At 64.8% G+C, this 57,118-nt stretch carries 52 protein-coding genes (2 of these 52 only partly in view); 32 read left to right on the top strand and 20 right to left on the bottom strand.

Features of this window, described 5'->3' with window-relative positions; genetic code table 11:
* Positions 1-231, bottom strand: the beginning of a protein-coding gene (locus tag U5782_RS25045; RefSeq protein WP_322046582.1) for an acyl-CoA dehydrogenase family protein. Its footprint begins 996 nt before the window's first position; the window shows 231 of its 1,227 coding nt (coding positions 1-231); its start codon is at positions 229-231; its stop codon lies off the left edge, out of view.
* Positions 232-654: 423 nt separating this feature from the next.
* Between U5782_RS25045 and sfnG the strand changes: the two genes are divergently transcribed.
* The 6 genes from sfnG (at position 655) to U5782_RS25015 (ending at position 6,796) form a co-directional block, all read left to right on the top strand.
* On the top strand, positions 655-1,767 hold the full coding sequence (sfnG, locus tag U5782_RS25040) for a dimethylsulfone monooxygenase SfnG (protein WP_322046581.1): 1,113 nt from the start codon (positions 655-657) through the stop codon (positions 1,765-1,767).
* Positions 1,768-1,852: 85 nt separating this feature from the next.
* Positions 1,853-2,632 (top strand): ABC transporter ATP-binding protein, encoded by a 780-nt coding sequence (locus U5782_RS25035; RefSeq protein ID WP_322046580.1) that lies wholly within the window; start codon positions 1,853-1,855, stop codon positions 2,630-2,632.
* A gap of 13 nt (positions 2,633-2,645) precedes the next feature.
* Entirely contained in the window at positions 2,646-3,527 is an 882-nt protein-coding gene (locus U5782_RS25030) for a branched-chain amino acid ABC transporter permease (RefSeq protein WP_322046579.1), read from the top strand.
* Between the two features lie 10 nt (positions 3,528-3,537).
* On the top strand, positions 3,538-4,572 hold the full coding sequence (locus U5782_RS25025; protein WP_322046578.1) for a branched-chain amino acid ABC transporter permease: 1,035 nt from the start codon (positions 3,538-3,540) through the stop codon (positions 4,570-4,572).
* A gap of 54 nt (positions 4,573-4,626) precedes the next feature.
* Positions 4,627-5,991 carry an ABC transporter substrate-binding protein gene (locus U5782_RS25020; protein ID WP_322046577.1) on the top strand — a complete coding sequence of 455 codons (1,365 nt, stop codon included), beginning with the start codon at positions 4,627-4,629 and terminating at the stop codon, positions 5,989-5,991.
* A 1-nt stretch (position 5,992) separates the two neighbouring features.
* The gene (locus tag U5782_RS25015) at positions 5,993-6,796 is read left to right on the top strand and encodes an ABC transporter ATP-binding protein (RefSeq protein WP_322046576.1); all 804 of its coding nucleotides are present in this window, start codon (positions 5,993-5,995) and stop codon (positions 6,794-6,796) included.
* A gap of 54 nt (positions 6,797-6,850) precedes the next feature.
* On the opposite strand, the gene U5782_RS25010 is transcribed toward U5782_RS25015, so the two are convergent.
* The 4 genes from U5782_RS25010 to U5782_RS24995 form a co-directional block, all read right to left on the bottom strand.
* Positions 6,851-7,960 carry an NAD(P)-dependent alcohol dehydrogenase gene (locus U5782_RS25010; RefSeq protein WP_322046575.1) on the bottom strand — a complete coding sequence of 370 codons (1,110 nt, stop codon included), beginning with the start codon at positions 7,958-7,960 and terminating at the stop codon, positions 6,851-6,853.
* A gap of 23 nt (positions 7,961-7,983) precedes the next feature.
* A complete protein-coding gene (locus tag U5782_RS25005; protein ID WP_322046574.1) occupies positions 7,984-9,312 on the bottom strand; it encodes a Rieske 2Fe-2S domain-containing protein in 1,329 nt (442 codons plus the stop codon).
* A gap of 95 nt (positions 9,313-9,407) precedes the next feature.
* Complete coding sequence (locus U5782_RS25000; protein ID WP_322046573.1) at positions 9,408-10,199, bottom strand: SDR family oxidoreductase; 792 nt, start codon at positions 10,197-10,199, stop codon at positions 9,408-9,410.
* A 342-nt stretch (positions 10,200-10,541) separates the two neighbouring features.
* Entirely contained in the window at positions 10,542-11,351 is an 810-nt protein-coding gene (locus tag U5782_RS24995) for an IclR family transcriptional regulator (RefSeq protein WP_322046572.1), read from the bottom strand.
* A gap of 269 nt (positions 11,352-11,620) precedes the next feature.
* Here U5782_RS24995 and U5782_RS24990 point away from each other — a divergent pair, with 269 nt between their 5' ends.
* The 5 genes from U5782_RS24990 (at position 11,621) to U5782_RS24970 (ending at position 17,950) form a co-directional block, all read left to right on the top strand.
* Positions 11,621-12,373, top strand: coding sequence for an SDR family NAD(P)-dependent oxidoreductase (locus tag U5782_RS24990; protein WP_322046571.1), 753 nt, complete (start codon positions 11,621-11,623; stop codon positions 12,371-12,373).
* Between the two features lie 86 nt (positions 12,374-12,459).
* A complete protein-coding gene (locus U5782_RS24985; RefSeq protein ID WP_322046570.1) occupies positions 12,460-14,709 on the top strand; it encodes a CaiB/BaiF CoA-transferase family protein in 2,250 nt (749 codons plus the stop codon).
* 25 nt (positions 14,710-14,734) lie between these two features.
* Entirely contained in the window at positions 14,735-15,898 is a 1,164-nt protein-coding gene (locus tag U5782_RS24980; RefSeq protein ID WP_322046569.1) for an acyl-CoA dehydrogenase family protein, read from the top strand.
* Positions 15,899-15,919: 21 nt separating this feature from the next.
* The gene (locus tag U5782_RS24975) at positions 15,920-16,753 is read left to right on the top strand and encodes an enoyl-CoA hydratase/isomerase family protein (protein WP_322046568.1); all 834 of its coding nucleotides are present in this window, start codon (positions 15,920-15,922) and stop codon (positions 16,751-16,753) included.
* A gap of 69 nt (positions 16,754-16,822) precedes the next feature.
* The gene (locus tag U5782_RS24970) at positions 16,823-17,950 is read left to right on the top strand and encodes an aromatic ring-hydroxylating dioxygenase subunit alpha (protein WP_322046567.1); all 1,128 of its coding nucleotides are present in this window, start codon (positions 16,823-16,825) and stop codon (positions 17,948-17,950) included.
* A gap of 149 nt (positions 17,951-18,099) precedes the next feature.
* Here U5782_RS24970 and U5782_RS24965 read toward each other — a convergent pair whose 3' ends face one another.
* Complete coding sequence (locus tag U5782_RS24965) at positions 18,100-19,053, bottom strand: transporter (protein WP_322046566.1); 954 nt, start codon at positions 19,051-19,053, stop codon at positions 18,100-18,102.
* A gap of 265 nt (positions 19,054-19,318) precedes the next feature.
* A complete protein-coding gene (locus U5782_RS24960; protein WP_322046565.1) occupies positions 19,319-19,444 on the bottom strand; it encodes a hypothetical protein in 126 nt (41 codons plus the stop codon).
* A 232-nt stretch (positions 19,445-19,676) separates the two neighbouring features.
* Between U5782_RS24960 and U5782_RS24955 the strand changes: the two genes are divergently transcribed.
* Both U5782_RS24955 and U5782_RS24950 read left to right on the top strand, forming a co-directional pair.
* Positions 19,677-20,876: a Gfo/Idh/MocA family oxidoreductase gene (locus tag U5782_RS24955; RefSeq protein WP_322046564.1), complete on the top strand. Its 1,200-nt coding sequence runs from the start codon at positions 19,677-19,679 to the stop codon at positions 20,874-20,876.
* A gap of 13 nt (positions 20,877-20,889) precedes the next feature.
* The gene (locus U5782_RS24950; RefSeq protein WP_415914404.1) at positions 20,890-21,561 is read left to right on the top strand and encodes an RraA family protein; all 672 of its coding nucleotides are present in this window, start codon (positions 20,890-20,892) and stop codon (positions 21,559-21,561) included.
* Between the two features lie 56 nt (positions 21,562-21,617).
* Here the strand turns inward: U5782_RS24950 and U5782_RS24945 are convergent, their stop codons facing one another.
* Entirely contained in the window at positions 21,618-23,069 is a 1,452-nt protein-coding gene (locus U5782_RS24945; protein WP_322046563.1) for an MmgE/PrpD family protein, read from the bottom strand.
* 264 nt (positions 23,070-23,333) lie between these two features.
* Here U5782_RS24945 and U5782_RS24940 point away from each other — a divergent pair, with 264 nt between their 5' ends.
* Positions 23,334-24,668, top strand: coding sequence for an MFS transporter (locus U5782_RS24940; protein WP_322046562.1), 1,335 nt, complete (start codon positions 23,334-23,336; stop codon positions 24,666-24,668).
* 17 nt (positions 24,669-24,685) lie between these two features.
* Here U5782_RS24940 and U5782_RS24935 read toward each other — a convergent pair whose 3' ends face one another.
* The 4 genes from U5782_RS24935 to U5782_RS24920 form a co-directional block, all read right to left on the bottom strand.
* Positions 24,686-24,946: a hypothetical protein gene (locus U5782_RS24935; protein WP_322046561.1), complete on the bottom strand. Its 261-nt coding sequence runs from the start codon at positions 24,944-24,946 to the stop codon at positions 24,686-24,688.
* A gap of 502 nt (positions 24,947-25,448) precedes the next feature.
* Complete coding sequence (locus U5782_RS24930; protein WP_322046560.1) at positions 25,449-26,261, bottom strand: SDR family NAD(P)-dependent oxidoreductase; 813 nt, start codon at positions 26,259-26,261, stop codon at positions 25,449-25,451.
* 21 nt (positions 26,262-26,282) lie between these two features.
* On the bottom strand, positions 26,283-27,746 hold the full coding sequence (locus U5782_RS24925) for an aldehyde dehydrogenase family protein (protein WP_322046559.1): 1,464 nt from the start codon (positions 27,744-27,746) through the stop codon (positions 26,283-26,285).
* A complete protein-coding gene (locus U5782_RS24920) occupies positions 27,736-29,406 on the bottom strand; it encodes a GMC family oxidoreductase (protein ID WP_322046558.1) in 1,671 nt (556 codons plus the stop codon). The genes U5782_RS24925 and U5782_RS24920 overlap by 11 nt, the downstream gene beginning before the upstream one ends.
* A gap of 335 nt (positions 29,407-29,741) precedes the next feature.
* On the opposite strand from U5782_RS24920, the gene U5782_RS24915 reads away from it, so the two are divergent.
* Together U5782_RS24915 and U5782_RS24910 are read left to right on the top strand one after the other, a co-directional pair.
* Positions 29,742-30,581 (top strand): IclR family transcriptional regulator, encoded by an 840-nt coding sequence (locus U5782_RS24915; protein WP_322046557.1) that lies wholly within the window; start codon positions 29,742-29,744, stop codon positions 30,579-30,581.
* Positions 30,582-30,634: 53 nt separating this feature from the next.
* Positions 30,635-32,905 (top strand): CoA transferase, encoded by a 2,271-nt coding sequence (locus tag U5782_RS24910; RefSeq protein ID WP_322046556.1) that lies wholly within the window; start codon positions 30,635-30,637, stop codon positions 32,903-32,905.
* Positions 32,906-32,912: 7 nt separating this feature from the next.
* Here the strand turns inward: U5782_RS24910 and U5782_RS24905 are convergent, their stop codons facing one another.
* From U5782_RS24905 to U5782_RS24895, 3 genes are all read right to left on the bottom strand, one after another.
* Positions 32,913-33,992: an aldo/keto reductase gene (locus tag U5782_RS24905; RefSeq protein ID WP_322046555.1), complete on the bottom strand. Its 1,080-nt coding sequence runs from the start codon at positions 33,990-33,992 to the stop codon at positions 32,913-32,915.
* Positions 33,993-34,068: 76 nt separating this feature from the next.
* Positions 34,069-35,490, bottom strand: a complete 1,422-nt coding sequence (locus tag U5782_RS24900; RefSeq protein WP_322046554.1) for an aldehyde dehydrogenase family protein — start codon at positions 35,488-35,490, stop codon at positions 34,069-34,071.
* Between the two features lie 58 nt (positions 35,491-35,548).
* Positions 35,549-36,877 (bottom strand): Rieske 2Fe-2S domain-containing protein, encoded by a 1,329-nt coding sequence (locus U5782_RS24895; RefSeq protein ID WP_322046553.1) that lies wholly within the window; start codon positions 36,875-36,877, stop codon positions 35,549-35,551.
* A gap of 286 nt (positions 36,878-37,163) precedes the next feature.
* Here U5782_RS24895 and U5782_RS24890 point away from each other — a divergent pair, with 286 nt between their 5' ends.
* Positions 37,164-38,297, top strand: a complete 1,134-nt coding sequence (locus U5782_RS24890) for an aromatic ring-hydroxylating dioxygenase subunit alpha (RefSeq protein ID WP_322046552.1) — start codon at positions 37,164-37,166, stop codon at positions 38,295-38,297.
* 73 nt (positions 38,298-38,370) lie between these two features.
* Here the strand turns inward: U5782_RS24890 and U5782_RS24885 are convergent, their stop codons facing one another.
* Positions 38,371-39,507, bottom strand: a complete 1,137-nt coding sequence (locus tag U5782_RS24885; RefSeq protein ID WP_322046551.1) for a hypothetical protein — start codon at positions 39,505-39,507, stop codon at positions 38,371-38,373.
* Between the two features lie 138 nt (positions 39,508-39,645).
* Here U5782_RS24885 and U5782_RS24880 point away from each other — a divergent pair, with 138 nt between their 5' ends.
* The 15 genes from U5782_RS24880 to U5782_RS24810 all read left to right on the top strand — a co-directional run bounded on the left by U5782_RS24880 (position 39,646) and on the right by U5782_RS24810 (position 54,339).
* Positions 39,646-40,956: a phosphotransferase family protein gene (locus tag U5782_RS24880; protein ID WP_322046550.1), complete on the top strand. Its 1,311-nt coding sequence runs from the start codon at positions 39,646-39,648 to the stop codon at positions 40,954-40,956.
* Between the two features lie 219 nt (positions 40,957-41,175).
* Positions 41,176-42,519: a Rieske 2Fe-2S domain-containing protein gene (locus U5782_RS24875; protein ID WP_322046549.1), complete on the top strand. Its 1,344-nt coding sequence runs from the start codon at positions 41,176-41,178 to the stop codon at positions 42,517-42,519.
* 40 nt (positions 42,520-42,559) lie between these two features.
* Entirely contained in the window at positions 42,560-43,558 is a 999-nt protein-coding gene (locus tag U5782_RS24870; protein ID WP_322046548.1) for a protocatechuate 3,4-dioxygenase, read from the top strand.
* 95 nt (positions 43,559-43,653) lie between these two features.
* On the top strand, positions 43,654-44,760 hold the full coding sequence (locus U5782_RS24865; RefSeq protein WP_322046547.1) for an amidohydrolase family protein: 1,107 nt from the start codon (positions 43,654-43,656) through the stop codon (positions 44,758-44,760).
* Positions 44,757-45,455: an RraA family protein gene (locus U5782_RS24860; RefSeq protein WP_322046546.1), complete on the top strand. Its 699-nt coding sequence runs from the start codon at positions 44,757-44,759 to the stop codon at positions 45,453-45,455. The genes U5782_RS24865 and U5782_RS24860 overlap by 4 nt, the downstream gene beginning before the upstream one ends.
* Positions 45,452-46,102: a 4-carboxy-4-hydroxy-2-oxoadipate aldolase/oxaloacetate decarboxylase gene (locus tag U5782_RS24855; RefSeq protein WP_322046545.1), complete on the top strand. Its 651-nt coding sequence runs from the start codon at positions 45,452-45,454 to the stop codon at positions 46,100-46,102. The genes U5782_RS24860 and U5782_RS24855 overlap by 4 nt, the downstream gene beginning before the upstream one ends.
* A gap of 17 nt (positions 46,103-46,119) precedes the next feature.
* The gene (locus U5782_RS24850; protein WP_322046544.1) at positions 46,120-47,097 is read left to right on the top strand and encodes a PDR/VanB family oxidoreductase; all 978 of its coding nucleotides are present in this window, start codon (positions 46,120-46,122) and stop codon (positions 47,095-47,097) included.
* A 40-nt stretch (positions 47,098-47,137) separates the two neighbouring features.
* Positions 47,138-48,682 carry a class I adenylate-forming enzyme family protein gene (locus tag U5782_RS24845; RefSeq protein ID WP_322046543.1) on the top strand — a complete coding sequence of 515 codons (1,545 nt, stop codon included), beginning with the start codon at positions 47,138-47,140 and terminating at the stop codon, positions 48,680-48,682.
* The gene (locus U5782_RS24840; protein WP_322046542.1) at positions 48,679-49,461 is read left to right on the top strand and encodes a citryl-CoA lyase; all 783 of its coding nucleotides are present in this window, start codon (positions 48,679-48,681) and stop codon (positions 49,459-49,461) included. The genes U5782_RS24845 and U5782_RS24840 overlap by 4 nt, the downstream gene beginning before the upstream one ends.
* A gap of 57 nt (positions 49,462-49,518) precedes the next feature.
* The gene (locus U5782_RS24835; RefSeq protein WP_322046541.1) at positions 49,519-50,691 is read left to right on the top strand and encodes an acyl-CoA dehydrogenase family protein; all 1,173 of its coding nucleotides are present in this window, start codon (positions 49,519-49,521) and stop codon (positions 50,689-50,691) included.
* 4 nt (positions 50,692-50,695) lie between these two features.
* A complete protein-coding gene (locus U5782_RS24830) occupies positions 50,696-51,766 on the top strand; it encodes a CaiB/BaiF CoA-transferase family protein (protein ID WP_322046540.1) in 1,071 nt (356 codons plus the stop codon).
* A 79-nt stretch (positions 51,767-51,845) separates the two neighbouring features.
* Positions 51,846-52,274, top strand: coding sequence for a nuclear transport factor 2 family protein (locus U5782_RS24825; RefSeq protein WP_322046539.1), 429 nt, complete (start codon positions 51,846-51,848; stop codon positions 52,272-52,274).
* Positions 52,275-52,304: 30 nt separating this feature from the next.
* Positions 52,305-52,775 (top strand): hemerythrin domain-containing protein, encoded by a 471-nt coding sequence (locus tag U5782_RS24820; RefSeq protein ID WP_322046538.1) that lies wholly within the window; start codon positions 52,305-52,307, stop codon positions 52,773-52,775.
* 12 nt (positions 52,776-52,787) lie between these two features.
* Entirely contained in the window at positions 52,788-53,099 is a 312-nt protein-coding gene (locus U5782_RS24815) for a hypothetical protein (protein ID WP_322046537.1), read from the top strand.
* The gene (locus tag U5782_RS24810; protein ID WP_322046536.1) at positions 53,080-54,339 is read left to right on the top strand and encodes a cytochrome P450; all 1,260 of its coding nucleotides are present in this window, start codon (positions 53,080-53,082) and stop codon (positions 54,337-54,339) included. The genes U5782_RS24815 and U5782_RS24810 overlap by 20 nt, the downstream gene beginning before the upstream one ends.
* A 57-nt stretch (positions 54,340-54,396) precedes the next feature.
* On the opposite strand, the gene U5782_RS24805 is transcribed toward U5782_RS24810, so the two are convergent.
* The 4 genes in view from U5782_RS24805 to U5782_RS24790 are tightly spaced (at most 34 nt apart) and all read right to left on the bottom strand, a layout consistent with a single transcriptional unit that may run on beyond the window.
* The gene (locus U5782_RS24805; protein WP_322046535.1) at positions 54,397-54,990 is read right to left on the bottom strand and encodes a malonic semialdehyde reductase; all 594 of its coding nucleotides are present in this window, start codon (positions 54,988-54,990) and stop codon (positions 54,397-54,399) included.
* Between the two features lie 24 nt (positions 54,991-55,014).
* Positions 55,015-55,437 (bottom strand): nuclear transport factor 2 family protein, encoded by a 423-nt coding sequence (locus tag U5782_RS24800; protein WP_322046534.1) that lies wholly within the window; start codon positions 55,435-55,437, stop codon positions 55,015-55,017.
* Positions 55,438-55,471: 34 nt separating this feature from the next.
* Complete coding sequence (locus U5782_RS24795; protein WP_322046533.1) at positions 55,472-57,022, bottom strand: carbohydrate porin; 1,551 nt, start codon at positions 57,020-57,022, stop codon at positions 55,472-55,474.
* A gap of 6 nt (positions 57,023-57,028) precedes the next feature.
* Positions 57,029-57,118 carry the end of an MFS transporter gene (locus tag U5782_RS24790; RefSeq protein WP_322046532.1) on the bottom strand. The gene runs 1,230 nt beyond the window's last position, so the window shows 90 of its 1,320 coding nt (coding positions 1,231-1,320); its start codon lies off the right edge, out of view — the gene reads right to left on this strand; the stop codon is at positions 57,029-57,031.

The raw sequence follows: 57,118 nt of genomic DNA, 5'->3' as shown, positions 1-57,118 counted from the left end.
CGCACCCAGCCCGCCTTGAGCGGCCGGGATGCTCAGCGCAAGCAGACCGCTCGCGCGTAGCGCGTCGCGCTCCGCCTTGGGCGTTCCACCGCGTGCGTCGCGCTCCGCGGCGCTCAGCGCGAAGTGTCCGGCCAGACGCCGCGCCACGCTCAACGGTGACTCGTCCTGCAAGACCGGCTCGGGGTGATCCGGCGCGTCGGCCAGCGGCAACGATAGGGAAGTGAGTGCCATCGTGATGGGATTGGGTGAACCCGCAACGCACGGTCACGCGTGCTGCGGAATCAGCACAGTGTTCAAGGTTTTGGCGCGCAAGAGAAGCAAGCATTTCTCATAACCTAATCAGGTTGCTGCTGAGGAAGCAGCGCGAGGCCGGAAGCCGGCTCTTTCATAAGACGAAATCGCGCTGCTGCCTGAGAAGCAGTCGGGCAGCAGGGTTGTTGCTGCTGATTCATCGCGAATACAGCTATCGATCCAAGCGTGGCGCTCATGCGCTTATCAGGTGAATTTGCAGATCGGAACAGACGGCATGACGACGAAAGTGCTGTTGTAGAAGCGGTTCGGACGTTGTGTTGTCGGTGATCTATTTGGCACGGTACTTGCCTTTACCTCGTTTCTCGACGATTCAACGACGCTCCGATTACCGAAGGAATCCTTATGAACGCAAAGAGCCAGACATCCGCCTCCGACGACGCTGTCAAATTCGCCTACTGGGTGCCGAACGTGAGCGGCGGCCTCGTGGTCAGCACGATCGAGCAACGCACCGACTGGAGCCTCGACTACAACCAGCGTCTCGCGCAAACGGCCGAACGCGCGGGCTTTGAATACGCGCTGAGCCAGATCCGCTTCACGGCAGGCTATGGCGCCGAGTATCAGCACGAGTCCGTCTCGTTCAGTCAGGCTTTGCTTCATGCCACCACGAAGCTCAAGGTGCTCGCGGCCATCTTGCCGGGACCGTGGAATCCGGCCGTGGTCGCCAAGCAGATCGCCACCATCGACCACATCTCGAACGGCCGCATCGCGATCAACGTCGTAAGCGGCTGGTTCAAGGGCGAGTTCACTGCCATCGGCGAGCCGTGGCTCGAACACGACGAGCGTTACCGCCGCTCGAATGAGTTTATCCGCGCGCTCAAGGGCATCTGGACCGAGGACAACTTCACGTTCAAGGGCGACTTCTATCGCTTCAACAACTACACGTTGAGCCCGAAGCCAGTACAAAAACCCCACCCGGAGATTTTCCAGGGCGGCAGTTCGCGCGCTGCGCGCGACAACGCGGCGAGCGTATCGGACTGGTATTTCACCAACGGCAATACGCCTGAGAACCTGAAGGCGCAGATCGACGATATCCGCGCGAAGGCGGCGCAGAACAATCATCAGGTGCGCATTGGCGTGAACGCATTCGTGATCGCGCGCGATACCGAAGAGGAAGCGAAGGCCGTGCTCGACGACATCATCAAGCACGCGCACGTCGAGGCCGTGCACGCGTTCGGCGACGCGGTCAAGCAGGCTGGCAGCGCGTCGCCCGAAGGCGAGGGCAACTGGGCCAAGTCCACGTTCGAAGATCTCGTCCAGTACAACGACGGCTTCAGAACGAACCTGATCGGCACGCCGCGACAGATTGCCGAGCGGATCGTCGAACTCAAGTCGATTGGCGTCGATCTGGTGCTGACGGGCTTCCTGCATTTCATCGAGGAAGTCGAGTATTTCGGCCAGAAGGTGTTGCCGCTCGTGCGTGAACTCGAAGCGCAGCGCGAGGCGCAGGCCGCCTGAGGGACGCTGCAACTAAGCGTGGCCAGGCGTGCTCGCCGCCTGGCCCTACAAGACAGAAGAACGGCGCCCTGCGGGGTGAATCAGCATGACGCTAGCCTCGACGGCCTTGCTTGCGCTCGACGACATCTCCGTGTCGTTCGGGGGCGTCAAGGCCATCACCCAGATCAGTTTCGAAGTCGCGACCGGCGAGATCTGCGCATTGATCGGTCCGAACGGCGCGGGCAAGAGTTCGCTGCTGAACGTGATCAACGGCGTTTATCGTCCGCAGCACGGCACGCTGCATTTCGATGGCCGGGCCTACGGGCGCATGAACGCCCACGACGCCGCGCAGCGCGGCATTGCGCGCACGTTCCAGAATCTCGCGCTGTTCAGGCGCATGAGCGTGTTCGACAACGTGCTCACAGGCCGCAACCTGCATCGCCGCAGTACGTGGCTGGAGCAGACCTTGCACGTCGGCCGCGCGGCACGCGACGAGGCCGAACAACGCGAGTTCGCGGAGCGCGTGATCGATGCGCTCGATTTGCAGCCGTGGCGCGACAGCATGGTGGGCACCTTGTCGTATGGCTTGCAGAAGCGGGTCGAACTGGCGCGCGCGCTCGCCGCCGAACCGCGCCTGCTGTTGCTCGACGAGCCAATGGCGGGCATGAACGCCGAAGAGAAGCATGCGATGGCCGGTTATGTGCTGGATGCCAACGAGCATCTGGGCGTGACGGTCGTACTGATCGAGCACGACATTGGCGTGGTGATGGGTCTATCCGATCACGTGGTGGTGCTCGATTACGGAAAGAAGATCGCCGATGGCAAGCCCGACGAAGTCCGCACCAATCCGGACGTGCTGGCGGCCTATCTCGGCACGCGGCATTGAGCGGGAGGCGGATATGGAATTTTTCTTCGAGGTGCTGGTGGGCGGCTTGCTGGCGGGCGTGATGTATTCGCTGGTCGCCATCGGCTTCGTGCTGATCTACAAGGCGTCGGGCATTTTCAACTTCGCGCAGGGCTCGCTCGTGCTGTTCGGCGCGCTCACCTATGTGAGTCTCGTCGAACGCGGCTGGAATCCGTGGCTGTCGTTCGGCGCGACGCTGGCCGCACTCGTGCTGATCGCGATTGCGACTGGACGCTTTGTGTTGCGACCGCTCGTCAACCGGCCGCCTATCGTGCTCTTCATGGCCACGCTGGGCCTGAGCCTGATTATCGAAGGCGCTGCGCAACTGTTCTGGGGCGCGCAGGTGCATGGGCTCGATCTCGGCATCGACGATCGGCCGCTGCATCTGGCGGGCGTGATGGTGAGCCGCTTCGATCTGTTCGCCGCGGCCACGGCGGGCGTGCTGGTACTCGTGTTATCCCAGCTTGCGAAGCGCACGCGCTTTGGCCTGTCGCTGCGCGCGGTCGCCGACGATCCGCTCGCCGCGTTCGCCGTCGGCATCCGGCTGCCGCGCATCTGGGCGATTGTCTGGGCGCTGGCGGGTTTCGTGAGCCTGATCGCGGGGCTGCTCTGGGGTGCCCGGCTTGGCGTGCAGTTCTCACTTTCCCTGGTCGTACTGAAGGCCTTGCCCGTGCTGATCATCGGCGGCTTTTCGTCGATTGGCGGCGCTATCGCAGGCGGGCTGCTGGTCGGTGCGACCGAGAAGCTTGCCGAGGTCTATGTCGGGACGGTGATCGGCGATGGCATCGAGAACTGGTTCCCCTATCTGCTGGCGATGCTATTCCTGCTCGTGCGCCCGTCTGGCCTGTTCGGCGAGACGGCTGTCGAGCGCGTTTGAGGACACCCTGATGGAACTCACCCGCACCCTGGCCGAACCGCGCAGGCTGAACCTGCGCCGACTGGCCGTGCCGTTTGCCTTCGCGTTGCTCGCATTCGCGGGCGTGCCACTCGTGGCGAACGATTACTGGCTGAACGCGATCCTCGTGCCGTTTCTGATTCTCTCGGTGGCGGGACTTGGCCTGAACTTTCTCACGGGCTATGCAGGCCAGTTGTCGCTCGGCTCGGCCGCGTTCATGTCGATTGGCGCGTATGCGACCTACAACCTGCTCGTGCGCCTGCCTGGCTTGCCGCTGCCGCTCGACCTGTTGATCGGCGGCCTGGTCAGCGCCGCGGCGGGCGTGCTGTTCGGGCTGCCGAGCCTGCGAATCAAGGGCTTTTATCTGATCGTCTCCACGCTGGCCGCGCAGTTCTTCGTGGTCTGGCTGTTCACCCGCGTGGGCTGGTTCTCGAACTACGACACCTCGGGCGTACTGAGCGCGCCGCAGCTTACGATCGGCCACTGGCATATTGATACGCCGGTCTCGCGCTATCTCTTCGTGCTGGGCGTCACGACCGTGCTGTTCGCATTCGGCGCGAGCCTCGTGCGCAGCGAACTGGGTCGACGCTGGATGGCCGTGCGCGACATGGAAGCCGCCGCGCGCGTGATCGGTATTCCGGTTGGGCGCAGCAAGCTGCTGGCCTTCGCGCTGAGTTCATTCGTGCTCGGCATTGCTGGCGCGCTGTGGGCCTTCGCCTATCTCGGCACGATCGAGCCGGATGGCTTCAACCTGAATCTCTCGTTCCAGGTGCTGTTCATCATCATCATCGGCGGCATGGGCAGCATCTCGGGGAATCTGCTGGGCGCGGCCTTTATCGTGCTGCTGCCGATCCTGCTGTCGAACGCGGCGGGATTGCTGGCTCAAGCCGGCATCGGCGCGGACCAGGTGCAGAACCTCCAGAAGATTGTCTTCGGCACGCTGGTTATCGTCTTTCTGATCAAGGAACCGGAAGGCCTTGCGAGACTCGTGCAGATCGTTCGTCGGCGCGGCTCGAAACCTGGCTGAGCCATTCGTTTAGCGGGTTATTTTCCGTCTTTATCGTTCAAGGAATATTTGGTTATGCAAAATAATAAGGTTAGGCCCGTTCTCGCGAAATGGGGCAAATGGTCCTCGGCATTGGTGGCGACGCTTGCGCTGACGGTCGGCGTGTTGCCTCACGCGCAGGCGGCAGGCGAAGAATACTTTCCGCTGCAAAGCTACCGGGTTGGGCCGTATGCGGCTGGCGGCAGCGGTTTCTTCGGCGGCTTTATCGACTATCTTCAGTTGATCAACGCGCGCGACGGCGGGGTGAATGGCGTCAAGCTCGTCTGGAAGGAGTGCGAGACCGAATACGTGGTGGAGAAGGGCGTCGAATGCTATGAGCGCCTGAAGAACAGCGGGCCGGACGGCGCACCGACGGCCGCCACGAACCCCTTGTCGGTCGGCATTGCGTATGCAACGCTCGACCGTTCGACCGCCGACAAGATCCCGCTCATCACGATCAACCACGGCCGCACCGATTCGACCGATGGCGCCGTTTTCCCGTACGTTTTCCCGCTCCAGTTGAATCCGTATAGCGAGGTGTCGGCGATCGTCAATTACATCGGCCAGCGCTCCGGCGGACTCGCCGCGCTCAAGGGCAAGAAGATCGTCGTGCTGTATCACGGTTCGCCGTATGGCCGCGAGACGATTCCGGTCGTGGATCTGCTCGCGAAGAAATATGGTTTCGAGGTGACGCAGATCGAAGTGCCTCATCCGGGCAACGAACAGGGCTCGCAGTGGTTGAAGATCCACCAGATCAATCCCGACTGGGTGATCCTGCGCGGCTGGGGCGTGATGAATCCGGTGGCGCTCAAGACGGCGCAGAAGGTGGGCTATCCGGTCGACCACATCATCGGCAATATCTGGAGCAACTCCGAGGAAGACGTGCGTCCGGCAGGCGATGCGGCCAAGGGTTTCATCGCGATCACCACCCATCCGTCGGGCACGGATTATCCGGTATTGCAGGCGATCAACCAGTACGTGGTAAAGCCGGGCAATGGCAATCTCAAGGACCCGTCGCGCTTTGGCACCGTCTATTACAACCTGGGCGTGGTGAACGGCATTCTGAATGTTGAAGCGGTGCGTGTGGCGCAACGCAAGTTCGGCAACAACCCGTTGACGGGCGAGCAGGTGCGCTGGGGCTTCGAGCATCTGGATCTCGACGATGCACGCCTCAAGCAGCTTGGCGCGCTGGGACTCGTTCAGCCGCTCAAGCTGACCTGCTCGGATCACGAAGGCGGCGGTGCCGTGCGCTTCCAGCAATGGGACGGCCAGAAATGGAATGTGATCAGCAACTGGGTCCAGGCCGACCGCGCGCTGCTGCGTCCGATCATCGAAAAGTCCGCGCTCTCGTATGCGAAGGAAAAGGGCATTACGCCGCGCGATTGCAGCAAGGACCTTTGACATGACTAGCACCCCGATCCTGGAGGTCGACGCGATCGCCGTGACCTATAGCCAGATTATTCCGGCCCTGCGCGGGGTGTCGCTGGCGGTGCCCGAGGGCGCGATCGTCGCGCTGCTCGGCGGCAACGGCGCGGGCAAGACGACCACGCTCAAGGCGATCTCTAACCTTGTGCGAGTCGAGCGCGGCGAACTGACGGGTGGGCGCATCGTCTACCGCGGTCAGGACGTGGCGCGCGTCGAACCGTGGACGCTGGTCGAACGCGGGCTCGTGCAGGTGCTCGAAGGGCGGCGCTGCTTCGGGCATCTGTCGGTCGAAGAAAACCTGCTGATCGGCGCGTTCGCGCGGCGGCCGCGCAAGGCCGAACTCAAGGCGGCGCTCGAACGCATCTACGCGATCTTTCCGCGCCTGAAGGACATGCGCAAGACGTTCGCGGGGCTCACGTCGGGCGGCGAGCAGCAGATGGTGGCGATCGGTCGGGCGCTGATGGCGCGTCCGTCGTTGGTGCTACTCGACGAGCCGTCGATGGGACTCGCGCCGCAAGTCGTCGAAGAAATCTTCGAGATCGTCGCGGCGCTCAACCGCGATGAAGGCGTGAGCTTCCTGCTGGCCGAGCAGAACGCAACCGTGGCGTTGCGTCACGCGCAGCATGGCTATGTGCTCGAAGGAGGGCGCGTGGTGGCGCACGGCGCGGCGAGCGAACTCGCTCGACTCGATGTGCTCCATGACGCGTATCTGGGCGGCGTGCCGGTTGATTACGCCAATGTGCGACGCGCCAGAAATGAGAGTCGAGCGTTGGCTGTCTGATGTTGATCGACACGCGCACGCAGGATTCCTGCGTGCGCGTTCTGGTCCGACCGTTCACTCAAAGGTGACGATGGGCTTGATCACGCGGCCGGAGCGCGAGTCGGCGACCGCGCGGTTGATGTCCCGCAGCGGGTAGTAGTCGACGAGCCGCTCCATCGGGAAGCGGCCTTCCATATGCAGGTCGATGAGCTTGGGAATCAGCTCGCCCGGCTCGCAATCGCCATTGACCACGCCGCGCACGCTCTTGCCGCCGATCATCTGCATCACGTTCAGATGCAGATCGGTTTGCGCGCTTGCACCCAGCAGCACGCAGGTGCCGCGCGTGCGCAGCGCCCCCACGGCGGCTTCGATCAAACGTGGCACGCCGCTCGTGTCGATCGCCTGGTCGATGCCGCCGAGCGCGGCCAACGCTTCGGCGGGATCTTGCGCGAGCGTATCGATGGTGTCGCTTGCGCCGAGTTCGCGAGCGAGATCGAGGCGGCTTGCCACGCGATCCAGCGCGACGATGCGGCGCACGCCCAGGATCTTTGCGGCCATGATGGCAGCCATGCCGAGCGCGCCCGCGCCGACCACGGCGAGCGTCGTGTCCGGCGTGGGCTTGAGGACGTTGAAGACCGTGCCCGCGCCCGTGGACAAGCCGCAGCCAAGCGGGCCTAGTAGTGCGAGCGGCGCATCGGCGCGCACCTTGACGATGTTCTTCGGCGTGGCGATGGCGTAGGTCGCGAACGACGACTGCGAGAAGAACACGCCGCCCAGCGCGTGGCCCGACGCGTCGCTGAGGGTGGCGCTGCCGTCGGGGCGGCGGGTGGCGAAGTTCAGCGCCGCGTAATGATCGCAATAGGCGGGGTGATTGTCCGTGCAACTCGGACACTCGCCGCAACTCGAAAACGTGAGCACGACCGGGTCCCCCGGCGCGAGGCCGCGCACGTCGGCGCCTACGCGCTCGATCACGCCCGCGCCCTCGTGTCCCGGCACGAGCGGCAGCGGCAAGGGCAGAATGCCTTCCACCACCGAGAGGTCGGTATGGCACACGCCGGTCGCGACCATGCGCACGAGCACTTCGTCAGGGGCAAGATCGGCGAGCTTCACCGTCTCGACCGTGAAATCGCCGTGCGCCTTGCGCGCCACGGCGGCTTGAATCTCCATCGTTCCAGACTCGATCATTGATTGGGTATCCTGATGATTGATCAGACTTCGTCGAACAGATGCTTAGAGATTTCGTTGATCGAGCGGGTCCAGTTGACCTCGCGCTCGAACACGACCTGCCAGGGCGCGCCCGACTGCACGATGCCTTGCAGCGCGCGCGGCACCTGTTGCGCCTGCACGCCGAGCGGGGCTTCGCCGCGCATCACGCGCCGCACCGAATCCAGCAGCACGCGCCGCATGCGCACGACGGCGATATCGGCGGGCAGCAGGTTCTGGGTGCTGCGATCGCAAATCGCGCCTTGCGACACCGAAACCGCGGCGTCCTCGGGGTGAAACAGCGGCAGGCCCGTGAAGGAGCCGTTGCGCATGGCCGCGCGGTCCTGGAGATAGTTGTTGGCCGCGCTCGGGCGTTCGACCTTGCCATAGGTCGCGCGTGTCATGCCGCGTGCGTCGAGAATCGTATCGGTGATGCCGTGGCTGTACAGCACGCTTTCGCGGCGTCCCGCTTCGATCGGACGGTTCCAGTCCCAGTTCCATTCGATCATGCGCGTGAGACCGTTATGCTCGGGCACGCCCGCGATCATCGTGGTATTCGATCCAGGGAAATTGATGAAGGGCAGCGCGAATGCCGTGGTGCGGGCGATCTCGAAGGTATTGCCCTTGTATTGCACCGAGCGCAGCGCCGCGACGTGGTAGCCGAAATCCGTGTCCTCCAGTTCCAGTTGCGGCGCCAGTTCGTCGGCCATCTGCTTGTTGATGATGTCGTCGCGGCCCTCCTGGATCGTGGCGGCGACGCGGCTGCGAATCGCATCCTGATGCAGCACGCCCACATGCGACGAATCGACCAGACCTTCCATCACCTGCGCGTAATTGGCGTCGATGTAGACCTCCTGCACGACGATATTCTCGGGCGGCAGATCGAAGATCGGATAGTTCGGGAACGGTGGTTCGTGTTCGGCCGGGCCGAGATAGACCCACACGACGTTGGCGGCCTCGCGCACGGGGTAGGCGGGCTGGCGGTAACGTGTGCGATGTTTGTCGTCGGTGGCGTTGGGCATGTCCATGACCGCGCCCGTCGTGTCGAATTTCCAGCCGTGGTAAATGCAGCGGATGCCGCCTTCTTCCACTCGCCCGAGACACAGCGAAGCGCCGCGATGGCAGCAGCGTTCGTCGAGCATGCCGATCTTGCCGTGGCTGTCGCGGAACACCACATAGTCCTCGCCCAGCAACGTGACGCGCACCGGATCGCTATCCGGGCCGCCAAGCGCCGCGCTCGGCAAGGCCGGCAGCCAGTAGCGCTTCATCATCGCGTTCATGGGGGTGCCGGGGCTGACGTCGCACATCAGCATGTTGTCTTCCCGAGAAAGCATTGATCTTTCCTCCGAAGGTCTTGCGCGTGGGTAGTGGCGCGCGGGTCGGTTTTATAAGGTGTGTTGAATATCTCGATGAGGCAGCGGCGGCGCGCTCAGTTGCGCGACCACATCGGCGAACTGCCGCTCGCGTTCATATGGCGCGTGCCGGGCGTGATGGCGGTGCGGCCACCGTCCACGACGAGCACGGTGCCCGTGACGTAGGACGCCTCCGGCGAGGCGAGAAAGCACGCCGCGGATGCAATCTCCGCGGGGCGCGCGGGGCGGCCGAGCGGCGTCTCGGCAATCATGGGTTGAAAGCGCGGGTTCGAGTCGTGTTCGGGCGTGGCGGTCATGCCGCGCGCCACGGTGTTCACGCGGATGCCGTACTGCGCGAACTCGTTGCCCGCCACGTGCGTCAAGGGCGCGATGCCGCCCTTGGCCGTGGAGATCAGTGGAAGTTTTGGATTCCCGAATATACCGTCGAACGAGCTGATATAGACGACCGCAGCTTCGGTCGCGCGTTTGAGCAGGGGCAGGAAGGCTTTGGTGGCGAACACCGGGCCAAGCAGATTCACGTTGACCGCACGCCGCCAGGCGTCCACCGTCGAGGCTTCGATCGACACTGCCTCCACGTCCAGATGACTCGCAACGAGCGCATGGACTTCGGGCCGCCATGCGGCGCATGCCTGGGCGGCGGCGTCGAGCGCCGCGGGTTCGTCGGGATCGGCGGCCACGCCGCGCGCCTGAATGTCGAGTGCATGCAGTTCGGCGCACAGTTCATCGACGACTTTCTGCGAACGATCGACCAGAAAGATATCGGCGCCACGCCGGCCGAATTCGAGCGCGCACGCGCGCGCCGCATCGACGCTGGCCGGGAGGATCGCAACAGTCTTGTTCCTGAACATCGTGTTGTTCCTGATGTGGGGGCGCCAACGGGAATGCGTGCAGCCGTGCGTTCCGAACCGGGCGTCGGGCTTCAGTGGGGAATGCCTAAAAAACGAAATTGCGTATATAAAAACGGTATATCGAAATCAAGGCGAGCGCAAGCAGCGTATTCCCGCGGATGGCGAGAGGCGCAGGGGCGAGCGAAGGGCGAGCCGGAACGAAGGCGTGTGAGGCAGGAGGGCGGGAGAAGGCGGCGCTACGCGGCGTGACGCGACGCGTTCAGCGTGGGGGGATGCGGTGCGGGCGAGGTGTCGAGCAGCAGGGGGCACGCAGCGCGCGTGCCCCGACACGGGATCAAACAATCAGTCGGCGCTGGCCTTGGCGCGCGGCGCGCGCGTCACGGAACGCGGGCGTCCTTTGCCCTTGGGCGCGCTGGTCGTTTCGAAAACCGCCTCGCGCACCTCGCGGAAGCTTTCCATATAGCTTTCGCGATTCGCCTTGAGACGGTCGCTAGGCCCGGTCAGCGACAGACCGACGAGCCGGTCGCCAATGAGGCCCGAGATGGCCAGCGAACTGAGCCCATCGCGCCCCTCGTTGATGGACGAATAGATGCCGGTCTCGCGTTGTTTCGCGAGCTCCTTCTCGAGCACCTCGGGGCTGGTGCGGGTGAGTTCGGTGAGCGCCTTCAGCGGCTTGAGGCGCAACAGGCGCGCGCACTCGTCGGCCGGCAGACCCGCGAGGATGGCCTTGCCGATCGAGGTCGCATGAAAGACCACACGGTCGCCTTCGACCGACACGTAGCGCAGCGGATGCGAGCCTTCGTGGGCCGCGATGATGCGCACCTCATGGCCGTCGAGTTCGCCGAAATAGGTGCTTTCGCGCGTCTTCTCGGCGAGCAGCGCGCAGGCTTCCTTGCCGATTGCGTAGAGCTCGTCGTGCTGGGTGATCGCGGCGGCGACGTTGGCGAGGCGGCTGGTGGGGTAATAGCGCTTGGTGCTCGCGGTGCGCGCCACATAGCCGATTTCGTGCAGCGTGCTGAGCAGGTCCGAGCAACTGCTTTCCGGGAGGTCGAGCAAACGCGCCAGCTCGGACTTGAGCAGTTCGCGTTGCTCACGCGCGAAGACTTCGAATACGGCAAGCGCGCGCGCGGCGGCGGGGACAGTAGTGGCCAATCCGTGATCCTCCTGAAGTTCATGTTCTACCGCCGGAAGACGGCGGTAGGGCTGTCATTTTAAACGAAATTTCGTAGCCTCAATTTCGCGCGTATCCGCATAAACACCTAACGCCATGACAACGAAATATCGTTGTTTAATTCGATTCGCTGTAATACGATGGGCTCCAGCAGTCTTCTGAACGGGCCGGTGCGTACTGCGTCGATTGACTTGGCCGACACGGTGATCGCACGGCGTGGCAACCAGCGGGAACACATCGGAACAGCACAATGGAAGCTCAAAAACAGCGGGATGGCGTAGCCTGGGTGGTCGGCGTGGGCGCACGCGACGGCACGGGAGCTGCGGTGGCGCGACGCTTCGCGGCGGCCGGCATGCGTGTCGTCGTGACAGGGCGTACGCGCGAGAAGATCGAAACGGTATGCGAGGAAATTCGCGCATCGGGCGGCGACGCCATTGCGGCGCTTGGCGACGCCACCAGCGACGCGGGTCTGCACGACGCACTCGCGACCGTACGCGAGGCCGGCCCATTGCGCGCCTCGATCTATAACGCGGGCGGCAGCCAATGGCGGCCGGGCATCCTCGAAATGGACACGCCTTTTATCGAAGACGTATGGCGTATCAATTGCCTCGGCGGCTTCATCGTCGGCCGCGAATCGGCGCGTCTGATGTTGCCGCATGAACGCGGCTCGATTCTCTATACCGGTTCGATTTCAGGGTCCGTGGCGCGTCCCAAGCTCGCCGCCTACGCGGCGGCCAAGTTCGGCCTGCGCGCGGTAGCGCAGGCGATGGCGCGCGAGTTCGGTCCGAAGAATCTGCACGTGGCGCATATCGTGCCGGTCGGGCCGATCGACGGCGACCGCCTGAATTCGCGCTTTCCCGACGCCAAGGAGCGCCGTCCGCCCGACGCCTTCATCCCGCCCGAGCAGATCGCCGAGGCGTTCTGGAACGTGCACTGCCAGCCGCGCAATGCGTGGACCTTCGAAACCGATCTGCGGCCTTACTGCGAATCCTTCGCAGTCTGAAGCAAAAGGTGGCGCGCACCGTCGCGTGCAGGCGATGCCGGGACCTTCGGCATCGCAAAGTCATTTGACATGGAGGACCGCCAGAGATGATTGCGTTTTCGCAGATGGCCGCCGAACTGACCATCGTCGATGCCGGTATGGGCATGGCGGCCGCGCTGGTCGCCAAGCAGTTCGCCGAATGCGGCGCACGCGTTCAGCGCATCGAGCCCGCAGCGGGCGATCCATTCGACGCGGTGTATCCGGCGCATCGGACATGGCGCGCGGGGAGCACCCGGCATGCGCCCGGCGCGCTCGATGCGCTGCTTGAACACGCCGATGTGCTGATCGTCGGCGGCGAGGATTTCCCGGGGCTCGACTGGTCTTTCGATGACGCCGCGATCGCGGCGCGTCATGCGCGACTGATCGTCGTGCGCATCGACGGCGATGCGGTGGATCAGGCTGCTGGCACAAGCGCTTCGTTACAGCGTGATGCGCGCCCGGCCGTGGACCTGCTCGTGCAGGCGCGCACCGGACTCGTCTGGGAGCAACTGGAAGAGCGGCCCATTGCGTTCTCGATGCCTCTGCCGACTTACGGCGCGGCGATGCTCGCGATGATTGCGGCGTGGGCCGCCTTGGTCGAGCGGCTGTCGAGCGGCCGCGGCCAGTGCGTGCGCACGTCGATGCAGCATGGCGTGGGGCTATTCTGGACGCCGCTCTGGATGAAGGCCGAACACCCCGACGCCGAGTTCCACAAGTCGAGTCCGAAAGGCGTGGCGCACCTGATTTTCCAGTGTGCGGATGGCGGCTGGATTCAGTTCGTGATGGGCGTGCAGGGCGCGGTGGCGCGGCTTTACGGTGTGCTCGGCATCGACGTAGAAGTCGATCCCAACGATCGCGGCAATCCTAAACCCGGCGCGGCAAAAGACCAGTATTTCGGCGACATGAAGCTGATTGCGCCATACGTGCGCAAGCGGCAGCGCGATGAACTGCTGGCGGCGGCGTGGGCGGCGGGTCTTGCGGCCGAACCGATCCTGCATCCGGGAGAAGGCTGGGAGGACGCCCAGGTCGTGCACAACGGCACCTTGCGCCGCCACGAAAGCGGCGTGCTGGCTGTGGGTCCATTCGCGCGTGTGAGTCCGATGGGACACGCGCATGAGAGGGCGTGCGCGTCATCGTCCGCATCTGCCGATTCAACCGGGACGCGGGGCGGCCCGCTCGCGGGCCTGCGCATTGTCGACATGGGCAGCTTCGTGGCGGGACCGTATGCGTCGAAGATTCTTGCCGCGCTGGGTGCGGATGTCGTCAAGGTCGAGGGTTTGCAGGGCAGTCCAGGGCGCGGCATCGTGCGTCACACGATCGCCGTCGAGGCGAACAAGCGCAGTCTCGCCGTCGACATGAAAACGCCCGCGGGCGCGCAGATCGTCGCGCGCCTTTGCGCCACGGCTCACGCCGTGCATCACAACTTTCGCGTAGGCGTTGCCGATCGACTGGGTGTCGATCCGGCCAGCCTGCGCGAGCAACGCGCCGATATCGTCACGCTCGCCACCACGGCCTACGGCAGCAGTGGGCCGAAGGCGCTCAATGCGGGCTTCGATATGGTCATGCAGGCGCTGTGCGGCCACGAAGTTCGTGCGGGCGGTGCGGGCAATCCGCCGATGTGGATTCGCGTGCCGCTCGTCGACTACGCGGCGGGCGCGCTCGGCGCCGTTGCCACGCTCATGGGTCTCTATGCGCAGCGCCGTCACGGCGCCGCCGCCGAGACGCACGTGAGTCTGCTCGACACGGCGCTCTTCCTCATGTCGGAGTTGATTCGTACCGCGCGCGGCGAATTCTCGGGCGCGCCGTTGCTCGATGCCGCGCAGACGGGCTTCCATCCGGCCGAGAGTTTGTATCGCGCGCAAGACGGCTGGATCGCCGTCGCGGCGCGTGACGATGCCATGTGCGAGCGCTTCGCCGCCGCGCTCGGGCTGGCGGGACTCGGGCCGCGCGCGCATTGGAGCGAGCGCACGCGCGAGACGTTTGCGCTCGCCATCGCTAGGTGGCAACGCGAGGCGCTGCTGGCGGCGCTCGCCGCTGCCGACGTCTGGGCCGAAGCCTGCGTCGAAGACGGCTGGGCAGCGTTGCAGGACAAACCGCAAGCCCGCGCACTGGGCTTGCTGAGCGACGCCGCCGACCGCCGCTATGGCCGCGTGACCGGCGTGCTCGGCCCGCTGATGCAGTTCACGCGCACGCCGCCGCGCTCGGGCACCGATGTCTCGGCGCCCGGCGTGGGCGAACACACGCGCGCGCTGCTCACGGAGCTTGGCTACGCGAGCGCCGACATCGAAGCGCTGCTGCAACAGCGCGTGATCGTTTAACTCACCGCGATTCATTCATCCGCTTATGGACAACCAGGACTATTCCAGCGCGCTCGCCTACGGCTCGCCGTTCACCGAGGAAGAGGAGCTTTATCGGCGCACGGTGCGCACTTTCATCGACCGCGAAATCGAGCCGCACTATCAGCAGATTTCCGCGCGTGGCGAAGACCGCCGCGCACTGTGGCGCAAGGCGGGCGCGGCGGGCATGCTGGGCGCCTGCATTCCCGAACAGTACGGCGGCGCGGGCGCGACCACGCTGTGTAACGTGATCCTTAGTTACGAACTGGCTCGTTCGGAATCCTATTCGACGATGGGCAGCCTGTTCGCGACCGATCTCGCGACAAGCATGCTCGTGGAAGCCGACGCGTCGCATCTCCTCGATACCTGGGCGCCGAAAATCCTCGCGGGTGAGGCGATCCAGTGCATGGCGCTCACGGAGCCCGATGCAGGCAGCGACGCCACGGCGATCCGCGCGAGCGCCGTGCGCGACGGCGACCACTACGTGATCAACGGCAGCAAGACCTACATCACGAACGGGGACGTGGCGGACCTCATCTACGTGGTCGTCAAGACCGACCCCGCTGCGCGCGGACGCGGCATGAGCATCCTGCTGGTGGAAGGCGATGCGCCCGGCGTCACGAAGCGGCCGCTCAAGACCATGAGCTTTGCGTCGGGCAACACAGCCGAATTGCACTTCGACAACGTGCGCGTGCCCGTGACGAACCTGGTGGGCGCGGAGGGCGGCGCATTCAAGCTCCTGATGTCGAGCATCGCCGTCGACCGCTTGCAGATGGGCGCGCGCGCACTCGCCCAAGCCGAGCTCGCGTTCGGGCTCGCGCTCGACTACGTGAAGCAGCGCAAGGCCTTCGGCGGCACGCTGTTCGATCTCCAGCACACCCAGTTCAAGCTCGCCGAAATCCGCACCGATATCGAAGCCGGCCGCGCCTTGCTGCACGAGTCGGTACGCAAGGTCCGCGCAGGCGTCTGCGCGGAAGCCGACAGCGCGAGCGCCAAGCTCTGGCTCACCGACATGAGCCATCGCGCGGTGGACGCGTGCCTCCAGTTCTTCGGCGGCGCGGGCTTCATGGACGAAATGCCGATTTCGCGCATCTACACGGCGAATCGCGTGCTGCGTATCTACGCGGGCACCTCGGAAATCCTGAAGCTCGTGATCGCCCGCTCACTCTAACTTTTCTTCGAGAGCACCCACATGAACGACTACAAGACCGTGACGTACACGCGCGAGGGGCGCATCGCTTATCTGATGCTCAATCGCCCCGACGCCCTCAACACCATGAACGACGAGCTGGAGCGCGAGATTCGCGCCGCGCTGCTCGAATACGATCTCGACGACGAGGCATGGGTGCTCATCCTGCACGGCGCAGGAAAGTGCTTCTGTGCAGGCGTGGATCTGCGCACGCATGGCTCGTTCGCACTGGGCAAGGACGAAGGCGAACGCGCCGAAGGGCAACGCGAGGCCGCGCGCAGCCGCACGATCGGCGCGGCGCAGCATCTGCTGGGGACGGGCGGCGAGGGATGGATGGGCCGCACCATCAACTACAAGCCGGTGATTGCCGCCGTGCACGGTTATGCGCTTGGTGGAGGCGCGCATATCGCGGCGGAATGCGACCTGATCGTCGCTTCGGAGGATGCGTCGTTCGCGATCAGCGAGACCACGCGCGGCATGTCCGGCTCGCGCACCTGGTCGAAGATCCGCACTTTCATGCCGTCGAAGGTCGCCAACGAAATGCTCATGACCGGCGCACGCGTGCCTGCAGCGGAACTGCATCGGCTCGGGCTCGTCAATCGCGTCGTGCCCAACGGTCAGCATCTGGCCGCCGCCGAAGAACTGGCGCAGAAGATTCTTGCCGCGCCGCCGCTCGCAGTGCGCGACGCCGTGCGCGTGAGCCGCCGCCTCTGGGTTCAGCACGCCACCCAGCTCGATCACGAAATGCAGTTGACGCGTCTCGATCTCACCGAGGACTTCAAGGAAGCGGGGCAGGCGTTCATGCAAAAGCGCGCGCCGCAGTACAAGGGGCGTTGAAGCACGGCGCGCAGCGCACGCACCCGCCGATCGTCGCGGCCTGCGCGCGCATTCCACAGGAGGGGAGACATGTTCTTGTACGACAACTGGTATGTGGCCGCGCTGAGTTCCGAGGTCACGGGCGACGCGCCGCTCGCGCGCATGATCTGCGGGAAACCCGTGGTCATGTATCGCACGCCGGAAGGCCGCGTCGCGGCGCTGGAGGATCGTTGCATGCATCGCGGCATGCCGCTCTCCGCGGGCAAGCTGTGCGCGCAAGGTCAGGCGTTGCAGTGCCCGTATCACGGCCTCGAATTCGACGCGAGCGGCGCATGCATCAACGCGCCAGGCCAGACGAACATTCCGCGTGCGATGCGCGTGCTCAGCTATCCCGTGCATGAGCAGGGCTCGCTCGTCTGGCTCTGGCCGGGCGATCCGGCGCTGGCCGATCCGGCGGAGATTCCCGTGCTTGCGCATGCAGGCGATCCGCAATGGGACGTGTTCGGCGAAGCGTATTTCGAGTTCAAGGCGCCTTGGTCGATGATTCTCGACAATCTCATGGACCTGAGCCATATCGCCTATGTGCACGTCGCCGCGATCAACGGCGATCCCGAAGCGCACTACAACGCGAAAATGTTCGTCTCGACCGACGAGGACGCGAAATGCGTGCACGTCAAACGCCAACTCCCGAACTGCAATCCGCCGCCGCAATATACGGCGGGTTTTTCGTTCAAGGGCAAGATTGATCGCTGGCAGGAGTTCGAAGGCAGCGCGAGTGGTGTGAACGCGTGGAGCGGCGGCGTGGATGCGGGCGAGGGGGCGTTCGAAGGCCGCCGCGAAGGCGGCGTGCAACTGCGTCACTTCACCGGTCTCACGCCCGCCACGGCGGACCGCTGCCACTACTTCTTTCACGGTATCCGCAATTTCGCGCTCGGCAACGAGCAGGTGGCCGCCAAACTCAAGGCCGGCCTCGTGGCCACCTTGCGCGAGGATCAGCACATACTCGAAGCGCAGCACGCGCGGCTGCTCGAGACCGGCCAGCGTCCGCTCGTGAGCCTGGGCGCCGACGCGGGCGGCTTGCAGATGCGACGCCTGATTGGGCGCTTGCTGGAGGCGCAGGCACAGCGCGGCCCGCTCGATCAGGCGGCTCAGGTGTCGCTCGCGCCGGCCCGCGCCGACGTCGACGCGATGCTTGCACGCGGCATGTCAAGGCATTGAGCGTCATGCGGTGGTGCGGGCAATGTTCCGCCACCGCAGCAAACCCATCGAAAACGCCGGATCGCTCCGGCGTTTTTTATGCCTTGTACAAGAAGCAAAACTTCGGCGCGCCATTGAGATGCGCGCCGAAGCAGAAGATCGGGGTGAGATTAAAGCGCTTTGGCGAAGGTGAGAATAAACAGGTTTTCGTTCGGACGATTGCGCTGCCAGACGCTGTACTGATACTTGAACTTGATCATCGCCTTCCACGCCGGGATCGCATACGCGATCACGGGGCCGATGGCCGCCACGCCGAGCCGGTTGCCGTTGCCATTGACGATCGTATCGCCGATATGGTCGTCCTGGATCTGCGTAGCGTAGTTGCCGGTCACGCCGACCTGCCAGAGGCCGATGTGCTCGCTGATCGCGTAGTCAAAGTCGATCACGTCGCCGGAAGAGTAATTGGTCGCGCGATTGCGCGAGGCGATGTCGTAGAAGAAGGACACGGTGAATTCCGTGCCGTCACCAAGGATGCTCGGGCCGGTCAGATAGCTTACCGAAGCATTCGGAATAAAGAAGAAGACGTTGTGACCGGGGCTGATGATCTTGCTGCGGTCATACTCGCCAATCGGCACGATCATCGAATACGCAAGCTTGACCGTGAGCCCGTACGGCAGCGGCGAATGAGGCGTGCCTTCCGAGCCGCCGAGGTGCTTGCTCCACGACAGCACGTCCATGTAAAGATCCTGCACGCCCGCGTTGTACTGACTTTCGCCAGAGATATTGGCGTGCGTGTAAGGCAGATAGTCGAACGCCGCCGAGGTTGCGATGGTCCCACCCGCAAGCTTGAACGGATACACGTATTCAAGCGCGCCGAGCATCATTCCGATCTGCGATTGCGCGGAAATATTCTCGCGCTTCGCATCGTTGCCGTACATCTTGTCGGTGCTCAGACCGCCGAGCATGAACGCGCCGTAAAAACCGCTTTGTTCGGGCAGATAGGCCTGTCCGATGTCGGTGCCGCCGGCGGGGCCGCCGTAAAACAGGCCCTCCGATGCATACGCACCGCTTGCGCATGTCGTGGCCAATGAGAGTGCTGCGATTGCTTTGGTGATGGGCTTCACAACGTCTCCTCCTCGATATGGATCGAAGTTGTTTTAATGCGTCAGATGATAAGGATTCCTGCTTGTCAAGATGAGGCTCGTGAAAGATCGGGATTCACGGTGTTCGTAGTGCGGGGATGGTGCAATCGCAGCGCCGCTGCGAGCCCGGACAGGGCGAAAGCGAAGCAGATGCCGGGTGGCGTTTCACTGGATCCCGAGACCTCCGGCGGATCGTCGTGCTTCGCGTCAACAACATCGGTATGTCGTATATACGTACGCTACGTCGTTAGTGTGGAAAGCGCAATAGTGCAAAGCCCTTGGGCTCGGGATGCGCGCCGCCCGGCATCCCCGTGGTATCGGCCATGCGGCGGCGCGGCATCGTCGCGAAGGCGCGGCAGTGGGCGGTTTGCACGGTTCGGCTGTGTCTCGTCGGCTGATGCGGCCCGCAACGATCGAACTGGCTTTGCTGGGGTTAATCCCGATCTGTCATGGCGACGATGGAAGTCGCAAGACGAGGATCACCTCGCGGCACGGCGAGTTTTCGATATCGTTTGATTACGGTATTTCGTTGACAAAAACGCGATTTCGAATATAGAGTCACCTGGCCAGTTCGTGTGACAGACAACCAGCGAGGGGACGAGCCAGTGAGTACGAGGAGCATCGAAAGAGAGGCGATGGGGCGCACGCCTGCGCTGCGCGTTGGCGTGGCGGGGCTGGGCTTGGCGGGCGCGCTGATGGTGTCGGTTATCGAAGATCATGCGGGCTGCACGCTCGCAGCCGTGGCCGAGCCGCACGCACATCTGCGGGCGCGCTTCGAGGCAGACAGGCGCGCCCCGGCTTATGCCGATCTGCAAGGCGTGGTCGAGCGCGACGACGTCGACGCCATTTATATTGCGACCCCACACCAGTTTCATCGCGAGCACGCCGAGCTGGCGGCGCGCCACGGCAAGCATGTCATCGTCGAAAAGCCGATGGCGCTCTCGCTCGCGGATTGCGACGCGATGATCGAAGCCGCAGCGCGCTACGGCGTGACGCTCATCGTGGGGCACACGCACAGCTTCGATCCCGCCGTGCGCACGATGCGCGAGATCATCGAAAGCGGTGCATACGGCCGCCTGCGCATGGCTACCGGCTGGAACTACACCGACTTTCTCTATCGTCCGCGGCGGCCAGAGGAACTCGATACCGCGAAGGGCGGCGGCATCCTGTTCAACCAGTTGCCGCATCAGGTCGACACGGTGCGCTATCTGAACCGCTCGCCCTTGCGCAGCGTCCGCGCGGCCACGGGCATGTTCGATCCGGCGCGACCCACCGAAGGCTCGTGCGCAGTCTTTCTCGATTTCGAGGATGGCGCCTGCGCGTCGCTCGTCTATAGCGGCTACGACCGCTTCGATACCGACGAGTGGCATGGCTGGATCGGCGAAGGTGGCTTTCGCAAGAGCGCGGCGCATGGCGCGACGCGGCGCGCGTGGGATCGTTTCGCGAACGCCGAAGAAGAGGCTGCCGCGCGCAGCGAGCGCTACGGCTACGGCGGCACGCTTGCGCCCGCCGCGCAGACGCCGCCGCATCAGCCCCATTTCGGCGTGATGGTCGCGAGCTGCGAGCAGGCGGATCTGCGCCAGAGCGCCAACGGCGTGTGGGTATACAGCCGCGAGGGCGTACACGAAATCGCGGTGCCCGACCAGGGTGGCCGCCCAGGCCGCTCCGACGTGCTCGACGAACTCTGGCTGGCCGTGCGTGGGGGCGTGGCGCCCGTGCACGATGGCCACTTCGCGCGAGGCACCGTTGCGGCGAGCCTGGCGATCCTGCGCTCCGCGCGCGAGCGCCGCGAAATCCTTCTTTGACCGGAGCAAGAGCATGACTCAATCTATTTCGGACGTCGAACAGATCGTGCGCCGTCTGCGCCGTCTCGACTGCTGTGCGGTGTCGGATGCGCTCGATCGACTCGGGCTCGATGGCGTCGCAAGCGGGCTTGCGCAACTGTCCGGCGATGCGCGCATCGCGGCGCGCGTGGTGACCGTGAAGCTTGGGACCGGCGAGCCGCCGCCTGGGCCGCCGGTGCATCTGGGCTGCAGGGCTATCGAGGCTGCCGGTGCGCTCGACCTGATCGTGGTCGAACAGCGCAGCGGCGTGGAGGCCGGAAGCTGGGGCGGGCTGCTCACGCTCGGCGCGAAAGTGCGCGGTATTGCCGGCGTGATCGCCGATGGCCTCGTGCGCGACCTCGACGAAGCGCTGGCCTATGGCTTTCCGGTGTTCGCGCGCGGCACGACGGCGCGCACCGCACGCGGGCGTATCGTGGAGAAAGGCTTTAACGTACCCGTCGAAATTGGTGGCGTGCGTGTCGAACCCGGCGACTTTGCGATCGCCGATCGCAGCGCGACCATCTTCATACGCGCAGCCGATATCGCGCGCGTGCTGGATGCGGCCGAAGCGATCGTGGCCAGAGAACTGGCCATGTCGAAGGCGCTGCTCGATGGCGTGCCGGTCTCGCAGGTCATGGGCGGCGCCTACGAGCACATGCTCAAATAGGCGAGGAGCAGACGCGGGACGTGCTGCAACGAGCGCGTCCCGTAACGATGCGGCAATCAGCGCGCGGTCTCTCGCGGATGTGCCACGAGGCACGCGATCAACGCATCGAGCGTTGCTTGTTCCTCAAGTTGATGCAGCATGCCGATAGCGTTGGTGATCTGCGTGTTGTCCAGATGCGCACGGCAGAACTGGGTGAATTTCGCGTCGAGTTCGGCGTCGCTCATCTGTGTCTCGGGCGTGAACGCATCGCCGTGTGCGTATTGCGCGCTCGCGCTGAACACTTCACCCCGGGCGTAGAGGCGCAGGCTCGCCGGCATGCGCGCGTTGTGTCCGAGTGTGCGCAAATCTTCCGCCGCCACCGCGGCCGCGCCCGGCTCCAGGCCCACATCGATCTTCGCGGCGAACTGCTTCATCGCTTCGCTCTCGCGCGCAGCCGGAGCGTGCCATGCCGGTCCCGGCGGGCCTTGCAACGCCGCTGCGGCCAGCAGATAGGGCATGCTGAAGCAGGCGTCGATCATGGTCTCCACATGTGCATCGTCCATGCGTCTTTGCAGCGCGGCGCCATGAATGCCGACCTCGATGCGCTCGATCTCGTCGATCTCAATGCCGTGTTTCGCCTTGAGTGCGAGAAACATGTCGATGGGCGAATGCAGAAAGCGGCAGCCCGGATAGGGCTTGTACGAGACTTCTTCCACCAGCCAGCGTTCGCCCAGCCGCTCGGTAAGCACGGACCAGTTGCAATCGAGCGAGCCCACCACGCGCCAGAAGCCCTGATCGCCATCGAGCACATGTTGCTCGCCCGTGAAGCCTGCTTTGGCGAGCAGCGCCGCCATCACGCCGACGTGACCGAGCGTGCCATACATCGTGTTCTTCGCCATCGGACGCGGACGATGCAGACCGAACTTCGACGATGAGGGCAACGGCGCCGTCGCGCTTGCGAGGCCGAACGCATGGTGCATCTGGTCTTCGTCGAGGCCGAGCAGATAGCCAGCGGCCGCCGTCGAACCAAACGCGAGCGCGCTATAGCCGGTGACGGGAGCGAAGCGAAACGAGCCGTCGTCCTCGATCGTCAGACCTTTGAGCGACAGCGCGATGCGCCCGGCGACTTCGTACCCAAGCGCAACAGCGGTGAGCAGGTCCCGGCCGCTCGCGCGTTCGCGCTGCGCGACGGCGAGCGCGGCGCCCAGCACCGGCGCGGAGATATGGGCCTTGTAGTGCAGCGTGTCCTCTGCATCGACCACATCGCCTAGATGCGCGTTGATGTAGCCCGCCCACACGGCGGGCAGCTTTTGTCCACTCACGAGCACCGTGGCTTCGGGCACGCCGCCGAAGCTGCCGATGACCGAGGTGAGCACCGTACTCGACGGCATGTCGAAGGCGGCGACGCAGCAGCCTAGCGTGTCTTGCACGAGGCGGCGGGTGGCATGGCGTGCGCTGCGCGAGATGTCGTTGAACGATGTGGTAGCCGCGAACGAGGCCAGCTTTTGGGTATAGGACTGCGAAGTCATATGGGGCGATCCGTATGGTCGGGTTGGGCCAATCTTTAGTGGAGTCTTGTAAACGATATACCGTATGAAAACTCGGCATATCGAATAAATATTGATGGTTAACCCGACTTTTTAAGTTCAATATTTAGGCACAAAGTGCGCTGTGACATCCATCTAGTATCGCGTTAAACCGTATAACAATTCGAAATGTCGTATATAGACGATCGCCGTAGCTGAACTGCCACGGTATGAGCCGTCAACACGAATGGATCCAGGAGACAACGCATGCCGCCTCGCCCAGAATCGACGTCTACGCTTTCCACCTTGCTGGCAGACTCGGAGCCCGCACCAAAGCGCACGCGCATCCGCAAGGAATTCGCCGCATCATTTCCAGTGCTGATCGCGGTGACGCTCGGTAGCGGCCTGGGCATCGGTAGCCTGCCCGCATTCACGCTGCCGCTGTTCATCGGCCCGCTGCACGATGCATTTGGCTGGCCGAAGAGCGAAGTCGGCATGGCCTATAGCGTGCTCACGGCGATGATCTTTCTGTGTGGTCCTCTGGCCGGCCGCCTCGCGGATCGCCTGGGCGCGCGGCGCGTGATTGCCGTGTCTGTCGTGCTCTTCGCGCTCGCGATGGTCGTGACCGCGCAGATGCACGGCTCGATCGGCTGGTTTTACGGTGGCTATTTCCTGCTGGGTCTCGGCGGCGCGGGCACCACCTACGTGTGCTACGCGAAGATCCTGAGCGCGCGCTTCGACGCGGGGCGCGGTCTTGCACTCGGCGTGATGATGACGGGGCCGGGCATGATGGCGGTGCTCGCGCCGCTCTTTCTACCGGCGTTTATCGACGCTCATGGGTGGCGCATCGCGTGGCTCGCGCTTGCGGCGCTGGCGCTGTTGCCGCTGCTCCTGCTGTTTGGCTTGGTGCACGGCGCGCGCGGCACACAGGTTGCATCGCGCCACGCGCGCGAGGGTGCAAGCGTTGCCGCAATCGCCGAGGGCGCGACGCTCGGCCAGGCCGTGCGCATGCGTCAGTTCTGGCTGATGATCGCCGCGACGTTTCTGATCATGTTCGCGCTGGTGGGCACGCAGATCAACCTGATCGCGGTGCTCACCGAAACGGGGTCGTCGAAGGCCGAAGCCGCGCGACTGACGAGCGTGCTGGGGCTCTCGATGCTGGTGAGCCGTATCGTTTGCGGATCGCTGCTGGATCTGCTGTTTGCGCCGCTCGTAGGCGCCACGGTCACACTGGTTTCGGCATTGGGCATGCTGCTCGCCGCGCAAGGCGGCATAGCCGGCGCGCTCACCGTGATCGCGCTCGGCATCTCGCTGGGCACCGAAACCGATTTCATGGCCTATGTGGCAAGCCGATATTTTGGACTCCGTGCTTTCTCGGAGATATTCGGCTGGATCTTCGGCTTCATGGCGCTTGGCGCGGCAAGCAGCCCGCTATGGACGGGGATGCTTCAGCATGCGCTCGGCACGTTCCGCACGGGCTTGTATCTGTCGTCAGCGCTGCTGGTCGTGGCGGCCGCGTGTATCGCTGCGCTCGGACGTTATCCTGCGGCCTACGGCCACGAAGCGTCGCGCGCGCAAGGTGGCGCGCCCGAAGCCGCGTGAAGACGAACGCTACGTGATTACGATGGACGCACGCTAAAGGCAGCGTCGATGGGCTTGAGCTTCATGTCGCGAACGCTGTGCTGTGCGTTTTCCATCGCGAGCGGCAACAAGGTATTGATGCCAGTCAGCGGCGCGGATGCCACCATCGCGCCCGCATAGTAAGCGCCTGCGGTGGCCGCGCCAACGCCCGCGCCCGAACCTGCCAACTGGGCGTGGGCGCTTGTCGCGAGCAGGGCGCTCAGCGCGGCGGCGGCGAGCAGGTGAGTTGTGGTATTCATGATTATCTCCATCGAACCGACGGTTCGTGAAATTGATTCTACGCCGCCAGTCAATCGAGTTTTCACCGTATAACGCGCGGTGAAACGCGCTGTGGATCATTGCGTGGTGGAACTCTCATGCGCACAAATTCGACGCACCGTCATGCGCTTCGCCGCGCCGCAAGCGCGCGAAGCGAGCACGGCGCGATCTCGCGAACAAACTCGCCTGGGAAGCTTCGTCGGTATGGCGAGCGCTGCGCGAGATGCGTTCAACTCAGGCAGTGTGAACGGGTGATCGACAAAGACACGATCATTCACGCGAACGAAGCCCGCTTCGACGGGCCGAATCTGTCACGCAAAAGAATTTCACGGCAGTGCACGTGCGCTGTGGCTGTTGCGCCACGCTTTCGCGTCGTCTCAATGCGGTGAGGGCAGAGGGCACCATCTCGCGCGTAGGGCGGCGAGTGGCGCTAAACGAACGCCCGGCGAGCGCCGGGCGTGGTGATGACTGCAACGCAGGACGTCAGGCCGCGAGCGTGCTCAACGTGCTGGGCAGTGCGGAAACATGGCGGATACCGCCATCGGCGACGATGATGTTTCCTGTCACATAACTGGCGAGACCGGACGCAAGGAACAGCGCCACGCCCGCGATTTCGGACGGCACGCCCATGCGCCGCAGCGGAATTGCGCCTTCGATCCTGGCGATCGTTTCCGGATTCGACTGAAACGTCCCCGAAGCCGCGATACGCCCCGGCGCGACGCCATTCACGCGCACGCCTGCGGGGCCGAACTCATCCGACGCATACATGACGAGATGATGCAGCGCGGCCTTCGCAGCACCATAGAGCGCGGCGCGGCGCGTGCTGCGCAAGCCGGCCAGCGAGCCCACGACGATGATGTTGCCGCCGCCGTTTTCCGCGAGCAGCGGCGCGGCAATTTGCATGGCGAGCAGCGCATGGCGAAACACGAGATCGAATTGCGTGCCGATCTGCGTGTCGTCGAGCGCCGTGATCTCGCTGGGCACGGTAATGCCGACCACATCGATCACCCCCGCGAAGCGCGCACCGAATTGCTGCTTCGCCACCGCGAAAACTTTTTCCATGTCCGCGCGGCGCGTGACATCGGCCACAACGGGCGTGCCCTGCACGCTGGCGGCGGCTTTTTCGGCAACCTCGGCCTGCAGGTCCACGCACACTAGTTCCGCGCCCGCCTCGCGAAACGCGCGGCAGACTTCACCGCCGATACCGCTGCCGACGCCCAGCACGACATAGCCTTTGCCGTCCTGGCGCATTTCCGGCAGATAGCTGCGCGTTCTCCAATCCTGCTCGATACCCATGACGTTCCCTCCACGGAATGATTAGTTGGCAATCCAGATGTTCTTGATCTTCGTGAATTCTTCGAGACCCGGCAGACCGCCGGTGCGTCCGAAGCCGCTCTGCTTGACGCCGCCAAACGGAATCGACGGCGAAAAGCCGGTGCCGTTGACCCACACATTGCCCACTTCGAGTCGCGCGGCGATGCGATGCGCGCGCCGTACATCGTGCGTGTGCAGATAAGCCGCGAGGCCGTAGAGACTGTCGTTGGCGATCTGCACGGCTTCTTCGTCACTGCGAAAGCGCAGGATCGACAGCACGGGGCCGAACACCTCGTTCTGCGCGAGCGATGAGCGATTGTCGACATCGGCGAACAGCGTGGGCTCGATGAAATAGCCGTTGGCGAGCGCGCCGCCCGCGCGTTTGCCGCCCGTCACGAGGCGTGCCGAAGTCTCGCGCTGCGTCTGCTCGATCACGCCCATGATGCGCTGGCTCGCGGCCGCGCTGATCACCGGGCCCATCTGCGTGGCGGCTTTTGCGGGGTCGCCCAGCGCGACTTTTTCCAGCTCCGCCTTGCAACGCGCGATGAAGTCCTCGTAGATGGCGTCGTCCACCAGCACGCGCGTGCCGAGCAGGCAGCCCTGGCCCGCAATCGAGGTTGCGCCGGTGATCGCGTCGCGCACGGCGGCTTCGATGTCGCCGTCGGCGAACACGATGCGCGCGGATTTGCCGCCCAGTTCGAGCGCGACAGGCGTGAGGTTATGGCGCGCGCCGTCGAGAATCGCGCGCGCGGTGGCGCCGCCGCCCGTGAAATGGATCTTGTCCACGCCGGTGTGCGAGACGAGCGCGCTACCGGCTGCGGGGCCGCCTGGCACGATGTTCACCACGCCGGGCGGAATGCCGGCTTCGAGCAGCAGTTCGCCAAACCTGAGCGAAGTGAAGGGCGCGAGTTCGGAGGGCTTGAGGACCACGGTGTTGCCCGCCGCGAGCGCGGGCGCGACGCCGCCGCTGAAGAGCGCCATCGGCGCGTTCCACGAGATGATGATGCCCACCACGCCGTAGGGTTCGCGCAGCGTGTAGTCGAGACCTTGCGCGGGCCACGTGGGAATCACTTCGCCGCCGATCTTGTCGGCCCAGCCTGCGTAATAGCGGAAGTTGTCGACCGCGATCCACTGGTGGCCCGCGGCCTTGCTCACCGGCATGCCGTTTTCGGCGGCGGCCAGTTGACACAGCGCGGGACCGTTCGCCTGGAGCAGATCGGCGAACTTCAGGATCAGGTCGCGGCGTTTGTCCGGCGAGAGCCGTTTCCAGCCCGGCAACGCATGACGCGCGGCCTGCACGGCGGCGTCGATCTCGGCGGCACCGGCCATCGCCACGTCGAGGGTTGCCTCGCCGTTGCCGGGGTAGACGTGCCGATGCACGCCGCCGGTCGCATCGGCGACGCGGCGCTCGCCGATCAGCAGACCGGCGGCGGGAAAGAGTTCCGGCGACGGCGTTTCAATGGACATGCGAGTTCTCCTGTGCGGGTTGAGTGCGATGAACGGCGTCGGCACGCGGGCGCGCGCCGCGAATCAGGTCGGCGGCCTTCTCGCCCACCATGATCGCGGGCGCGTTGGTGTTGCCGGCGGGGACGTTGGGCATGATCGAGGCGTCGGCGACGCGCAGGCCCTCGACGCCGAATACGCGCAGCTCGGGATCGACCACGGCGTCGGCATCGATGCCCATCTTGCAGGTGCCTACGGGGTGGTGCGTGATGCCGCACGCCTGGCGAATAAACGCTTCGATCTCCTTGTCCGACTCACACAGCTTGCCTGGCAAGGATTCCTGAATGATGAGTTCGTTCAGCGGCGACTGGGCGTAGATCTCGCGCCCCGCGCGCACGCCGCGAATCATGCGATCGATGTCGGAGCGCTCCTGCATCAGGTTGAACTGGATGCGCGGCGCGTCGGCGGCGTTGGCCGAGCGCAGCGTGACATGGCCGCGGCTGTCCTGGCGCAGCATGATGACGCCCAGGCTCAAGCCGTGTTTGGGCTGCGAGAACGGCGGCGCCCACAGGCTCGATCCCATGTGGATCGCGGGGCAGCCCAGTTGAATGTCGGCGCGGTTCCAGGCGGGGTCGGTGTGCAGGAAGATATTGCACGCGCAGACGTTGCTCGCAAACGGCCCGGTGCCGAACGCGAACCAGCGCAGCCACGAACGCACCGCACGATCCAGACGCAGTTCGTTGGCGAAGGTGCGCGGCTTGGCGTCGAAGCCGAGATAGAGCATCGGATGCTCGACGAGATTCTGGCCCACGCCCGGCAGGTCCACGAGCGGCTGGATGCCTTGCGCGCGCAATGCGTCGGCAGGCCCGATGCCCGAGAGCATCAAGAGTTGCGGCGAACCGTAAGCGCCCGCGCTGAGCACGACCTCGCGGCGCGCGCGCACGATGGATTTCTGCCCCTTGACCACGTATTCCACACCCACCGCGCGGCGGTTCTCGAACACCACGCGCGTGGTGAGCGCGTGCGGCAGCACGGTGAGATTGGGGCGGTCCAGCACGGGCTGGACATACGCACGCCAGGTGTTGGCGCGACGCCCGCGCCGGTCGACGGTGAGCTCGGTGGCGATGATGCCTGCGGGACGGTCGTCGTGGTAATCGTCCACGACGGGGTAGCCCGCGTTGCGCACGGCCGCGCGAAACGCGGGAAATTGCAGGCCCGGCGTCTTCGAGATGCTCACGCCGAGCGGCCCCGCGCCGCCGCGATACTCGGTTTCGCCCGCCCAGCTCGATTCGGAGCGCTTGAAGTAGGGCAGCACGTCGCGATAGCTCCAGCCATCGCAGCCCATTTGCGCCCAGTCGTCGTAGTCCTGACGGTCGCCGCGGGCGTAGACCATGCCGTTGATCTGCGAGCAGCCGCCCAGCACCTTGCCGCGACGCACCTCGATGCGCCGGCCGTTCAGGTCGGGCTCGGGCTCGCTCACGTAGCCCCAGCCCAGATCGGCGCGGCGAATAGTCTGCACGATCGCCGCCGGCAGATCGACGAACAGACCGGGAGCCTTGCCGCCGCCCTCGATGAGCAGCACCGAAACGTTACGGTCTTCCGAAAGACGGCTCGCGAGCGCGCAGCCCGCCGAGCCCGCGCCGACCACGACATAGTCGAACGCCTGTGAGTCTGTAGTTGTCATGTTGCGCCCTGTCGTCTCTCCGTTGTTGACTCGTGGGCGAGACTCGCAGCCCGCCCTTCACGGCATCGCTTTGTTATCGAAATGCCGCTGCGTAATTCGATATGTCGAATTTAAAATCGATAGTACGTCGCGATGGTTGCCGGATCAAGTAAGGTCTAATCCTGATAAAGACCCATAAATTCCCGGATTTTTGCTGCCGACGGTTGCGCTGCTCAGTGCCAAACTGATAACGTACCATCGAAATTGTTTCGAAATATCGTAGAATTGTGTCGACTTGCAGGATGCTGTCCGTGCGAAGGGTGCGCGCAGCCTGCAACCACAAAGGGAGAATGAGAATGGCCACGAGCGTGCCTGCCGCAGCGAGAACCATGGCGGTGTTCGAGATCTTCGCGCGCGAGAAGCGCGAATTGCTCAAGTCCGAGTTGGCGCGATTGCTCGACCTGCCCGAGAGCAGTTGCTCGGATCTGCTAGGCAGTCTCGAGGTGCTCGGCTATGTGAGCCGCACCGTGAGCACGAAGCGCTATTACCCGACGCGCCGCCTCGTGAGCATCGCCGCGGCGATCGCGGAGCACGACGAGATGCATGCGTTCGGCAGCGAAGCCACGGCGCTGCTGAGCGAGCGCACCGGCGAGACCTGCTACATGGGCGAGATCGATCAGACCGAGGTGCGCATCATCGCCACGCACGAAGGCATCCACCCGCTGCGCTACGTGGTGCAGGTGGGCGACCGCGTGACGTGTCACGCGACCGCGATCGGCAAGTCGCTGCTGGGCGAGATGAATGCCGACGAGCGTGCGCGCATCCTGCGCCTGAAGCCGCTGCGCGCGCTCACCGCCAACACCAAGGTCAAGCCCGAACAGATCGAGCAGGAAGTCGACGAGTTCAAGGGCTTCGGCTGGTATCAGGCGGTGCGCGAGGGGCGCGAAGGCTTGAGTTCGTTTGCGGTGTCGGGCTGGATCGGCGAGCGTCTGGTGGGGATCTCGATCACGGGTCCGAGCGAGCGCTTCGCGGAGAACCGCGACCTCTATGTCGAGCAATTGTTGCAGGTGCGCGCGCGCGTGTTCGGCTCGGCGGCGGTGAATGGCAACGGCACGCTCGAAGTCGCACCAGAGCGGGCGGTGGCGGGGCGGCGTGCGCGCAAGGCCGTGAATGGCCGCGCGAGTGCGGAAGACTGAACGCGCCACGCGCGTATGAGCGAATCGAAACAAAAAACGATCAGGAGACACCTATGTCCGCCGATGGCGTGCTGGCCGAATTGCGTGTGCTCGATCTGGGCGTGGGGATGGCGGCCGCGCTGGTGGCGAAGGGGCTGGCCGATTCTGGCGCGCAGGTCACACGCGTGGAGCCGCCCGCTGGCGATCCGTTCTACGCGCATTACGCGGCCTATGAGGCGTGGCGCGCGAAGGCCACGCGTCTGCCCGCTGTAGACGACGAGGCGCTTCACGTCCTGCTCGCGGATGCCGATCTGTGCATCGTCGGCGGCGAGGACTGGCCGGGCTTGCACGCGCGGCTCGATGCGGCGGCGCTGCGCGCGCGCTATCCGCGTCTCGTGGTCGTCGACATGGGAGGCTCGCACGAAGCTTCGCAGTCCGACTCACTGGCAGGGTACCCACTGCCAACCGCCGTCGATCTGCTCGCACAGGCACGCAGCGGGCTGGCTAACGAACTCTTCACCGCGCGGCCGGTGTGCTTCGCGATTCCGGTGCCGACTTATGGCGCGGCGCTGCTGGCGCTGATCGGCATCGGCGCGGCGTTGGTCAAGCGCCTGCGCACGCAGCGCGGCACGCTGGTGAAGACGTCGCTGGAGCAGGGCGTCGGCCTTTTCTGGTCGCCGTTCTGGCTGCGAGCCGAAACGCCCGACGCCGTGTTTTCGAGCATCACCCCCAAGGACTGCCGCCACCTGATCTTCGAATGCAAGGACGGCCGCTTCGTGCAGTTCGTGATGGGGGTGCCGGGCGCGGTGGCGAAGTTGTATCGCGTGCTGGGCATCGACGCCGAAGTCGATCCGCACGACCGCGGTGTGCCAAAGGCTGGCGCCGCAGCGGATCGCTATTTCGGCGACCTCGCGTTGATCGGCGCGCACGTGAAGCGTTTCGAGCGCGACGCGCTGCTGGCGGCGCTGTGGCGCGAGGGCATGGCGGGCGAGCCGGTGCTGTCGCCCGGCGAGTGCTGGGACGACGCACAGGTGCGCGCCTGCGAACTGATCGAACGCGATGCGGCGGGCAGGCGCGGGGCGGGGCGGCCTTTCGACCTGACGCTGGTGCCGCACGAGTCCGGCCCCACGCAAGTCCAGCAAACAAAGCACGCCGATGAACCCACGCACAGCCCCGACGCTTTGCCGCTCGCTGGCATCCGCATCCTCGATCTCGGCAATTTCGTGGCCGGTCCGTATGCCTCGCGTCTGCTGGGCGATCTGGGCGCGGATGTCGTCAAGGTCGAATCGCCCGCAGGCTCGGCGACGATTTCCGGCTATCGCACCGTCTACAGTTCCAACTGCAACAAGCGCAGTGTCTGCGTCGATCTCAAGACGCCCGAGGGCCTCGCGATTCTGCACGCGCTGTGCCAGCGTGCCGACGTCGTCCATCACAACTTTCGCGTGGGCGTGGCCGAGCGCCTGGGCGTCTCGCCCGCGCAACTGCGCGCGCATCAGCCAACGCTCGTGACGCTCGAAACCACGGCCTATGGGCAGCAAGGCCCAAAGGCGGCGAACGCGGGCTTCGACATGGTCATGCAGGCGCTATGCGGCCACGAGGCGCGCGCGGGCGGCGAGGGCAATCTGCCGCTTTGGCCGCGCTCGCCGCTGGTCGACTACGCGGCGGGCGCGCTGGGCGCGGTGGCGATGCTGTTTGCGCTGTACGCGGGGCGCTCGCGCGGTTGCGCCGTGGAGGCGCATGTGAGTCTGCTGGCGTCGGCGCTCTTTTTGCAATCGGAGCTGACGTGGTCGCCGGAACACGGTTTTCGCGGCGCGCCCGTGCTCGACCGCGAGATCACGGGGCACGCGGCGTGGGAGTGTCTGTATCGATTGCGCGACGGCTGGATCGCCATCGCCTTGCGCGACGACGGCATGACGGCGCGATTCGCGCGCGCGCTCGGCATTGCGTCATTGCCGGTGTGTCGCCGCGATTGGGGCGAGAGCGAACGCGAATGCATTCGCGCTTGCCTGAGTGCGGCGGAGCTTGCGCCGACTGTCGCCGCGTTGCGGGAGGCCCATGTGTGGGTCGAGCCTTGTCAGCACGAGGATGCGTCACAAGCGGTGTCTGGGGAGGCGGCGTCCGCGCTCGCGCGTTGCGTGCGTAGCGTGCGCGACGCGCGGTATGGACGCGTCACGGGCCTTGTGGGGACGTTGATCGAATTCGATGGCGCACCGTTAGACGCTGCGCATTTGCGTGCAGCACCGCAATTGGGTGAGCACACGGAGCAGGTGTTAGGTGCGTTGGGCTATACGCCGCAGCAGCTTGCCGAACTCGCGCTTTGTGGCGTGGTGGCAGTCGCGCCCTGAGCCGTTTTCAAACGCGTTGTGTGCCGCCTGACGCGTCGATATCGCCGCGCATGTTCTGATACAGCACCGACTGCACCATTTCCCCTTCGAGAAAGTCGCGCGGAAAGCCCAGTTCGATCGCGCTTGCTTCGTCGAGCAAGGCCAGTTGCGCCGCATCGAGCACGACGCCGAGACAGCCGAGGTTGTCGTCGAGTTGCGCCGCCGTGCGCGCGCCGACAATCGGAATCATGCCGGGCGAGCGGGCACGCACCCACGCGAGCGCGACTTGCGCGGGCGTGGCGTCCAGCGCGTGCGCTACGGTTCTCACGGCATCGACGATCGCGAAGTTGCGTGCGTTGAGCGCCGCCGTGCGCGAGCGGTCCGCGTGATAGTGCAAACGGCCGTGGCGCTCGTTGCGCGGTTCGCTCGTCGTTTCACGCGGCGCGTACTTGCCGCTCAGCAGGCCCGCGCCGAGCGAGCCCCACGTCAGCATCGACAGCCCGAGCGCCTGCGCCATCGGCACGAGTTCGCGCTCGGGCGTGCGTTCGACGAGGCTGTACGGCATCTGAATGGCGGCGAGCGTGGCCCAGCCGCGTAACTCGGCGATGGCCTGCGAACGCGCGATCACCCACGCGGGTGTGTCCGATAGCCCGATATAGAGCACCTTGCCCGCACGCACGAGATCGTCGAGCGCGCGCAACACCTCGTCCTGAGGCGTGAGCTGATCCCACGCGTGCATCCAGTAGAGGTCGAGATAATCGGTGCGCAGCCGCCGCAGGCTGCCTTCGATCGCCTGGATCAGACTCTTGCGATGATTGCCCCAGGAGTTCGCGTCGCCTGGGCGTCCGCCCATCGAAAACTTGCTCGCGACGACGAACGCGTGACGGCGCGCGCCCATGAAGTCGCCGAGAAACGTTTCGGACTCGCCCGCCTGGTAGCTGTTGGCCGTATCGAAGAAGTTGCCGCCCGCCTCCACGAAGCGCTCGAACACCGCTGCGCTTTCCGGTTTCGACGCGCCCCATGCGGCGCGTCCCTGGCCGAAGGTCATGGTGCCGCAGCAGAGTTCCGACACGCGCAGACCCGAGCGGCCGAGCAGTTTGAAACGCATGGCGGCGTCATCCTCATGGTCGTGCCGCGCGGGCGCCAAACCTGGCGCGCGTCGCGCGGCGTAGGCACTGTAGCGCTTAGCGAGCGATGGATTTGAACTCCAGGTACTCGGCCAGCCCATGCACGCCGAGTTCGCGCCCATTGCCCGAGCGCTTGTAGCCGCCGAACGGCGCGCCTGGATCGGCATTCGCGCCGTTCACGCCAACCGTGCCCGCCCGCAACTGCCCGGCGACGCGGCGTGCACGCGCCGCATCGCCCGACCAGACGTAGGCCGCAAGACCGTACTCGGTATCGTTGGCGATGGCGATCGCTTCTTCCTCGCTGTCGTATGGCAGGATCGTGAGCACCGGCCCGAAGATTTCCTCGCGCGCGATACGTGAGGCGTTGCTCACGTTCGCGAACACAGTGGGGCGCACGAAATAGCCGCGCGTGAGCCCTTCGGGCCGCCCCGGGCCGCCCGCCACCACCTGCGCGCCTTCCTCCATGCCCATGCGGATCATGCGCTGCACCTTGTCGAATTGCGCGCGGCTCGCTACCGGGCCGACCTGAACATCGGCTTGCGTGGGGTCGCCGACCTTCATCTGCGCCACCGTCGCCTGGGCGATTTCCACCGCCCGTGCGTGCAAGGCGCGCGGCACCAGCATGCGCGTGGGCGCGATGCAGGTCTGCCCCGAGTTGATCATGACGCCCATGACGCCCTGGGCGACGGCGGTATCGAGATCGGCATCGTCGAGGATCAGGTTCGGCGACTTGCCGCCCAGTTCCTGCATCACGCGCTTGAGCGTGGGGGCGGCGTCGGCGGCGACCTGGCTGCCCGCGCGCGTCGATCCGGTGATGGAGATGGCGTCCACGTCGGGGTGACGCGCGAGCGCCGCGCCCACGACCGGGCCTTCGCCATAGATCATGTTGAAGACGCCCGGCGGCACGTCCGCTTCGTGCAGCAGCTCCGCGAACAGTTGCGCATCGAGCGGCGAGATTTCCGACGGCTTGAGCACCGCCGTGCAGCCTGCCGCGAGCGCGTAGCCCACCTTGGCGGCCACCATTGCCGCCGGCCAGTTCCACGGTGTGATGAGCGCGGCCACGCCGATTGGCTCGCGCACCACTTCGGTATTGCCGACCTGCTCCGAGAACGCGGTCTGTTCCAGCGCGGCCACCGCCGACTTGAGCAGCATCGGCCCGAGCGGCGCATGTTGCGTTCTGGCGAGCCACAGCGGCGCGCCGATTTCCTCGTGAATCGCGTCGCCGAATGCGTCGATGCGCGCCTCGTAGCGCTCGATCACGCGCGTGAGCAAGGCCACGCGCGTTTCGCGCGGCGTGGCCGACCAGGCGGGAAACGCCGCGCGCGCGGCTCGCACTGCGCGATCCACATCGTCCGTTGTGCCCATTGCGAGCGTGCCGATCGCGGCTTCCGTTGCCGGATTGACGATCTCATACGTGGTGCCGCCGGGCGCGGGTTCGACCCACGCGCCGTCGATATAGAACCGGTCGAGCTTGTGCATGCTTTTCTTCTCCTTGTATGCGGCCGCGCCCGGAACCCGGCAGCGCGGCGTCTCCTGATCAGGCCGGCACCTTCAGTTCCGACGAGAACTGGCCGAACGAACGCCTGAGATTGTCTTCGCGCGTGAGCACGGCTTGCCATGTTTCGTCACTGCCGACTGCGCCTTGCAGCCCGCGCGGGATGGTCGCGCAATCGAGTCCCGGCGGTTCTTCGCCGGCCATCACGCGGCGCGCGGCTTCGAGCAGTACGCGGCGCATGCGCACGACGGCCTGATCGGACGGCAGCAGGCTTTCCACGCTGCGGTCGCTGATGGGGCCTTGCGATGAGGCGATCGCCACGTCCTCGGGCTGAAAGTTGGGCAGACCGCTGAAGGTCTCGCCACGTCGCATTGCTTCGCGATCCTGAAGAAAGCGATTCGCTGCGCGCGGCCGCTCCTGCTTGCCATACGTCGCGAGTGAAATGCCGAAGCGATCGAGAATGGCGTCGGAAATGCCGTGAAATTCGAGCACGCGTTCGCGCCGGGCGGCGTCGAACGGCTGGCTCCAGTCCCAGTTGAACTCGAACATCATCGTGCAGCCGTCGTGCACGGGCACGCCCGCGAGCATGGTGGAATTGTTCGGCGAAAAGTTGATGAACGGCAGCGCGAATGCCGTGATGCGCGCCACATTCACATGGCCGCTATCGGTGCGCATCTCGCGCATGGCGGCGTAATGAAAGCCGAATTCGGTGTCCTCCATCTCCAGGCGCGGTGCGAGATCGTCGGCCATCTGGCGATAGACGGCGCTCTGCGCGCCATCCTGCATGGCGGCTTTCATGCGCTGATGGATCGCGTCCTGATGCAGCACGCCCACATGCGACGAATCGACGAGCCCCTCCATCACCTGCACGAAATTCGCGTCGATGAAATACGCCTGGGCGACGACCTGGTCTTGCGGCAGATCGAAGATGGGAAAGCGCGGGAAGGGCGGCGTCTTGTCCTGCGGCCCGAGATAGACCCACACCACATTCGCCGCCTCGCGCACCGCATAGGCGGGCTGGCGGTAACGACGCTTGAAACTGTCGTCGGTGGCGTTGGGCATATCGACGATGGTGCCGCGCACATCGAACTTCCAGCCGTGATAGATGCAGCGCAGACCGCCTTCTTCATTACGCCCGAGGCACAGCGATGCGCCGCGATGGCAGCAACGTTCGTTGAGCATGCCGACCTGGCCGGCGCTGTCGCGGAACAGCACGTAGTCCTCGCCGAGCAGCGTGACCCGCGCGGGGTCACCGTCGGCGGCGAGCGCGGCCGAGGGCAGCGCGGGCAGCCAGTAGCGCCGGATTGTCTCGTGCATGGGCTTGCCCGGCGCGACTTCGCAGAGCAGGGCGTTATTGGCTTGCGTGAGCATGCGTCTTGTCTCCACCTGTGCGTTTTGAACTGCGCGGGGCCGCACGGCGGCGGCCCTTCCAGTAACTACGAAATGCCGATGACGCATACGATATAGCGTTATTAGGCAAATCGCAATCGGGAGATTGCCGGGCACGCTCGAAAAAACGCGGGTAGGTTGGGATGCGTGCTGGATTCTAGCGAAAACACCTATGCCTACCAACAACGATACGTCGATATATTATTCGAGTATACGTTGATTAACCACATCCGGCCGGCCTGGCAGCCGGTCCGCAAGGAGGATAGGCATGCTTCTGTACGACAACTGGTACGTGGCCGCGCTGGCGGAGGAAATCGACGCAGTCAAACCGCTCGCGCGCACCATCTGCGGCAAGCCTGTGGTGTTGTACCGCACCGCGGAGGGCCGGGCGGTTGCGCTCGAAGACCGCTGCATCCATCGCGGCATGCCGCTCTCGGACGGCAAGATCTGCGAGAGCAGCGGCACGCTGCAATGTCCCTATCACGGCCTTGAATTCGACGCGAGCGGCGCCTGTGTCGTCGCGCCCGGCCAGACCAACATTCCGCGCGCGATGCGCGTGCTCGCCTATCCGCTCGTGGAGCGCGACGGCTTTGTCTGGATCTGGCCCGGCGACCCGGCGCTCGCGCACGAGTCCGCGATTCCCGTCACGGGCTGCGCATTGCAGGAAGGCTGGGGCCACTTCGGGCGCACGCATATCGAGTACAAGGCCGACTGGCAACTGTTGCTCGACAACCTGATGGACATGAATCACATCGCGTTCGTGCATGTCGCGACGATCAACGGCGATCCCGACGCGCACACGCACGCGAAGATGACTGTCGACGCCGACGACGAAGCCAGTCGCGTGACCGTGCAACGCCATTTGCCGAACTGCAATCCGCCCGCGCAGTATCAGTTCGGCTATGACTTCAAGGGCAAGATCGACCGCTGGCAGGAATTCACGTGGGCGCCGGGCGGCGTGGCGTTCCGCAGCGGCGGGGTGGATGCGGGCACGGGCGCGTTCGAAGGGCATCGCGAGGCGGGCGTGCAGCTACAGCACTTCCACGGCATCACGCCATCGGTCGAGGGCGAGACGCATTACTTCTTCATCGGCATTCGCAATTTCGCGCTGGACAACGCGGTGATTGGCGCGAAGATGCAGGACGGCATGGTCGCCACGCTGGTCGAGGATCGCGACATCATCGAGCAGCAGCAGGTGCGTCTGAACGAGACGCCGTCGCGCCCGCTCGTGAGTCTTGCAGCCGATGCGGGCGGACTCGCCGTGCGCCGCGTGCTGGCGCGTTTGCATGCCGACGAGCGTGCGCGTCAGCCCGAGGCGAGCGCAGGCCAAAGCGGGATGCCGGCGATGGCGCAACGCATCGTCAACGTGGACGCGATGTTGCAGGCCGGCCTCGGGCGCTAGTGAGTTAGCGCTGCCACGTCACTCTGGCAGCAGGCGCGCGCCGCAAACCGCGGCGCGCCTTCGTTCGTCGTGCTTATTCCACGCCCAGGCGCGGATTACGCCCAAGGATCACGAACGGGAAATGGCCAAAGCCCGCCTCGCCGTTCACCGTCACGCGCACCGGCTGCTCGCGGTGCAGCGGGCGCAGGCGACGGCCATCGGGAAAGCCCACTTCTTCCACGTCGCTGATGTCGTAGACATCGCGCTCCACGGTGAGTCCATCGCCGCGCCAGACGCCCTGGCCCTTCTCGTCGTTATAGCCGCGGTCGTAGCCCGTCCCCTTGTAGGCCCACGAGCGGCCCACCGATTCGACCTCGAAATCCCATTGCTTGCCATCGGCGGCGGTGAGCAGCAGGCGCGCGCGCGCGAAGAGGCGCGTGCCGGGCACCATCGTCAATTCGTATTGCGCGTCGACCACTTCCACGGGCGCCTGATCGACCGCGCCCACGCTGCCATGCAGATAGAAGCGCTTGCCGTTCTCATCCTCCTTGAGCTGGAAGAAGCCGCCATAGCTCGGTGTGGCGAAGCCAAGGTAGAGCAACACCATGCCGAGGCCGCCCGACATGATCGACGACGGCAACGCGCCGTCCGAGCGCGTGCCCGTATAGGGTTCGAAGCCGCCCACGCCGGGACGCACGCCCCACGAGTGATCGCGCCAGCCGAACCAGTTGTCGATGCGATGCTCCTTGCCGCCCACGACGATGTGGCCGTTGGTCCAGCCCACGTTGTCGAAGCGCCAGTAGTCGGTGTGCACGCGCCCGTCCGCCGTACCGTAGTGACGCGCCTCCAGATACGGCGCGATCGACGGGCGGAAGGTGATATCGAAGCCGTCGCCGTCGGGGCCGGGCTCGCAGACGAAGCGCGTCTTGCGATGCGGTTCGAGCCATTCGGTGCGCAGCGGCCCGACTTCCAGCGACATGCCGCCCTGCATGGGCCGCAAGGGCCGCGACAGACGCAGGTTGTGCTGTTTGCCCAGCGCCTGCGCGCTGGCGAAGCCTTCCGCGAGGTTCAGGTTCTTGTACACCGCCATGCCCGAAAGCAGGCCGACGCTGCCGTCGGGGCTGAAGGTGGTCCACGTCGAACGATCGTAAAAGCGGTGATCGCTGATGAGCGCGGCGTCGAAGGTGGCGGCGCCCTGGTGGTACAGGGTTTCGTCCAGGTCGATCAGCATGTGTCGCTCCTATAGGCGTTATGCCGGAGTTGTGATTACGATACGTCGATATATTATTCGACATGGCGATGTTATCGGAGATTTGGAAGTAACATCGCACGGGCCGCGAAAGACTGGGGAAAATACTTAGGAGACGAAATGAAAGACGACCACGGGAAGATGCTGTCGACGTGTCTGACGTCCTTGCGCAACGACCTGCGCACACATGTTGCGCCCGAGATCCAGAGTTCGCTGGGCAAGGAAACCTGGCGGCTGGCCGACCTGCTGCTGATGCGCCTGATCGCGCGGCAGCAGATCGCGAACGACGCGCGGGGCGACACGCCCAACGGCCATGCGCCGCAAGCGAATGACCACGGCGCGGCAGAGGAAACGGGCGGCATCGACGCAGGGCCGCTCAACGCGCTGATCGCGTATGAAGATGCGATTGCAAGGCACGTGACGCGTTACCGCGAGGAAGCCGCCTCGGCAAGACCTCAGGCGGTGGATCGCGTGACGGCCGCGCAGGTGCAGGCGTGGCTCGCGCGCCAGTCCGGTCGCCATGCGCAGGCGCAAGTGAGCGGCATCCGCGAGATTGCTGGCGGGCGCTCGAAACGCACGATCATCGTCACGCTCGCCTTCGAGGACGGCGCGCAGGAAGGCATCGTGATCCGTATGGACTCGCCGCGCTATCCCACGCGCGTGGCCGACGAATACCCCTTGCTGGAGCGGCTCGCGCAGGCCGGCGTGCCGGTGCCGCCGCCGCTGTGGTTCGAGCCCGATCCCACGGTGTTCGGTCATCCCTTCATTGTCACGCGCGAAATGCCGGGGCAGCCGCCGGGCACGCTCTGGGGCAGCAACGCGCCGCGTCCGCCCGCCGTGGGGCTCGCCTATGCGCAGGGTCTCGCGCAACTTCATGCGGCGCCGCTCGAGCGGGTGGCGCCGGGTGAGCATCCCACGCCCGCACGCATGGCCGAACAGTCTGTCGACCACTTCGAGGCGCGCTGGCGCGCCACCACAGTGGCCGACTCGCCCACGATGGCCGCGGGTTATCGCTGGGTGCGCCGCCATCTGCCGGCGCTGTCCGGCGCAACCGCGGTCGTGCATGGTGACGCAGGGTTGCACAACTTTCTGATCGACGGCGAGCGTCTTGTCTGCCTGCTCGACTGGGAGTTCGCGCATGTCGGCGACCCGGCGGAGGATCTCGCCTATTGCCGCAATGCGGTGGAGTCGGTGTTGCCGTGGGAGCAGTTCGTGGCGCACTACGAAGCGTGCGGCGGCCAGCATATTGCGCCCGAACGTTTGCAGGCCTACACGGTATGGAAGGAGTTGCGCAGCGCCACGCTTTGCGCCGAAGTACGTTCCGGTCTCACGCGCGGCAACGTCGACGAGATCGGCCTCGCAGTGACGGGCATCGATAGTTTCTCGCGCTTCGAGGCGAAGCTCGCACGCACGCTGCTAGAGGCGCTTTGAGCGTCTGAGCGTTAGCGCATGGGCGACGTTATAAACAACGACATTTCGTTGACGACATCGAAATATCGTTATATAAAGTCCTCATGGAGACACAAGACGGCGCGCAGCACGAGGACGAGGGAGGGCGGGGCAGTACGAAGTCCCGCGCGAAAACGATCCCTCCGCAGTCATGCAAAGCGACATTGAACCGTTGAAGGCAACAGGCGATAAGGACGAGGCATGCTGAACAAAGAGTCGAACGAACTGCTGTCGCGCGTTGGCGCGGGCACGCCGATGGGAGAGCTGTTCCGGCGCTTCTGGCTGCCGGCCGTGATGTCGGACGAGTTGCTGGCCGACGGTGCGCCGGTACGCTTGCGTATCCTGGGCGAAGATCTCGTGGCGTTTCGCGAGACGTCGGGCGAGGCGGGCATCATCGACGCCTATTGCGCGCATCGCGGCGCGCCGCTCTTTTTCGGGCGCAACGAGGAGGGCGGGCTGCGCTGCCCGTATCACGGCTGGAAATACGCGACCGACGGCGCCTGTGTCGAGGTGCCGAACGTGCCGGGCCCCGATGGCTGCCAGGCCCGCGCCCGCGCGAAGCTCACGGCTTACCGCACGCGCGAGGCCAATGGCGTGGTGTGGATCTACATGGGGCCCGCGCAGGCGGAGCCGCCGTTCCCGCACTTCGATTACGCGAGCGCGCAGCAGGGCCACGCCTATTGCGCGCGCTGGCTGCAACGCACCAACTGGCTGCAAGGTCTGGAAGGCGAAATCGACAGCTCGCACATCAGCTGGCTGCACAAGGATTTCGACACCGCGCAGTCGAACCAGCAGATGGCAGGCTCGCAAACGTCGAGCGATCAGGCGCCCGTGCTCGAGCTGCGCGAGACGCGCTCGGGCTACACCTACGGCGCGCGGCGCAATCACGACGGGCGCTTCTTCTGGCGCCAGTCGCACTGGGTCGCGCCGATGTTCAGCTTCATTCCGCATGCGCCGGGGCCGTTCGCCTCGTTCGGCGGCCGCGCGTGGACACCCATCGACGACAATCACGTCACCGTGTTCACCTTCGGCTTCCGTCTGGATCGCCCGTTCAATGAAGCCGAACTCGCGCAATATGCGAGCGGCGCGCTGTTTCCGCCGCGCATGCATGCGGCTCCATTCGCGTTGCCCGACGGCTATGTGATCGACACCTTCCTGCCGGTCGCGAGCAAGGAAAACGACTACGAACTCGATCGTGAGCGGCAGAAGAACGTGAACTTCTCGGGCATCTGGGGCATCCACGACCAGGACCGTGCGCTCGCCGAGAACTCGCGCAAGATCGGCGCGCAGGACCCCGGCATTCTCGACCGCACGCGTGAGCATCTTGTGAGTTCGGATAAAGCGGTGGTGAGCGCGCGGCGCAGCCTGCTCGCCATGGCGCAGGACTTGCAGGACGGCATCGAGCCCGCGTTCCTGCGCGAAGCCGAGGCCTTTCGCGTGCGGCCCATCAGCAAGATCACGGAGATCGACGAGTTCGATCGCTTCATAGATGTCTTTGGCGAGGAGGCGCGCGTCCAGCTTACTTCGGATGCCGAAGCGAAATGACGCGCATCGTGACCATCACTAACCTGAAACGGAGCCTGCCATGAGCCGCATCGTGCTAGGCGTGGGAACGTCGCACAGTCCCTTGCTGGCGATGTCGCCGTCGATGTGGGTCGAGCGTGCGCGCGACGACCTCAAGCGCACGTCGATCCAGTTAGGCGACGGCCGCGTGGTGAGCTACGCGCAACTCGCGCAGGAGACGGGCGAGCGCTATGCGTCGCAGGCCACGCTGGCGCAATTCGAGGCCCAATCGCGCCGCGCGCAGGCGAGTCTCGATCGCCTCGTCGAAGAAATCGCCGCCGCGCGGCCCGACGTGATCGTCGTGATCGGCGACGATCAGGACGAGTTGTTCAAGCACGAACATATGCCCGCGGTGGCCGTGTTCTACGGCGCGCAGATCGTGATGCATCCACATGGCGAAGCCGTGGCCGATCTGCCCGCCTGGCATCAGCAGGCCTTGCGCGGCTACAGCCAGGACAAGGCCCATGTGCTGGAGGGCGCGCCCGACTACGCGCTTGCACTGATCGACGGACTGCTGGAGCGCGGCGTGGACGTGGCCGCCGCCTCGCGGGTCAAGGATCCGCTCGAAGCGGGCTTCGGACATGCGTTCGGCTTCGTGCAGGCGCGCCTGCTGGGCGAGCGCACGGTGCCGATGGTGCCGGTCATGCTCAACACCTATTTCGCGCCCAACGTGATGCGGCCGTGGCGCTGTCACGAAGCCGGACGCGCGCTGCGCCAGGCCATCGAGGCGATCCCGGACGACCGGCGCATCGCCATCGTGGCCTCGGGTGGGCTGAGCCACTTCGCGACCGACGAGCCGCTCGATCGCGGTGTGCTCGACGCGCTCGCGGCGCACGATGCGCAGGTATTGCGCAGCCTGCCGGTGTCGGCGTTGCGCTCGGGGTCGTCGGAGATTCTCAACTGGGTCATGGCAGGCGGCGCGCTGGAGGGACTTGCGCACGCGTGGACCGAGTACATCCCGGTTTATCGCACGCCTGCGGGCACCGGCATCGGCCTCGCTTTCGCGGTCTGGCGCCCGTGACGCGCCGGTGATTTGCCCATGATTTGACCATTACGAATAACGACCGACGCGGGCCTGCGCGGCCACGCTGAAGTCATCAACCAGGAGACACGTTCGTGATCATCGACGCTCATGCCCATTTGCTGACCCCGCCATCATTATTCGCAATCCGAACCATATTGCAGTCGTCCAACGGTCAGCATTCGAAGGAGTGGTACATCCAGCGTTATCTGCCCGAAGAGGACATCGTCAAAAGCGCCGCGCGCTGCATCGGCATCATGGATCAGGCGGGCACCGACATGCAGCTTATTTCGCCGCGCCCGTTCTCGTTGATGCATTCGCATCACAGCGCGGCGGACGTACGCCTGTGGGTGGAATTGCAGAACGATGTGATCGCGCGCACCGTGAAGCTGCATCCCACGCGCTTTCGCGGCGTGGCCGGGCTCCCGCAGGTGGCGGGGCAGCCGGTGGAGTGCGTGTTCGACGAGATCGACCGCTGCGTGGCGATGGGCTTCGTCGGCGTGTTGCTCAATCCCGATCCAGACGAAGGGCGCGGAGACTCGCCGCGCCTGGGCGATCCGTATTGGTATCCGCTGTGGGAAAAGCTCATCGAACTCGATCTGCCGGCGCATATTCATAGCGCTGGGTGTTGCGGCCGCGAGACCTACGACGAGCACTTCGCGACCGAGGAAAGCCTCGCGATCACCTCGGTCGTGCATGCGGGCGTGCTCGATCGCTATCCGGAACTGCGGCTCATGATCAGTCATGGCGGCGGGGCGATTCCGTATCAGATTGGCCGCTGGCGTTCGCACTGGCTCATGGAGCAGGCCGCGCACGACCCGCAGATCGCCTCCTGGCTCAAGGAAGCCGAGGCTGCGGGCTGGGCGGGCAAGCCGGTGCCGCCGCGCCCCGCGCAACTCACCACCTTCGACGATCAGTTGCGCCGTCTCTGGTACGACACCACGGTGCACAACAAGGGCTCGCTGGAATTGCTGCTCGACACGGTCGGCACCGACCGCTGCTGCTTCGGCACGGAGCGTCCCGGTAGCGGCAGTTCGGTCGATCTCGCGACGGGGCGGCCGATGGACGACTTCAAGTACACGATCGACCGCATCGAAGGACTCGACGACGAGGACCGTTATCGCCTCTACGAAGCGAATGCACGGCGTCTGTTCCCGCGCCTCGCGAATGCGTTGCCGAACGAGGACGAGGAGGCCGCATGAACACAGCGACGACGGAACAGACCAGCACGACTGAAAAGCAAACGCCAGCGGACATCAATGTCGCCCGCGCGGCGGCGCTCGACACGGCATCGCTGAGCGACGCGCTCGACCGGCTCGGCATCGCCGGGCAATGCGAGCGCATTAGCCCGCGCGACGGCGGCTTCGTCATGGCGGGACGCGCGTACACCGTGCGCTACGGCCCAGCGGGCAAGCCGGCGGGCACGGTCGGCGATTTTCTCGACGACGTGCCGCCCGGCAGCGTGATCGTGCTCGACAACGGCGGGCGCGAGGACGCGACCGTCTGGGGCGACATCATGACCGAACTGGCGCATCGACGCGGCATCGCCGGCACGCTGATCGACGGCATCTGCCGCGATGTCGCGCTGTGCCGCCAGCTCGGTTATCCCGTCTATAGCCGGGGGCACTGGATGCGCACGGGCAAGGACCGCGTGCAGGTCGAGGCGCTGGGCGTGCCGGTGGAGATCGGCCGCGTGCGGGTGGCCCAAGGCGATCTCGTGCGCGGCGACGCCGACGGCGTGATTGTGATTCCGCGCGAGCACGAAGCCCAGGTGCTCGAGACCGCCGAGCAGATCGAGCGCGCCGAGGACCGCATTCGCGCGGCGATCCGTGCGGGCAGCCGGCTCGACGAAGCGCGCCGCGCGCACCACTACCACCAGTTGCAGACGAAAGCATGAACGAGCGACTTCAATCAGGCGAAGCGGCGCTTCTCGATGCAGCCTTGCTGGAACGCGCGCGCGCCTTCGACACGGCCACGCTGCACGAGGCTTCGGGCAAGCGCGGCGCGCTGCCTTCGGCCATCAAGCCGGTCGTGGCGGGTTTCAAGCTTGCCGGGCCCGCCGTCACCGTGCACGGCCCGGGCGGCGACAACCTGTGGCTGCATCGCGCGATCTACGCGGCGCAAGCGGGCGATGTGCTCGTCGTCCACGTGAGCGGCGCGACCGAGCATGGCTACTGGGGCGAAGTGATGTCGACAGCGGCGCGCGCGCGCCAACTCGGCGGCCTCGTGATCGACGGCTGCGTGCGCGACGGCGCATTGCTCGCCGAAGTCGGCTTTCCCGTGTTCGCGCGCGGCTTGTGCATACGCGGCACGGGCAAGGACTTCGACGCGCACGGTTTCATCAATCGCCCGGTGCTGTTCGGCGACGTGATCGTGCACGCAGGCGATCTCGTGGTGGGCGACGCGGACGGCGTGGTGGTGCTCGAGCGCGGCACGGTGCACGCCACGCTCGATGCCGCGCAGCAACGCGCGGACGCCGAGCAACAGATCATGGCGCGCCTCAAGCAGGGCGAATCGACCTTGGACATTTACGGCTGGCACTGACCGGTTCCAGAACACACATGGCTACGCAACCCCCCTTGATCGAAGCGCGCCTCGTCGCGATGCAACTCGAAGCGCGCGATATCGTCTCCTTCGTCCTCGCGCCGGCCAATCTTCACGCCGACGCGCCGCTGCCGGATTTCACGCCGGGCTCGCACATCGACGTGCATCTGGGCAACGGCCAGACGCGCAGCTATTCGCTCTCGAATGTCGATGCGAGTGCGAACCGCTACCGGCTCACGGTGCAGCGCGATCCCAACAGCCGTGGCGGCTCGGCATGGCTGCACGAGACGCTGCGCGTGGGCGAGGTCGTCAAGATCGGCGCGCCGCGCAACAACTTCGTGCTCGACGACAGCGCGCCGCACTCGGTGTTCATCGCGGGCGGCATCGGCATCACGCCCTTCATGCCGATGATGGCGCGGCTTAACCGGCTGGGCCGCGCGTGGCATCTGCACTACTGCGTGCGCACGCCCGAGCGCGCCGCGTTCGGCGACGAGATCGAGATGCTCGCGGCGGCCGGCGAGGGTCGCGTGAGCCACCACTACGACGAAGTGCCCGGCGGCGCGATGCTCGACCTGCGCGCCACGATCGCCGCACTGCCCGCGCGCGCTCACGTCTATTGCTGCGGACCGTCGGGCATGTTGCAGGCGTTTCGCGCCGCCGCCGAAGCCATCGAACCCGCGCGCGTGCACTTCGAATACTTCTCCTCGAACGTGGAAGCGGCTGCGGACGGCGGCTTCGTCGTGCGGCTCGCGCGTTCGGGGCAGGAGTTTCGCGTGGAGACCGGACAGACGATTCTGGGCGCGCTGCGCGAGCACGGCATCGAGGCCGATTCGTCGTGCGAAGAGGGCGTGTGCGGCGCGTGCGAGACACGCGTGATCAGCGGCGTGCCCGATCACCGCGACAGCATTCTCGGCGCGCGCGAACGTGCAGCGAACAAGACCATGATGATCTGCTGCTCGGGCTGCAAGTCGGATTGCCTCGTGCTCGATCTCTGAAACGCGCCCACCTATTGCTTTCTTGATGCGAGGACACCGCATGTATCCCATCGACTTTTTCTTTCGCGCGGCGCGGCACTTTGGCGAACGCGTGGCCATCGAAGCGCCGGAAGGCACGCTCAGCTATGCGGAACTCGCGGCGCGTGTGAACGCGGCGGCCGCCGGCTTGCAGCAACTCGATCCGCAACCCGGCAGCCGTGTGGGCATTTGTGCGGGTAACACGCGGGATCATGTCGTGGCGCTGCTTGCTGTGCTCGCGGCGGGCAAGGTATGGATTCCGCTGAACCCGCGCAGCGCGCCCGCGGAACTGGACCGCATCGTTGCGTTCACGCAGCCTGGGATCGTGCTGGCGACGGCGAAGTACGGTGCGGCGCTTGCACTTGGGGCCGTGCCGCAACGCGTGGCGCTCGACCAGGCGTTCGAGGGCACGCCGCAGACATTCGCAGAGCTAATCGATCGCCATGCTGGCGAGTCGCCCACACGTGTCGAGCGCGCCGACACGGACCTCCAGGCGATCAAGTTTACCGGCGGCTCGACCGGCGTGCCCAAGGGCGTGATGCAGTCGATTCGCGCGTGGCGCGCGACTGTGCTCAATCTGATCGACGCCTATGGATTTGGCGAAGGCGACCGCAACCTGCTTGCCGCGCCGATCACGCATGGCGCGGGCACCTACCTGCTGCCGGTGCTCGCGAAGGGCGGTGCACACGTGATCCTCGCGGAAACGAACGCGCATACGGTGCTCGACGCGCTCACGCAAGGCGGCATCAGCAATGTCTTCATGCCGCCCACGCTCTTTTACATGGTGATGGAAGCGGGCGCGGACACGAACGCCACGTTCCCGGCATTGCGTCATCTGATCTATGGCGGCGCGCCTATGCCCGTGGAAAAGATCCGCGCGGCACAGCGCTTTTTTGGCCCCGTGGTGGAAGTCACGTACGGGCAGACCGAAGCGCCGCAGATCGTTGCGTTCCTCAACGGGCGCGATCTTGCCGACGACCGCTATGTGCATTCGGTGGGCCGCGCCTCGTTGCTGAGCGACTTCGCGATCATGGGCGCCAACGGAGCGTTGCTCGGTGCGGGCGAGACCGGCGAGATCGTGGTGCGTGGGCAGATGATCATGAACGGCTATCTCGACATGCCCGAGAAAACCGCTGAAACCATCGTGGATGGCTGGCTGCATACGGGCGACCTCGGCTATCTCGACGAGGACGGCTATCTGTTTCTGCGCGGACGCAGCCGCGACGTCATCATCACGGGCGGCTTCAATGTCTATCCCGTCGATGTGGAGGACGTGCTCGGGCGTCATCCGCACGTGCAGGACGTGGCCGTGTTCGGCGTGGCCGACGATAAATGGGGCGAAGCCGTGACCGCCGCCGTGCAACTCAAGCGCGACACGCAGCGCGGGACAGAACTCGAAGGTGTGCCTGACGAAGCCACGCTGATGGCGTGGGCGAAGGCGCAACTAGGCGCGGTTAAAACGCCCAAGCGCATTCATTTTCACGAGACGCTGCCGCGCAATCCCGTCGGCAAGGTCGATAAGGTTTTGCTCAAGAGCCGTCACGGCGCGGCGGAGGACGTGGCATGAGCGCGGGCAAGATCACGACGGAGATTGGCTATTGCACGCGCGAGCGCATCTATGTGCGCGGGCGCGATCTGGCCGACGAACTGATCGGCAAGATCGACTTCATCGACATGCTGATGCTCGTGATTCTCGGCCGCACGAGCGAGGGCAACGAGCGCGACATGCTCAACGCGATTCTCGTGACCGTGACCGATCACGGACTTACGCCCAGCGCAGTGGCCGCGCGCCTCACGTATCTCGGTGCGCCCGAGGCGCAGCAAGCTGCCGTGGCGGCTGGGCTGCTCGGGGCGGGCAGCGTGTTCCTTGGCGCGATGGAGAACGCCACGCTGATGCTGCGGGAGATCGTCGCGAGCGCGGGCGTGAATGCTTCGGACGCAGCGCTTCAGGACGCCGCGCAACGCGCGTGGCTCACGCGCCGCGCGCAACGTGAAAGCGTTCATGGTCTGGGCCACAACATCCATGTGGATGGCGATCCCCGCATCCCCGCGTTGCGCGAGGTCTCGCAGCGTAGTGGTTATTTCGGCGCGCATTGGCGCGCGCTCGAACACCTGAGCGAAGCGAGCGCCAGGCCCGGTCGTAGCGCATTGCCCATCAACGCTGCTGGCGCGGTCGGCGCGATGGTGGCCGATATGGCGCTGCCCGCGGCGATGGCGCGCGGACTGGCGTTGATCGGCCGCTGCGCTGGCCTCGTCGGCCATGTGCTCGAAGAGGCGGCGCAACCGGTGGGCGCGGCGCTCTGGGATCTCGTGCTGCGCCAGGACCCGCGCAACGCGCTGGATTGAAAGCGCTCGCCGCGAGGCAGGCCACGACAAAAGGGCCGCGAACAACAAGGAGACATGATGAGCTATTTCGATGACTGGCGATTGAACTCGCCGTTCTACGACGAAACCCACGAAGCGATCGCGCAGTCCGTGCGCCGCTTCGTGGAGCGCGAGGTCATGAACGACATCGAGGCCTGGGAAAGCGCGCACGAGGTGCCGCGCGCGGTGATCCGCAAGGCCGCGCAGGCGGGGCTGCTGGGGCTGGGCTTTCCCGAGGAATACGGCGGCAGTTCGGAGGGCGTGGATGTCTTCCACAAATTTGTGCAGACCGAGGAACTCGCGCGCCCCGGCTACGGCGGCTTTCCCACGGCGCTCATCACGCATGCGGCGGGTCTGCCGATCATCCTCGCGGCGGGCCCCGAGGAAATGAAACGGCGCGTCGTACCGCAGATTCTCGCGGGCGAGAAGTTGCTCGCGTTCTGTATCACCGAACCTTCGGGCGGCTCGGACGTTGCGCGCATCACGACACGCGCGCGGCGCGTGGGCGAGCGCTATGTCGTCAACGGCTCGAAGACCTATATCTCGCACGGCATGACCGCCGATTACTACGTTGTCGCCGTGCGCACCGGCGGCGAAGGGCTCGATGGCCTCTCCGTGCTGCTCATCGAACGCGATGCGCCGGGCTTCACGCAAACGCCCCTCAAGAAAATGGGCTGGCACATCAACGACACCGCGTCGATCTACTTCGATAACGTCGAGGTGCCGGTGGAGAACCGCATCGGCCCCGAGAACGGCGGCTTCGCGAAGCTCATGGCCAATCTCAATCTCGAACGCCTGCATGCGGCGCATCACTGCTGCGCGTTTGCGCGCGTGGCGCTGGAGGAGGCGGCGAACTGGGCGCGTGATCGCATGACCTTCGGCAAGCGGCTGGTCGATCATCAGGTGATCCGCACGAAGCTCGCCGATATGAAGCGTCGTATCGACGCCACCCAGGCGCTGGTCGATCTCGCGGGCTGGCGCGCGAAGGAAAACCGCCTGGGCGGCGCCGATCTCGCGCTACTCAAGGTACAGGCGACGCAGATGATGGAGCGCGTTGCGCGCGATGCGGCGCATGTGCTGGGCGGTGCTTCGTATATCGAAGGAACGAAGACCGAACGGATTTTTCGCGAGACGCTTGTGATGGCGATCGGTGGCGGCTCGGAATCGATCCTGCTCGACATGGCCGGGCGGCATCTCTTCAGCAAGGGTTAGCACGATGAACCAGCAACCGTTGGGCGAGAAACCGCTGAGCGGCGTGAGTGTGCTCGATTTCAGTGAACTGGCGCCTGGCCCGTTCATGACGCAATGCCTGCGAGAAATGGGCGCCGACGTGCTCAAGATCGAACGCCCGCCGCATGGCGATGGCGCACGGCGCATGCAGCCGGGCGGCTTCGCCGTGCTCAATCATGGCAAGCACTCGCGTTTCGTCGATCTGAAAGACGCCGCTCAACTGAGCGACGTGCGGGACCTGGCTGCGCGGGCGGACATTGTGGTCGAGGGCTTCCGGCCCGGCGTGATGGAGCGGCTTGGGCTGGGCTACGCGGCGCTCGCGCAGCGCAATGCGCGTCTCGTCTACGTGTCGATCTCGGGCTACGGGCAAAGCGGGCCGCTTGCGCAGTCGCCCGGCCACGACGTCAACTACATGGCGACGGCGGGGATGATCAGCCTGAGCGGCGGACTAGGCCAGCCGCCACGCGACGCGATAGGCGTGCCTGTTGGCGACTTTTGCAGTTCGATGTACGCACTATCTAGCGCGCTCGCGGCGCTCTTGCAGGCGCGCACGAGCGGGGTGGGGCAGCACCTTGACGTCGCGATTACCGATTGCCTCACGCACTGGATGAATCCGCGTCTCGGGCATTTTCAGCGAGCGGGCATCGAAACTCTGGAAGCACAGCGCAATGATGTCTTCAGCAAGGCGGCCTACGGGGTGTTCGAGACTGCGGACCCGGGCGAGTACGTGGCGGTAGGGGCGCTCGAAGACGCGTTCTGGGCGCGTCTTGTCACCGCGCTCGGACTCGATATTCCCGGCATCGACCATGCATCGCTCAAGGTGCGCAAGGCGCAGGCGGCGCAAATCAATGCGGTGCTTTCGGCACGGCTTGCGCAGATGAAGGCGGCGGCTATCGTCGATACGCTGACGCTGGCGGATGTGCCCGTGTCGCGTGTTGTGGAGCCAGCGACGCTTGCGCACACGCCCCACGCAGTGGCGCGGCGTTTATTCGGCGTGGTGGACGGACTGCACTACGTGAAGTTTCCCGTGAAGATGGCGGGCGGCGTGGGCGAGTGACAGGCGTTACACGGCAGACCTGACACGGCGGCGCAAAAGAAGTTCAGCGAGACATTCAACTGGAAAACGAGGAGGAAACATGAGTGAGAACGTGATTTTCGCGGGCGACGACCACAAGGCCGTGCGCCGTACCGTGGATCAATACGTGCGCGGTCTCGAAGCCGCGGACTTCGACGCGGTGGCGAACTGCTTCACCGAAGACGCCTTCTACTCGCACGGCGCCTACGACCCGCAACTGAACACCACACGCGCTGAAGTAAAGGGGCGCGGGAAGTTGCTCGACATGCTCAAGAGCAAACGGCGCAGCCGCACCTGGGTCCATGAACTGCATGCATTCACCGTTGCCGATGGCCGCTGCTATCTGGAGGGGGTATTGCGCGAAACGGCGGACGGCCCGCTCGTGGCGTCGTACGTCGGTTGCGGCAGCTTCGACGAGGCCGGCAAGCTCACGCGCTGGGTGGCCTACAGCAGTCGCCCGCCGGTCGGTGCGGCGCTGGCGGCGGATTGATTGGCGGCACACATCCGGAGAACCAGGGCGATGAAGGCAACCGCAGCATTCGAGTGGGACGACGATTTCAAGCTCGGCCACACGCAGATGGATGAAGTCCACGAGGAGTTCGTGGAGATCGTGAACGCGATGATGGTTTGCGCCGACGATGCCCTGCTGTTTCATCTGCGGCGCTTCGAAGTGCACGCGCGCGATCATTTCGATCAGGAGCGGCACTGGATGAACGCGAGCGGATTTCCCGCCGCTGACTGCCATATCTCCGAACACGATGCCGTGATGCGCTCCGTCGCCGAAGTGATGGACGGTGTGCGGCTGGGCGGATCGCCGGGTGAAATCCGGCGGCTTGCCGGGGCGCTCGCCGACTGGTTTCCGGCCCATGCCGATTATCTCGACGCCGCGCTGGCGCAATGGCTCGTGAAGCAGGCGACGCAAGGCGTGCCGCTGGTGTTCCGCCGCCGCGAGAGTATCAGCCGGCGCGGATCGCACAGCGGCGAGTGTTAGAGGACTCAAGTCATGACAGGCCAGGATTGCACGCTGCGCATGCTGATCGAAAAGTGGCTGCCAGTACCCGCTGGCGACGGTTGCGGTTCGCAGACGCTGAGCTTCGCGCGCTCGCGCCACGGTAATGGCCGCTGCCTTCGCGTGCGCGCGCCCGGCGCGCCGCGCGGCGTCGAAATCGTGTTCTTCCAGCACCAGGACGGTAAGTGGTGGATCTTTCCGCAGGATGGCGCGCGGCTCGGTATGCGGGTGGGCGGCCATAAGGCATCGAGTATCCAGATTCTCAATTTACTATGGAATGCAAAACATGAATGCGACCATTATTGAGGGTGAGATTCAAAGCGAGGATGTTGACTTTGTGCTCGATGTCGCCACGCTGCGGGACGATCTGCTGGTCAAACTCGACCGCATGCGTTCCGTCGATCCGATCTACTGGAGCGAGAAGAATCAGGTGTGGCTGGTGACCGGGCATGCGGAAGTCGTGGAAGGATTCAAGGGAAAACTGCCGCTGTCGTCGGTACGTCTGCACATTCCGATAGCACACATTCCCGAGGAGGTCCGTTACGAGCGGTTTCCGTTCTATATGGAGGCCGTCAAATCCTGGCTCTTGAACATAGACGGACCGGAACATCAGCGTCAACGTCTTTTGATGATGCGGGCGTTCAGCAAGCCCGTTGTCGAAACCATTCGCCCCAGCGTCGTCCAATATATCGAGGAGGCGCTGGATGACGCGGGCAAAATCGATGAACCGTTCGACTTCGTGAGCCGGATTGCCCGTGTCATTCCTGCGCGCATGATCCTCAAGCAATTGGGCCTTCAGGATACGTTGATTTCAAAGCTCCATCATTGGGCCGTCACGCTCAATCAGCAAGGCAACGTCAGAATCCCGGTCGAAGTTGCGGAAGAAATTAACGACGTCTTGCTGGAAATGCGCGATGTCTTTGATCCTGAACTTGAAAAGCGGCGCAAGATGCCGACGGACGATTTTCTTTCGGCGTTGGTGAGCGCAAGCGAGAGTGGCGACACCCTCACGAAGGAGGAGATGTTCGGCATTTGCGTCATCACACTGATCGCCGGTCATGACACCACCGCAAACACGATGGCGTTGGGCACGGCGTTGCTTCGAAAGGATTGCGCCATTTCTCAGGCGTTTCGCGGTGATCCTGCTCGCGTTCCTGATGCAGTCATGGAGTTGCAGCGCCGCGTGGCGATGTCGATGATGATGGGGCGTATCGCCAGTGAAGATTTCCACTGGAACGGACATGAGATCAAGAAAGGGCAGGTCGTCATGTTGGCCCAGGGAGCGGCAAATCGCGATCCTGCCGTGTTCAACAATCCCCAGGCCACGGACGTCACCCGGCAACAGACCCACAACATGACGTTCGCGCCCGGTGTTCACCACTGCATCGGATTCATGCTGGCAAAGATGGTGCTTGGCGAATTCTTTCCACGTTTCCTCAAACGCTTCGACGTGGACGTGCTGGACGATGCGCTCGATTTTGCGCCGACTGCGAGCTTCCGGGGGCTCAATTCGCTCAAGATCAAGCTGCATGCGCGCGATGCGTGATCGCTACGCGGCGGCTTGTCCGCCGCGTAGCGAAGTTCGTCTCGTAGGGCGTTGTCGTTAGCGGATAACCGCAACGTCCTCGAAGCTCAGTCGCGCACCGCGCGGCCGATGACCGTCGGTATCGGGCAGCCCGAGATTAAACAAAAAATTGCTCGCCCATCGCCCATCTGGAAAGAAGGCGGCGTCGACTTTCGCGTGATCGAAGCCGCTCATCGGTCCCACCGCCAATCCCGCAAGACGGGCGGCGATCATCAGATAGGCGCCCTGCAGGCTGGCGTTGCGCAAAGCGGTGGTCTGGGCAAGCTGCGGATTGTTGCGGTACATGTCCGCCGCATTCGGCACAAAGGGGAACTGGCTCGGCAACTGCTCGTGAAATTGCCTGTCCTGCGCCACGATCACCGTGACGGGCGCGTTCATCGTTTTGTCGACGTTGCCCGGTGCGAGCGCCTCGCGCAGCTGCGCCTTCGCTGCTTCGCTGCGCACGAACACGAGGCGCATCGGTTGGCAGTTCATCGAGGTCGGCCCGAGGCGGGCGACGTCGTACAGTGCGCGCAATGTATCGTCCGGGATCGGTTGATCGGCGAAGCGATGGGCGGTGTGCGCCTGCGTGAAGGCTTGTTCAAAGTACGGGGAATCGACGGAGATTGTCATGGCGTGCGTTGGATTCAATGATGTTCAGGGATGGCGCGGCGGGGCGATCTTGTTGATGCTGTTCCAGTGCTCGGCGAGCTTGCCGTCGCGAAGCCGGAAGGCGTCGAATACGAAATAGTCGTAGAGCGTGTTTGGCGCCTCGGGCTCGGGCTGGGGCGCGTAGCCCGCGATCACCACGACATCGTTTTGCGCGACCAGCAGTACTGGCGGTTGCGTCATCTCGTCCTTGACCGGCAGCGGCGGCGCATCGCCGAAGATCTGGCGCAGATAGCGCTCGAGGCCGTCTTTCCCACCGGGAATATGGCGACAATGCTGCTTGTAGTCATCGGTGACGAAGTCCTTTGCCGCAGCCGGGTTGCGCGCCTCCAGGACGTGCCGGAAGAAGTCGATGACGACCCGTTTATTGCGGTCCTCAAGCGTCGGAGAGGTTTCCGGTAGAAGGCTCATGATTGGTAGTCCTGTATATTGAAAAGACGACGGTTTACTGTCGGGAAAGACCCGTCAAACGTCCGATGTCGACAATGAGAAATGCGCCGATCAGCCAACCGCTGCGATTCGGTGCGGTGGAGACTTGCGCGAGTACAGCGGTATTCGGATGCAGGAAATACTGGGCGAACGCTTGCAGCAGGACACCCGGTGCGATGCCCACCTGTCCATGCACGTCGAACGTAAAGGTGTTGCGCGGCACGCCCTGATTGACAACCGGCACGGCTCCGCCGGTTTCCGCGTTGAGCGTCGTGGTGAAGGCGGCCCGCGCCTGTTGTTCGTAGAGCGCGCGCTCGTTGCTCAGGCGGATATAGCGGATCGTGCTGCCCACCAGTGCGACCGGATTGGAGGCCCAGAAGCCGCCCCATTCGGCGCCACTGTAGGCCTCGATCGGGTACGCCTGTCCCGGTCCTGGCGTGACGAACGCGCCGCCGTACAGCGCGACGTTTTCCGGCACGGGACCGGCGGCGCTGGCCGAGCGCCAGATCACCTTGCGCCCTTGTCCATAGAAGCCCCACGTGCCGTTGCCGTGTTCGAGCGGGGTGCCGGTGGGATTGAGCGCCTGGCTGGAGCCGTCGGTGTTGTATAGCGAATCCTGATACGGGATGGTGGCGTGATAGACGCCCAGTTCGTATTTGAGCGGATACGGCGTTTCCGCGAAGCTCGATTCGTGGATGACGTTCGCCACGCCGATCCAGCCTTTGCGGGTGGCCATGCTCCAGTTCCAGCCGGTCGTGGTGGTCCAGTTCGATGCGTTATCTTCGATCACGCCGAAGCCCAATCTTGTGTCCTGCGATAGCGCCCATGCGAGGCGCGCGCCCCAGACCGATTTGGTCGCGCCCGGTTCGTCGAGCGTGATGGCGGGCGTGGAAGCCACGCAGCCACTGCACATCGTCGGGATCATGAAGTCGTCGTTCAGATTCATGCGCCCATATTCGATATGCAGGCGCTTGTCGAACAGGTCGTGCGAGAGCGTGAATTTCACCAGGTCGGTGCTTTCCGATTCAACCGGAAAAGGCGTGAAGGCCGATCCGGTTTGGAACAGATAGCTTTTGGTGTTGTGGGCGGGACGGTTCCAGGCCTCGTCGAAATTGAACTGCGTATTGGGGATGCCGATCAGCTTGTCCAGATCGACGCTGCCCTTGAGGAACAGCGTGCCGTAGTTGGCCGACTTGCCCGTCGAAATGCCGGTGGACGGATTCGCGAAATAGCCGTTCGTGAAGAGCGGATCGAAGTCGATGCCATGCCGCGCGAGGAAGTCGCCCACACCGCTTAGCGGCCCGTTGGTGGCGGAGGGCATGACGCCTGCCGGGAGATCGAGAATGGGCAATCCCGGCGGGTTCTGACGGGTTTCCGTTTGCGCCTGCAACGTGTTTTGCGCGAGCGTCGCGGTGCTGCTTTTGGCTTGTGCCGCCTTCGCAGTAACGGCGGGTTGCGTGGAGGTGTCCGCGTCGTCTTGTGTGGCAGCGTTTGCGCAAGCCGAGGCCACGCACGCTCCCAGTACCAGAATCCGCACGGCGATAGCGATGTGGTTGAGTTGTCTCACGATGTTCTAGTTATCCTGGTTGGCGGGTTGCACTTGCGCGCTGCGTGGAATGCGGGGCGGGGCGGCGAAGGCGATGGCGAACACGGCCAGCGCGGA

This window comes from Paraburkholderia sp. J67 (genome assembly GCF_905220265.1).
GTDB lineage: Bacteria > Pseudomonadota > Gammaproteobacteria > Burkholderiales > Burkholderiaceae > Paraburkholderia.
The sequence above is the reverse complement of the archived record's forward strand: the minus strand, read 5'-3'. Positions and strand labels throughout refer to the sequence as shown.

Bases quoted from the DNA above. Each gene is read 5' to 3' on its own strand.
- sfnG (WP_322046581.1), top strand. From the start codon at position 655: ATGAACGCAAAGAGCCAGACATCCGCCTCCGACGACGCTGTCAAATTC.
- U5782_RS25035 (WP_322046580.1), top strand. From the start codon at position 1,853: ATGACGCTAGCCTCGACGGCCTTGCTTGCGCTCGACGACATCTCCGTG.
- U5782_RS25030 (WP_322046579.1), top strand. From the start codon at position 2,646: ATGGAATTTTTCTTCGAGGTGCTGGTGGGCGGCTTGCTGGCGGGCGTG.
- U5782_RS25025 (WP_322046578.1), top strand. From the start codon at position 3,538: ATGGAACTCACCCGCACCCTGGCCGAACCGCGCAGGCTGAACCTGCGC.
- U5782_RS25020 (WP_322046577.1), top strand. From the start codon at position 4,627: ATGCAAAATAATAAGGTTAGGCCCGTTCTCGCGAAATGGGGCAAATGG.
- U5782_RS25015 (WP_322046576.1), top strand. From the start codon at position 5,993: ATGACTAGCACCCCGATCCTGGAGGTCGACGCGATCGCCGTGACCTAT.
- U5782_RS25010 (WP_322046575.1), bottom strand. From the start codon at position 7,960: ATGATCGAGTCTGGAACGATGGAGATTCAAGCCGCCGTGGCGCGCAAG.
- U5782_RS25005 (WP_322046574.1), bottom strand. From the start codon at position 9,312: ATGCTTTCTCGGGAAGACAACATGCTGATGTGCGACGTCAGCCCCGGC.
- U5782_RS25000 (WP_322046573.1), bottom strand. From the start codon at position 10,199: ATGTTCAGGAACAAGACTGTTGCGATCCTCCCGGCCAGCGTCGATGCG.
- U5782_RS24990 (WP_322046571.1), top strand. From the start codon at position 11,621: ATGGAAGCTCAAAAACAGCGGGATGGCGTAGCCTGGGTGGTCGGCGTG.
- U5782_RS24985 (WP_322046570.1), top strand. From the start codon at position 12,460: ATGATTGCGTTTTCGCAGATGGCCGCCGAACTGACCATCGTCGATGCC.
- U5782_RS24980 (WP_322046569.1), top strand. From the start codon at position 14,735: ATGGACAACCAGGACTATTCCAGCGCGCTCGCCTACGGCTCGCCGTTC.
- U5782_RS24975 (WP_322046568.1), top strand. From the start codon at position 15,920: ATGAACGACTACAAGACCGTGACGTACACGCGCGAGGGGCGCATCGCT.
- U5782_RS24970 (WP_322046567.1), top strand. From the start codon at position 16,823: ATGTTCTTGTACGACAACTGGTATGTGGCCGCGCTGAGTTCCGAGGTC.
- U5782_RS24950 (WP_415914404.1), top strand. From the start codon at position 20,890: ATGACTCAATCTATTTCGGACGTCGAACAGATCGTGCGCCGTCTGCGC.
- U5782_RS24945 (WP_322046563.1), bottom strand. From the start codon at position 23,069: ATGACTTCGCAGTCCTATACCCAAAAGCTGGCCTCGTTCGCGGCTACC.
- U5782_RS24940 (WP_322046562.1), top strand. From the start codon at position 23,334: ATGCCGCCTCGCCCAGAATCGACGTCTACGCTTTCCACCTTGCTGGCA.
- U5782_RS24935 (WP_322046561.1), bottom strand. From the start codon at position 24,946: ATGAATACCACAACTCACCTGCTCGCCGCCGCCGCGCTGAGCGCCCTG.
- U5782_RS24930 (WP_322046560.1), bottom strand. From the start codon at position 26,261: ATGGGTATCGAGCAGGATTGGAGAACGCGCAGCTATCTGCCGGAAATG.
- U5782_RS24925 (WP_322046559.1), bottom strand. From the start codon at position 27,746: ATGTCCATTGAAACGCCGTCGCCGGAACTCTTTCCCGCCGCCGGTCTG.
- U5782_RS24920 (WP_322046558.1), bottom strand. From the start codon at position 29,406: ATGACAACTACAGACTCACAGGCGTTCGACTATGTCGTGGTCGGCGCG.
- U5782_RS24915 (WP_322046557.1), top strand. From the start codon at position 29,742: ATGGCCACGAGCGTGCCTGCCGCAGCGAGAACCATGGCGGTGTTCGAG.
- U5782_RS24910 (WP_322046556.1), top strand. From the start codon at position 30,635: ATGTCCGCCGATGGCGTGCTGGCCGAATTGCGTGTGCTCGATCTGGGC.
- U5782_RS24905 (WP_322046555.1), bottom strand. From the start codon at position 33,992: ATGCGTTTCAAACTGCTCGGCCGCTCGGGTCTGCGCGTGTCGGAACTC.
- U5782_RS24900 (WP_322046554.1), bottom strand. From the start codon at position 35,490: ATGCACAAGCTCGACCGGTTCTATATCGACGGCGCGTGGGTCGAACCC.
- U5782_RS24895 (WP_322046553.1), bottom strand. From the start codon at position 36,877: ATGCTCACGCAAGCCAATAACGCCCTGCTCTGCGAAGTCGCGCCGGGC.
- U5782_RS24890 (WP_322046552.1), top strand. From the start codon at position 37,164: ATGCTTCTGTACGACAACTGGTACGTGGCCGCGCTGGCGGAGGAAATC.
- U5782_RS24885 (WP_322046551.1), bottom strand. From the start codon at position 39,507: ATGCTGATCGACCTGGACGAAACCCTGTACCACCAGGGCGCCGCCACC.
- U5782_RS24880 (WP_322046550.1), top strand. From the start codon at position 39,646: ATGAAAGACGACCACGGGAAGATGCTGTCGACGTGTCTGACGTCCTTG.
- U5782_RS24875 (WP_322046549.1), top strand. From the start codon at position 41,176: ATGCTGAACAAAGAGTCGAACGAACTGCTGTCGCGCGTTGGCGCGGGC.
- U5782_RS24870 (WP_322046548.1), top strand. From the start codon at position 42,560: ATGAGCCGCATCGTGCTAGGCGTGGGAACGTCGCACAGTCCCTTGCTG.
- U5782_RS24860 (WP_322046546.1), top strand. From the start codon at position 44,757: ATGAACACAGCGACGACGGAACAGACCAGCACGACTGAAAAGCAAACG.
- U5782_RS24855 (WP_322046545.1), top strand. From the start codon at position 45,452: ATGAACGAGCGACTTCAATCAGGCGAAGCGGCGCTTCTCGATGCAGCC.
- U5782_RS24850 (WP_322046544.1), top strand. From the start codon at position 46,120: ATGGCTACGCAACCCCCCTTGATCGAAGCGCGCCTCGTCGCGATGCAA.
- U5782_RS24845 (WP_322046543.1), top strand. From the start codon at position 47,138: ATGTATCCCATCGACTTTTTCTTTCGCGCGGCGCGGCACTTTGGCGAA.
- U5782_RS24840 (WP_322046542.1), top strand. From the start codon at position 48,679: ATGAGCGCGGGCAAGATCACGACGGAGATTGGCTATTGCACGCGCGAG.
- U5782_RS24835 (WP_322046541.1), top strand. From the start codon at position 49,519: ATGAGCTATTTCGATGACTGGCGATTGAACTCGCCGTTCTACGACGAA.
- U5782_RS24830 (WP_322046540.1), top strand. From the start codon at position 50,696: ATGAACCAGCAACCGTTGGGCGAGAAACCGCTGAGCGGCGTGAGTGTG.
- U5782_RS24825 (WP_322046539.1), top strand. From the start codon at position 51,846: ATGAGTGAGAACGTGATTTTCGCGGGCGACGACCACAAGGCCGTGCGC.
- U5782_RS24820 (WP_322046538.1), top strand. From the start codon at position 52,305: ATGAAGGCAACCGCAGCATTCGAGTGGGACGACGATTTCAAGCTCGGC.
- U5782_RS24815 (WP_322046537.1), top strand. From the start codon at position 52,788: ATGACAGGCCAGGATTGCACGCTGCGCATGCTGATCGAAAAGTGGCTG.
- U5782_RS24810 (WP_322046536.1), top strand. From the start codon at position 53,080: ATGAATGCGACCATTATTGAGGGTGAGATTCAAAGCGAGGATGTTGAC.
- U5782_RS24805 (WP_322046535.1), bottom strand. From the start codon at position 54,990: ATGACAATCTCCGTCGATTCCCCGTACTTTGAACAAGCCTTCACGCAG.
- U5782_RS24800 (WP_322046534.1), bottom strand. From the start codon at position 55,437: ATGAGCCTTCTACCGGAAACCTCTCCGACGCTTGAGGACCGCAATAAA.